We start from the raw sequence: 55,843 nt of genomic DNA on the forward strand, positions 1-55,843 counted from the left end.
GGCGCGAAGATTTTAGAGAGCCGCTTTGCGGCCGAGGACAGATAATGGCTACCCGGAACGCAGAGGCGTATGCCGCCGCGAACAAGACGTACGAGTGGGGTTTCTCCTCGGACATCGAACAGGAATTCGCGCCGAAGGGGCTGTCGGAAGACACGGTGCGCTTCATTTCCGCCAAGAAGGGCGAGCCGCAGTGGATGCTCGACTGGCGGCTGAAGGCGTTCGCGTTGTGGCAGACGATGGAGGCGCCCGACTGGTCGAAGCTCAACGTCCCCCCGATCGATTACCAGGACGCGTATTATTACGCGGAGCCCAAGGCGAAGCCGAAGCTCGGGTCGCTCGACGAGGTCGATCCTGAGATCCTGCGCGTCTATGAGAAGCTCGGCATCCCGATCGGCGAGCAGAAGATGCTGGCCGGCGTGGTCGAGGATCCGCTGAACGAGGACGGCACGCCCAAGCGTCGCGTCGCGGTGGATGCGGTGTTCGACAGCGTGTCGGTCGCGACCACGTTCCGCAAGGAGCTCGAGGCCGCCGGCGTGATCTTCCGCTCGATCTCCGAGGCGATCAAGGAATATCCCGACCTCGTCCGGAAGTGGCTCGGCAAGGTCGTGCCGCAGCGCGACAATTATTTCGCGACGCTGAACTCGGCGGTCTTCTCCGACGGCACGTTCGTCTACATCCCGGAGGGCGTCCGGTGCCCGATGGAGCTGTCGACGTACTTCCGCATCAACGCGGAGAACACCGGGCAGTTCGAACGCACGCTGATCGTGGCGGACAAGGGATCGTACGTCTCGTATCTCGAAGGCTGCACCGCGCCGATGCGCGACGAGAACCAGCTCCATGCGGCCGTCGTCGAACTGGTCGTGCTCGACGATGCCGAGATCAAATATTCGACCGTGCAGAACTGGTATCCGGGCGACGAGAACGGTGTCGGCGGGATCTACAACTTCGTCACCAAGCGCGCGCTGTGCCAGGGCAAGAACTCGAAGGTGTCGTGGACCCAAGTCGAGACCGGCAGCGCGATCACGTGGAAATACCCCTCGTGCGTGCTGCTCGGCGATGGCTCGGTCGGCGAGTTCTATTCGGTCGCGGTGACCAACAATCGCCAGCAGGCCGATACCGGCACGAAGATGATCCACCTCGGCAAGAACACGCGCTCGACGATCGTGTCGAAGGGGATTTCGGCCGGGCGTTCGGACAACACCTATCGCGGGCTGGTGCGCGTCGCGCCGACCGCGGAAGGCGTGCGGAATTTCACGCAGTGCGACAGCCTGCTGCTCGGCGACCAGTGCGGTGCGCATACCGTGCCGTATATCGAGGTCCGCAACCCGTCCGCGCAGATCGAGCACGAGGCGACGACGTCGAAGATCTCCGAGGACCAGCTGTTCTACGCGATGTCGCGCGGGCTGGATCAGGAGGCGGCGGTGGCGCTGATCGTCAACGGCTTCGCGCGGGAGGTGCTGCAGCAGCTGCCGATGGAGTTTGCGGTCGAGGCTCAGAAGCTGCTGGGTATCAGCCTTGAGGGGTCGGTGGGGTGATTATTCCTACCTTGATGCTCCTCACGATGTCGGCGTCCGATGTCGAGCCTGAGAAACTCAGCGCGTATATTGATTGTCTCTACCAAGCGGACGGTCAACCGGCGGATAAGTTGACTAACCGTAGAGTTGCCGTTGCAGCGCAGTTGAGAAAATGCGTGCGATTGCGCCAAGTGGGTGTCCAAGCGGAGCCCTTTTACAAACCTCGGTTCGACATGATCGACGCGAACTTCAGAAAGTCGCAGGCGAATGCTAAAAATTGAAAACCTCCACGCCGAGATCGATGGCAAGGAAATCCTCAAGGGCTTGTCCCTGACCGTAAACGCGGGCGAGGTGCACGCGATCATGGGGCCGAACGGGGCGGGCAAGTCGACGCTGGGCTATGTGCTCGGCGGACGGCCCGGCTATGAGGTCACGGCGGGCTCGGTGACGTTCGACGGCGTCGACCTGCTCGAACTGGAGGCGCATGAGCGCGCCGCGGCGGGCGTGTTCCTCGGCTTCCAGTATCCGGTCGAGATCCCCGGCGTGTCGAACGTCCAGTTCCTCCGCGAGGCTTTGAATGCCCAGCGCGCGACGCGGGACGAGAAGCCGCTGTCGGGCGGCGAGTTCCTGAAGCTCGCGCGCGGGCAGGCGGATCTGCTCGGCATGGATTACGACATGCTCAAGCGGCCGGTGAATGTCGGCTTTTCGGGCGGCGAGAAGAAGCGCAACGAGATGGTCCAGATGGGCATCGTCAACCCGAAGTTCGCGATTCTCGACGAGACGGATTCGGGCCTCGACATTGATGCGCTGCGCGTCGTCGGCGACGGCATCAACCGCATCATGCGCGCGCCCGACAAAGCGGTGCTGCTGATCACGCATTATCAGCGGCTGCTGGATTATGTGGAGCCGGACTTCGTGCATGTGCTGGCGGACGGCAGGATCGTCCGCTCGGGCGGCAAGGAACTGGCGCAGCAGCTCGAGAGCGAAGGCTATGTGGGGATCGCCGCATGAGTAGTCTGTCGCAAATCCTCCCCGGTACGGGGAGGGGGACCAGCGAAGCTGGTGGAGGGGGGGCTCCGCTTGGCGTATCGTCCGTGGAAGCCCCCCTCCACCCCGCCGCTACGCGTCGCGGTCCCCCTCCCCGTGCCGGGGAGGATTTGAGGGCCGAACTTCCCTCCACCCGCGAGGAATCCTGGCGGTGGGGTGATCCGGCGGCGATTGTGGCGGCGGCTGAGCTGCCCCGCGGCGTTGCGTCAGATGCTGGCGAGTGGTTTTTGGACCTGCCGGGTGCGCGGGCGGTGTTCGTCGATGGTGTGCTCGACGAGGCTCGGAGCGATCTGCGGCACGTCGCGATCGCGCAGATCGATGGCGGCGCGCATGTGCTTGGGCGTCGCACGACCGGGACCGGCTGGTCGATCCGGGTCGAAGCGAACGCCGAAGCAGAGCTTTTCCAGATCGTCCACATCGCGACCGGCGGCGAGAACCAGCTTCCGGCGGAAATCATGCTTGCCGATGGCGCGAGCGCGTCGGTGGTCGAGACGTATGTCGGGGCCGGCTGGTCGAACCGGTCGACGCGGATGACGCTCGGCAAGGGGGCGAAGCTGACGCGCGCGGTGCGGTTGTTGCAGACCGATGGCTTCGTGTCGTTGCGCGATGAGGTGGACATTCATGCGGGCGCGAGCCTGATCGCGACGGTGCTGGGCGCGGGCGATGCGGGTACGCGGATCGATGGGTCGATCATCGTCTCGGGCGACGATGCGTTCGCCGAATATGGCGGCGCGTTGCTGACGCGGAACGACCAGCGGCAGGAGTGCGCGGTGTCGGTGCGACATGCGGCGCTGAACGGGCAGAGCAAGCAGATCTGGCGTGCGGTCGCGGCGGACAAGTCGACGGCGAGCCTTGCGGCGCGGGTCGAGGTGGCGCGCGATGCGCAGAAGACCGACGGGGTGCAGTCTTTGCGCGGGCTGCTGTTGCAGCGGACCGCGACGGTGAATTTGAAGCCCGAGCTGGAGATCTTCGCCGACGACGTGAAGTGCGCGCATGGCGCGACGGTTGGGGAGCTGGATCAGCGCGCGCTGTTCTACATGCAGAGCCGCGGGATTCCGCATGCCAAGGCGCAGGCGCTGCTCACGCGGGCGTTCGTGGGGGATGCGTTCGTGCAGATCGCGGACGAGACTGTGCGGGAGGCTTTCGTGGCGGATGCGGATGCGTGGCTGGAGCGGGCGTTGTGACGCGGCGCAACGCGCTCCCCTCCCTGGAAGGGAGGGGTTGGGGGTGGGTAGGCCAGTTGGCTGGCGTGACCGAGTCCCAGCAGCCTACCCACCCCCGACCCCTCCCTTTCAGGGAGGGGGGAAGATGAGTGTGACGCTCGAAACGCGCCCGCTCGACCGGCTGTCGGATTTCCCCGCGATCCCCGAGGGCTGGGCCTATCTCGACACCGCCGCGACCGCGCAGAAGCCGCAGGTCGTGGTCGACGCGATTACGCGTGCCTACGGCGAGACCTACGCGACCGTGCACCGCGGCGTGTACCAGCGGTCGGCGGACATGACGGTCGCCTATGAGGCCGCACGGAAAGCCGTCGCGCGGTTCATTGGTGCCGGCACCGCGGACGAGGTCGTCTTCGTCCGCGGCGCGACCGAGGGTATCAACCTCGTCGCGCAATGCTGGGCGGGCGAGCAGTTGAAGGCGGGCGACCGCATCCTGCTGTCTTTGCTCGAGCATCACTCGAACATCGTGCCGTGGCAGATGGTCGCCGAACGCGTCGGCGCGGCGATCGACGTCATCCCGCTGACCCCCGACCACCGCATCGATCTCGACGCGATGGAGCGGATGATCACCCCCGCGCACAAGCTGGTCGCGCTCGGGCATGTCTCGAACGTGCTCGGCTCGGTGCTCGACGCCAAGCGCGCGACCGAGATCGCGCATGCGGTCGGCGCGAAGATCCTGCTCGACGGCTGCCAGTCGGTGCCGCGGATCGCGGTCGACGTGAAGGCGATCGGCTGCGATTTCTACGTGTTCTCGGGGCACAAGCTCTACGGCCCGACCGGGATCGGCGTGCTGTGGGCCAAGCCGGAATTGCTCGACGCGATGCCGCCTTACCAAGGTGGCGGGTCGATGATCGACAAGGTGTCGTTCGCCAGGACCACCTACGCGCCGCCGCCGGGGCGGTTCGAGGCGGGGACGCCGCATATCGTCGGTGCGCTGGGGCTGCATGCCGCGATCGACTATGTCGAGAGCATCGGGCTCGGCGCGATCCACGCGCACGAAACGGCGCTGGTGACCGCTACGCGCGACGCCCTGTTGGGGATCAATTCGGTGCGCCTGTATGGCCCGGCGGACTCGGCGGGGATCGTGAGCTTCTCGATCGAGGGGGTTCATCCGCACGACATCGGCACCATATTGGACGAGGAGCGCGTCGCGATCCGCGCCGGCCATCACTGCGCGCAGCCGTTGATGGAGGCGCTGGGCGTGGAGGCTACGGCACGCGCTAGCTTCGGGGTGTATAACGGGCCGGCGGACGTCGCGGCGCTGGTGCGCGGTATCGAGCGAGTAACGAGGATCTTTAAATGAGCGATCGGTTCGAGATCGAGGAAGTGGAGGCCGTCGCCTCGCCGCCCAAGGCGCGTGTGGTGATGGAGACGGACTCCGCCGCGGAGCGCAAGCGGGATTATCTTGCCGGTTTCCTGGCGCAGAAGCCGCAGGTGGACTCGCCCGTCGAGCCCGGCGGCGCGGTGTACGATGCGATCATCGACGCGCTGAAGGAGATCTACGATCCCGAGATTCCGGTGAACATCTATGACCTGGGGCTGATCTACGGCGTCGAGGTGACCGAGGACGGGCACGCGGTGGTGGCGATGACGCTGACGACGCCGAACTGTCCGGTCGCGGAGTCGATGCCGGCCGAGGTCGAGATGCGCGTCGGGTCGGTGCCGGGGGTCGGGTTTGCGGAGGTGAACCTGGTTTGGGATCCGCCTTGGGATCCGCAGAAGATGTCGGACGAGGCGAAGCTCGAGCTGGGTATGCTCTGACTTTCCCCTCCCGCAAGCGGGAGGGGGCAGGGGGTGGGCTCGCGCTCACCTCGCGAACGACGGTTATGAGTGGCTGGCCGGGAGCCCACCCCCGGCCCCTCCCGCACGCGGGAGGGGGGAAGGAAGGACGATCATGGCGACGACATTGCGAGCACGGCCGGCGGCGCTGAACCTCACGGCGACGGCACACGCGCGGATCGCGGACCTGATGGCGCGCGCGCCGGCGGACGCGATCGGGGTAAAGCTGTCGACGCCGAAGCGCGGGTGTTCGGGGCTGGCCTATTCGGTCGACTACGTGACCGAAGCCAAGACTTTCGACGAGCGGATCGATACGCCCGGCGGGACGCTGTTCGTCGATGGCGGGTCGATCCTGTATCTGATCGGCTCGACGATGGATTGGGTCGAGGACGACTTCACCGCCGGCTTTGTGTTCCAAAACCCGAACGCCAAGGGTGCGTGCGGGTGCGGCGAGAGCTTTACCGTTTAAGACGCGTTCGGCTTAAACTAGAGCGGATCGATGTTTCTCCCCTCCCTGGAAGGGAGGGGGCGGGGGGTGGGTCGGGTTCCGTATCGTCGAACACCGGCGGCATAAGCGGGCCGACCCACCCCAGCCCCTCCCTTTCAGGGAGGGGAGCACGAGGGGCAGGCTGCTGGCCTTGCCCCCCGTCGCCCTCCTGTGCCACTCCCCGCGCCAACAAAGGGGATATAAGTGGCCAGTCTGTTTCGCCGAAAAATCGTCACCGAGCAGCCGCCCGAGCATCAGCTCGCGCGGACTCTGTCGTGGCCGCACCTCGTCGCGATGGGGGTCGGCGGGATCGTCGGCACCGGCATCCTGACGCTGATCGGCGTGGGGGCAGGGCTCGCCGGGCCCGCCGTCATCCTGTCGTTCGTCATCGCCGGCGGGATCTGCGCCTGCGCGGCGCTCGCCTATGCCGAGATGGCGACGATGATCCCCGCCTCGGGCAGCGCCTACACCTACAGCTATGTCGTGCTCGGCGAGCTGATCGCCTGGGTGATCGGCTGGTCGCTGATTCTCGAATATTCGCTCGTGGTGTCGACCGTCGCGGTCGGCTGGTCGGGCTATGCCGCGCCGTTGCTGCGCGGTGCATTCGGGTTTCCGGAGGCGCTGACGCTCAGCCCCGAACTCGGCGGCATCCTCAACGTCCCCGCGATCTTCATCATCGCGGTGGTCGCCGGCGTGCTGTCGTTCGGCACGCGCGAGAGTGCGACGCTGAACGCGGTGCTGGTGGCGGTGAAGATGATCGCGCTGACCGTGTTCGTGTTCATCGCTCTCCACTATTTCAACAGCGCCAACCTCCACCCGTTCATGCCCTATGGCTTCCCCAAGGCGGTCCAGCCCGACGGCGCCGAGCGCGGCGTGATGGCGGCGGCAGCGATCATCTTCTTCGCGTTCTACGGCTTCGATGCGATCTCGACCGCGGCGGAGGAGACCAAGAACCCCGGCCGCGATCTCGCGATCGGGATCGTCGGGTCGATGGTCGCGTGCATCGCGATCTACATCCTGGTGGCGGTCGCCGCGGTCGGCGCGCTGTCCTACACGCGGTTCGCCGGCAGCGCCGAGCCGCTCGCGCTGATCCTGCGCGAGATCGGCCGGCCGGGGTTCGCGACGTTCCTCGGCGCCTCCGCGGTGATCGCGTTGCCGACGGTCCTGCTCGCCTTCCTGTTCGGGCAGAGCCGCATCTTCTTCACGATGGCGCGCGACGGATTGCTCCCCTTGAGCCTCGCCAAGGTGTCGAAGCGCGGCGCGCCGGTGCGGATCACGTGGATCACGGCGGCGATCGTCGCGGTGATCGCCGGCCTATTGCCGCTCGCCGAGATCGCCGCACTCGCCAACGCCGGCACGCTCGCCGCGTTCGTCGCGGTGTGTGCGTGCATGCTCGTGATGCGCCGCCGTGCACCCGATGCGATCCGGACGTTCCGCGCGCCGGCGGCGACGCTGGTCGGGGCGATCGGTATCCTCGGGTGCCTGTACCTCTTCTTCAGCCTGCCCTCGAAGACGCAGCTGTATTTCGGGCTGTGGAACCTGCTCGGGCTCGCGATCTACTTCGTCTATGCCCGCCCGAGAGCACTTGCCGAATGACCGGCTGGACGGTCGGCATTCTCGGCGGCTCGGGGCTGTACGCGGTCGACGGGATCGAGGATGGGCGTTGGCAGACCATCGAGACGCCCTGGGGCGAACCGTCGGACGCGATCTATACCGGCCGCGTCGGCCATGTCGGCGTCGCGTTCCTGCCACGGCATGGCCGAGGCCACCGCATCTCCCCCTCCGAGCTCAACGCGCGCGCGAACATCGACGCGTTGAAGCGGCTCGGCGTGACCGACGTCCTGGCCGTGTCGTCGGTCGGCTCGCTGGTCGAGGCCCGCCCGCCCGGCAGTTTCACCGTCGTCGACCAGTTCATCGACCGCACCAAGGGCCGCGTCTCAAGCTTCTTCGGGACCGGCCTCGTCGCGCATGTCTCGATGGCCGACCCGGTCTGCCCGCGCTTCTCGCGCTATGCGGCGGATGCAGCGCATGAAGCCGGCGCGCAGGTCGACGACCGCGGCACCTATCTCGCAATGGAAGGCCCGCAATTCTCGACCCGCGCGGAAAGCCGACTCTACCGCCAATGGGGCTGCGACGTCATCGGCATGACCGCGATGCCCGAGGCGAAACTCGCACGCGAGGCCGAGCTTCCCTACGCGCTGGTCGGCATGGTCACCGACTATGATTGCTGGCGTGAGGACGAGGCGGGCGTCGACGTCGCGCAGGTGATCGCACAGCTCGGCGAGAACGCCGCAAAGGCGAGGGCAATGGTGATGGCATTGCTGCGCGCGTTACCGGCGGAGCGGGAGGCGTCGCCGATCGATACCTGCCTCGACAGCGCGATCATCACCGCACCATCGGCGCGCGACCCGGCGCTCGTGGCGAAGCTGGACGCGGTGGCAGGGCGCGCACTGCGCAACGCCGCGGGCTGAGCCGGCCAGCGATCGCGTCGCCAACCGGCGAACCGATCTGGCATAACCCCCCGTCACTCCCTAGATTCCCCGGCAATGTCCTCCCCCAATTCCCCCGACCGTTTCAACGAAGACAAATCCACGTTCGCCGTCCGCGGTGGCGGTGAGGCGCCCGATCTCGCGGCGGGCGTGGCGGCGATCCGCAACGTGCTCGACACGCTGCCGATCCGCCCCGGCGTCTACCGCATGCAGGACGCGCGCGGCGACGTGCTCTATGTCGGCAAGGCGCGTGCTCTCCGGAACCGCGTCGCCAATTATTGCCAGGTCGAGCGGCTGACGAAACGCCTCCAGCGGATGGTGTCGCAGACCCGGTCGATGACGATCGTCACCACCAACAACGAAGCCGAGGCGCTGCTGCTCGAATCGCAGCTCATCAAGCGCTATCGCCCCGCCTACAACGTGCTGCTGCGCGACGATAAGAGCTTCCCGTTCATCCTGCTGCGCGACGACCACGCCTTCCCGCGCGTCCAGAAACACCGCGGCGCGCGCCGGGCGAAGGGCAATTACTACGGGCCGTTCGCGAGCGCCGGCTCGGTCAACAACACGCTCAACGCGCTGCAGAAGCTGTTCCTCCTGCGCAGTTGCACCGACAGCTTCTTCAAGACGCGCGACCGGCCGTGCCTGCTCTACCAGATCAAGCGCTGCTCCGCGCCGTGCGTCGGCCGGATCGACGAGGCTGCGTACAAGGAGCTGGTCGAGGACGCGAAGGCGTTCCTTGGCGGCAAGTCGACCGGCGTGCAGGCCAAGCTCGGTGCGCAGATGCAGGCCGCCGCCGAGAACATGGACTTCGAACTTGCGGCGTTGCTCCGCGACCGTCTCCGCGCGCTCACCTTCATCCAGGGCACGCAGGCGATCAACGCGGAAGGCGTCGGCGATGCGGACATCTTCGCAATGGCGTGCAAGGATGGCCTGATCGGCATCCAGGCGTTCTTCATCCGCGGCGGCCAGAACTGGGGGCATCGCAGCTTCTTCCCGCAGCACACCAACGATGTCCCCGAGGACGAGGTGCTGACCAGCTTCCTCGGCCAGTTCTACGAGGAGGTCCCGCCGCCCAAGCAGATCCTGCTCGACCGCGAATTGCCGGAGGGCGCGCTGCTGGTCGAGGCGTTGGGCGAGCGCGCTGGCTACAAGGTCGCGATCCAGGTTCCGCAGCGCGGCGATCGCCGACGCCTGATGGATCAGGCCAAGCGCAACGCGGTCGAGGCGATCGAACGCCGCCAGGCCGAGTCGACGACGCAGGCGAAACTCCTGCGCGAAGTCGCCGACCTGTTCGACCTCGCCGAGCCGCCGCAGCGGATCGAGATCTACGACAACAGCCACATCCAGGGTACCGCCGCGACCGGCGCGATGGTCGTTGCCGGGCCCGAGGGGTTCCGCAAGGGCCAGTATCGAAAGTTCAACATCAAGAACAAGGATACCGCGCCGGGCGACGATTTCGCGATGATGCGCGAAGTCTTCACCCGCCGGTTCTCGCGCGCGCAGGCCGAGGATCCCGATCGCGATTCGGGCGAATGGCCGGACCTGGTGCTGATCGACGGCGGCAAGGGACAGCTCAACACGGTCAAGGCCGCGCTCGAGGAGATCGGCGTCGAGGACGTGTGCCTCGTCGGGATAGCCAAGGGCCCGGAACACGGCCGGGATGGCCGCGAGGTATTCCACATGCTCGACGGTCGCGAGTTCCAGCTGCCGGTAAATGCTCCAGTGCTGTTCTACCTCCAGCGCCTGCGCGACGAGGTCCACCGCTTCGCGATCGGCGTCCATCGCGACAAGCGCAGCAAGGCGATCGGCGCAAGCCCGCTCGACGAGGTCCCCGGCATCGGCCCCGCGCGCAAGAAGGCACTGCTGATGCACTTCGGCACCGGCCGCGCGGTGCGCAATGCGAGCCTCCAGGACCTGCAACAGGCGCCCGGCGTATCGGCAGGCGTCGCGCAACAGGTCTACGACTTCTACCATTCGCGGTAGCCGGGCGATCGAGGCGTGCGTCGATCCGGCCTGAAGACCGGCCGATGCCGCTCAAAAATCCCAACCTCGATCAAGCGGATTGCAAAAAACTAAACCCAATCTTCACCGTGCGTTGTTACATTATGGCGTGCCCACGCCCGTATTCCTCACCGTCGATACCGAATTCGCCTGGCGCCACCATGCCGCCAAGCTTGGATGCGACGACATCTATGCGCGGTCGCTGGAGCCGGCAGGGGTGGGGCTGAGCTACCAGCTCGCCGAGCTTGCCAGGCATGATCTGAAGGCGTGCTTCTTCGTCGATCCGATGCCGGCGCTCGTCTACGGACCGGCGCCCGTTCGCCGCATGGTCGAGACGATCCTCGCGGCCGGGCAGGAGGTGCAGCTGCATCTCCACCCCAATTGGACGGGTGCCAGGATCGGCGATGGAGGGGCGCATCATGGCCGTTTCCAGCTGTTCGATTACAGCCTCGCCGAGCAGATCGACCTGCTGGTGCGCGCGACCGACCTGCTGGTCGAGGCGGGCGCGCCGAAACCGATCGCGTTCCGTGCCGGCAGCTATGCGGCCAATGACGACACGCTGGCTGCGCTGGCGACGCTCGGGTTCAGCTACGACAGCAGCCATAACGGGTCCGAGGCCCCGCATACGAGCCGCATTTCGTTGCCGGCGCAGCAGATTGCGCCGGTTCGACGCGAGCCTGGCGAAGGGCTGATCGAAGTGCCGGTCACGGTGATCGAGGACAAGCCCGGCAAGATCCGCACGTTCCAGCTTTGTGCGCTGTCCGCCGGCGAGACCTATGACGCGCTCGAACATGCCGCCGTGTCGGGGCATGCGGTCGTGACGATCGTCAGCCACGGTTTCGAGCTGGCCAACCGCAGCGGCACCCGCGCCAATGCGGTCCATGTCCGCCGGTTCCAGGCCTTGTGCGCGATGCTGGCCGAGATGCGCGAGGTGCTGCCGACGTATCATTTCGCGGACCGTCCGCCGCTCGCGCTCGACCACGCCGATGTCCCGCTGGCGCCCGATCAGTTGCGCACGCGCTGGCGCCAGGCGGAGCAGCTCTGGTCGAACTGGGTCGAGGAGCGGCCACGCTCGCGGCGTCGGTGATGACCCCGATCGTAGCGCTGAAGTTCCAGGTCGGCGCGCGGACGCTGGCCGCCGTCGCGAAGCGGCTTGTGCGCGTGCCGTTCTCGCTCGATGCGGTCCTGGCGACCGAGCCGTTGGTGTTGCCGCATTTGCCGGAGGATGCCGACGGGTATCTCGTGACGTCGTTGCCCGAGGCGATGCTGGATCGCCTCGATGGTCACGGCCTGCTCGCGTTCGTCCGGCAGCGCTATGTGCGGTTTCATGTCGACCTTTCGGCGGGGGAGGCGGCGTGGCTCGCAGGCCTGTCCGGCAGCGCAAGGTCGGGGATCAAGCGCAAGGCGAAGAAGCTCGCCGCGGCGAACGGTGGTGCGCTCGATATCCGGCGCTATCACGATGCGGCGGCATTCGCGGACTTCCACCCGTTGGCTCGCGCGGTGTCGGCGACGACCTATCAGGAGAAGCTGCTCGGATCGGGGCTGCCCGACGATACGGCTTCGGTGCGGCATCTCGAATCGCTCGCGGCCGCGGACCGCCTGCGCGCGTGGCTCCTGTTCGTCGAGAATGCGCCGGTGGCGTATCTCTGCTGCACGGCGGACGGCGGATCGCTGCGCTACGACCATGTCGGGCACGACCCCGCGCACAACGACCTGTCGCCGGGCGCGGTGCTCCAGGTCGAGGCGATGCGCGAGCTTTTCGCCGACGGGCGGTTCGCCCGGTTCGACTTCACCGAGGGAGAGGGGCAGCACAAGCGGCAATTCTCGACCGGCGGGACGGCGTGCCTCGACGTGCTGCTGCTGCGGCGGACGCTGGGCAATCGCGCGACGGTCGCGGCATTGCGCAGGTTCGACGGGATGATGGCTCTGGCAAAACGCGCCGCGACTCATCCGGCGCTGATGAAGTTGGCGAAGAACATCCGCCGCTGATCTTCCCCCTCCCTTCCAGACGGGCGGCTTGCGGGAACGATCCGCGGGCAACCGAAATCCGGTGCCGGTCGTTGGCCGTGATGTGTTCCGTCGTCTTCGTCGCATTCAAGTGAAACATCTGGCAGCAATCGGCTTGCTCGTGGGCTCGGCGGGCTGTGCGACGCTCCCGCCTGCGCTGGTGCAAAAATGCCTGCCGTCTTCGCAGGCGCCGGTGTCGGTATCGAAGGACGGCACTCGCGCCAGCACGACATTCGATGTCCTGACCTTCAATATCGAGGGCCTGGGCTGGCCGGCACGCGGGAAGCGTGGTCCGGCGCTCGAGCAGATAAGCGCCGCGCTCAGGCAGATGGAGGCGCGGGGCGACTCTCCCGATGTCGTCATGGTGCAGGAAATGTTCAGCAAGGCCGCAGTCCGCGCCGTCACGGGCATCGGCTATCCCAATATGGTTTTCGGACCGTCGCGCACCCAGCGGAAGAGCCTGCCGGGCGCGGACCGCATGGGGGGACCGTATCGGTGGAAGAAGGGCGAGCTCGGCCTGCACATGGTCGGCTCGGGCCTGGCCATCCTGAGCCGGTACCCGATCGTCGAGACGCGATCGGAACCGTTCGGGCGTCGGCGGTGCGCCGGTCTGGACTGCCTCAGCAACAAGGGTGTGCTGTACGCGCGCGTAGCGATCCCGGGCGTTCCCAGCGCGATCAACCTGTTCAACACGCACCTCAACTCGCAGCGCTCGTCGCGCGTATCGCCCCGGCGTCATGCGCGTGCGCATCGCCTCCAAGTCGACGAACTCGGCGCCTTCATCTCGGCGGTGGGGGACCAGAATGTTCCGACGATCCTCGGCGGCGACTTCAACATGAAGGATTCGGCGATCCGGTTCGAACGGTTTCGGAACGTGACGGAGCCGTTCGAGATCGTGCAGGAATGGTGCACCGCCAACCCGCTGCCGTGCGATACGCGCATATCATGGGATGGCGACGAGCCTTGGATGGACACCCAGGATCTCCAGCTCTTCGAAAGCGGGTCCACCGTCACCGTGACTCCGATCCGCGTCGAGGCGGTCTTCGACGGCTCGGTCGGCAGCCCGAGATTGTCGGATCATGACGGGTTTCGGGTCACCTACAGGGTGAGCTGGCCCACGCGCGCTCGGTCTTGGACGGGTAGCGCGGAGGCCTTGCCGAACTGTGGTGGTCGAACAGGCTGAGCCGCCGCAAGAGCTGTCGAACTTCTCCGGCGATTACCGGTTCGGTTCGGTCGTAGGTGCCAATTCCCCGCCTGGCGGCGAATGAAAGCGCAGATCGCGCTGCGGCACCGGGATGGTGACGCCGTGTTCCTTGAACAGATCCCAGATGCGGAAGAACACGTCGCTGGTGACGTTGCCGACCCCGGCCTCTGGACTGTCGATCCAGATCCGCAGGTCGAACTCGACGCCGTTGTCGCCGAATTCCTTGATCCAGCACACGGGCGCCGGTTCGGTGAGCACGCGCGGCGAGACCGACGCGGCCTCGACGGCGAGACGTTGCGCCAGCCGCAGGTCGCAATCGAACGACACCCGAAATCCGACATGCACCCTGACGTCCCGGCTCGAGAAGGACCAGTTCTCGACCTCGTCGGTCATCAGCCGTTCGTTCGGGATCAGGTGCTCCTTGCCGTCACGGGTCAGCACCGAGACCGCGCGAACGCCGATCTTGTTGACCCAGCCGAAGGTATCGCCGACCGCGATGACGTCGCCGGGCTTGATCGACCGGTCGAGCAGCAGGATCAGCCCCGCGATCAGATTGCCGAGCGTCTTCTGCAGGCCGAAACCGATCGCGAGCCCGAACGCCCCCGAGAACACGGCCAGCGCGGTGAGATCGATGCCGAGCAGGTCGATGCCGACGAAGATCGCGACGGTGACGACCGCGATCTGGGCGAGTTTCTGGAACAGCACGCGTTGCGCCGCGTCGAGCAGCCGGGCCTGTCCGATCCAGCGCAGGATCAGCCCGAGCAGCGCGCGCGCGGCGAGGAACAGCAGGAGCGACAAGCCGACCGCGTTGACGATGTCGAGCAGCGAGATGCGGCGGGTGCCGATCCCCAAGCTGGCGCGGTCCAGTCCCGCGATCAACGGGGTCAGGCCGCCCAGTCGGCTTGCCAGCACGATCAGGAACAGGGTGGCGGCGATCAATGATGCGGGTCGGCTTTGCAGGCCCAGCGCGCGGCCGAACTCATAGGCCAGCACGGCGACGGCGATGCCCAGACCCGCGGCCAGGAGAAGGTCCGCGCCGGGGTTCAGCCCACGGACGCCGAGAAACGCCGTCAGGACCAGCGCCGTCACGCCGGCGCGGGTGATCGCCATCAGTCGCGGCGCGATCACGTCGGCATGGCGTGGCGCCAGCGCGGGCAGGAGGTATCGACAGGCTAGGCGCGCTGCGACGATCCCCAGCAGCAACGCCATGCTCAGGATCGCGACAGCAGCGATCAGGTCATGAAACGGCAGCGCCGTCCATTGGTCCAGATAAGTCTGCCACCAGGCATCGTGTTCCAACCGGTTCTCCAATGCCCGCTCCTCGGCGTCGCTCGCCCGACAATCGCTCCGACAACACAACGTCATGCACGTCTGGTAGCCAAGCCCGTGTTAGCCAGAGTTGCCGCCCCGGTCAGCCCTTGTCGTCCTGCCTCATTGCCGGCCGGGCATCAGCGCCATGGCAGGGAAGGGGACGCTGTGGCGACGTAGCGCGCAGGAAAGGACGCCGGAATTCTGCACGCGCAGGTCACTGACGATGGACTACTCCACGCGGCGGTCGACGCACTCGACGCCTTCCATCTGTTGGGAAGCGCCCTTTACAACGCCCGTCGCTTCGAACTCGGCCCGACCGAGATGTTCGGCGCCGCCGATCTCGGTCAGGACCGCACCGAGCGTCAGTCCGGGATCAGTGCGTAGCCGCGCAATTGCAGATTGGCCAAGGTGGTCAGCGCGGAATCATCGACGACGACGTCCTTGACGATCTCATCCGGGGTTATGCCGTTTCCGATCATCGCCTGGCTGCAGACCTGGACCGAGACGCCCGCGGCCTGCAGGGCGGCAATCAACGCGATATTCGGATTCTCGGCGACCTTCGTCCGCGCGGCATAGGGAGCGTTCTGAAGGATCAGCGGGGTCGCAGGGCCGTGGATGATCGCGACGATATCGCCCCGCGCAGGACGCACCTTGTCGGCGCCAAGCAGATTGACGAACCGCGCGACCTTTTCGAGGCTTGGGTTGAGCTTGTCCGGCGATGGCGCCGCCTTGGTGATGTTGAACAGCACCCGGTAGCGCAGTTTGGGATCGGGGCGCTCGGCCGCATTGGGCATCGGAACGATCCCGCCGAAGCGCGGGATCACCGGATGGACGGGAGTGGTGACGGCCCGCGACTCACCGCCTGTCATCATTGCCGTCACTGCAAGGAGCAGTGCGCATGCGGTTCTCGACATGATCGGTCTCCATCTGGATCATCTGAATGAATGGCGTGGAATGATGTTTGGAGGGGCCGGACTCCGGGCTTCGACACGTCAAGCGGAGTAGAGGTTGGGCGAGCTCAGCCAACCCGAGCGAACATCGCCGCGACACTTGGCTTGGGGGCAATTGCCGGTGATGCCTTGGGCGGTCCGGTAACGCGTTCCAACGCGGCCGAGACGGCCTCGCCACTGCCGAACATCGCCTCGATCGCGCGGACGCAGAGCGTCACGTCGTCATCCGCCAGTCGGTAGAAAACCTGTTTCGCCGCGCGGCGCATCACGACGAGATCGGCCTTTCGCAATTCGGCAAGCTGCTGGCTGAGCGCGGGTTGGACGATCCCCGTCGAGCGTTCGAGCTCGGCAACGATCTGCTCGCCGTCGAGCAGGCGGGACAGGATCATGAGCCGCTGCGGCTGCGCATAGGTTTTGAGGCGATCGGCCGCGGCATTGGCGCGCTCGCGAGACTGATAGATCGCCGTCATCGATCGGCCTGGCATCGATCGGCCGTCATCGATCGGGCTGGGTCTGATGAAACCAGTCCGCGGGGGCATCCTCGCCGATCGCCGTCTCCGCGGTCTGGGCAGGGGGGACCAGCACATCGTCGCCCGGTTGCCAGCCGGCGGGCGTGAGGACGCTGCCGTCGGCGGAGCGCTTCAGCGCGGCGAGCATGCGGACCATCTCGTCGATCGAGCGGCCGATCGTCATGGGATACCAGGTCACGCCGCGGATGATGCCTTCGGGGTCGATGAAGTATGTTGCGCGCACCGCGGACGCATCGGTGGCATCGTCGTCGATCATGCCATACGCCCGACCGACCGCCATCGATGGGTCCTCGATGACCGGGAAGCGGATTTCGACACCGAACAGCTCTCGGATCGCGCGCAGCCATGCGATGTGCGAATACAGGCTGTCCACCGAAAGCCCGAGCAGAACGCCGTCCAGCGCCTCGAACTGCGGCATCGCCTTGGCCAGCGCGATGAATTCGCTCGTGCAGACCGGCGTGAAGTCCGCCGGATGCGAGAAGAACACCACCCAGCGACCGCGATACTGGTCGAGACTCACCTCGCCACGCGTCGTGCGGGCGCGAAAGTTCGGCGCGGTATCGCCGATCCGCAGCGGTCGGGGTCCCGTAGCGCCAGCGTGCGCTGCATCTGCGTCTTGTATCATCGCCATCCGATTGCCCCGACCCGCCCGCACACGCAACGTACATACGTAATTACCGACATATTGTAAGTGTGAAAGTGATTCGGTATATGAGCGTCATGACCGACCCGATTCTCACCGCAGCCGCAACGCAAGTATCCGTCGCTCGGGAGGAGCCGAAGCTCGTCGTTCGCAGCTTCTTCGACGAGCCGACGAACACCGCGAGCTACGTCGCGCACGATCCGACGACGTTGCGCGCGGCGATCATCGACAGCGTGCTCGATTTCGATGCGGCCGCAGGCCGGACGGATACCGCCTCCGCCGACGCGATCATCGCGTATGTGCAAGGGGAGGGGCTGACGATCGACTGGCTGCTAGAGACGCATGCCCATGCCGACCATCTGTCGGCGGCACCCTATCTGCAGAAGGCGCTGGGCGGCACGCTCGCCATCGGCCGCGATATCCTGCGTGTGCAGGACGTGTTCGGCAAGATCTTCAACGCCGGCACCGAATTCGCCCGCGACGGCTCCGAGTTCGACCGGCTGTTCGACGACGGCGATGCATTCGCGATCGGTTCGATACCGGCGATCGCGCTCCATGTGCCCGGTCACACCCCGGCCGACATGGCCTATGTCATCGGCGAGGCGGTATTCACCGGCGATACGCTGTTCATGCCCGACTATGGCTCGGCACGTGCCGATTTCCCGGGCGGCGACGCGCGGCAGCTCTACCGCTCGATCCGGCGGCTGCTGACCCTTCCTGCCGAGACACGACTGTTCCTGTGCCATGATTACAAGGCACCCGGACGTGACCGCTATGTCTGGGAGACAACGGTCGGCGCGCAGCGGACCGGCAACGTCCATGTTCATGACGGTGTCGAAGAGGATGCGTTCGTCGCGATGCGGACCGCCCGCGATGCGACCCTGGGGATGCCGAAGCTGATCCTGCCGTCGATCCAGGTCAACATGCGCGGTGGCCACTTGCCCGAGCCCGAAGCGAACGGCACGCGCTACCTCCAGATTCCGCTGAACGTCCTCTGATGAACTGGACGGACGCCATGCCGCTTGCCGGGTTGACCGGCGGCCTGCTGATCGGCCTTGCCGGCGCGATCATGCTGCTGGGCCTCGGACGGATCGCCGGCGTCAGCGGCATGGTCGCGCGCGCGACGGGTATCGCACCGGGCGGGACGCCATGGCCGATCGCCAGCGCTTTCGTGCTCGGCCTTCCGCTGGGTGCCCTGTTGCTAACGTTCGTCGCCGGACCGGTTGCGACACGTTTCCCGACATCCATCGCGGCCATCGTGCTTGGTGGCCTGATCGTGGGGTTCGGCACGCGCATGGGTAGCGGCTGCACCAGCGGACACGGTGTCTGCGGCCTGTCGCGCCTCTCGCCGCGGTCGATCGCGGCGACCGCCAGCTTCATGGCCGCGGGGTTTGCCACGGTGGCGGCGATGCGCGCGCTGGGGGTGACGTCATGATGCGCCGTGTGCTGATCGCTCTGCTGGCGGGCATGTTGTTCGGTGCGGGCCTCGCGCATTCGGGCATGTCAGATCCTGCCCGCGTCCGCGCGTTCCTCGATCTGTTCGGCGGTGCGTGGGATCCGACCCTCGCCTTCGTGATGGGCGGCGCAATTCTGCCGATGGCGGTCGCCTGGAGGATCCGTCGACGACTCGACTCCCCGCTCGTCGACACGTTCTTCGTCCTGCCAGCCAAGACCGGGATCACGCGATCCCTTATCGGCGGGTCGGTGCTGTTCGGCATCGGCTGGGGCATCGCCGGGCTTTGCCCCGGGCCTGCCATCGCCGATCTCGCCATCGCCCCCGTTCCCGCCGCCATCTTCGTCGCCGCAATGCTCGGCGGCATGATCCTGCACCGCCTGCTGCCTGCCCGCCCGGTAAAGCGGCCTCCACTGGAGAATTCCCATGTCTGATACATCGACGGTCGGCCTGCCGCGCACCCCGACGGTGTGCTCCGTGCAATGCTCTACTACCCGATGAGCAACGGTCGTTCGATTCCCGAAATCGTCCGCCTCGTCACCGCGATGCAGGCAAGCGATGCCAATGGCGTCGCGACGCCGGCCGGTTGGCAGCCGGGCGAGGACGCCATCGTGCCGCCGCCCAAGACGATCGCCGCCGCCGCCGGCCGCGAGGGCGAAGGCTTTGCCTATACCGACTGGTATTTCTCGAAGCGCCCGCTCGCCGCCTGACTTCGTCTCCGGCGCGCGCGTTGCGTTCCGAAGCGCCCCTCGAGGACGATCCGCATGACCATCAAGCTGCTTACCCCCGCATTGTCGGTATCGCCCCAGCTGACCGAGGCGGATATCGCCCAGGCAGCGCGGGACGGGTTTCGCGCCATCATCGACAACAGGCCGGATGGCGAGGAGCCGGGGCAGATATCCGCCGCCGCCATGGAGCGGCTTGCAGCGGCGCACGGCATGGCATTTGCGCATGTGCCGGTCGTCCCGGGCAAGATCGGCGATGAGGATGTCGCGCGCATGGCCGATGCGCTGTCGCGTCTCGACGCTCCGGTCCTCGCCTATTGCCGCACCGGCACGCGCTCGACGTCGCTATGGGCGCTCTCGCAAGCCGGGGCGCTGCCTGCGGATACGATCCTCAGGACGGCTAGCGACGCCGGCTATGACCTGACCGCGCTTCGTCCCCGACTTGAAACAACCGCCGTGATTCCGGAAGGGGCGGGGCCATCGCGGGCCGATGTCGTCATCGTCGGCGGTGGCTCGGCAGGGCTGGCGACGGCTGCGTCGCTGCGCGAGCGTAACCGCTCACTCGACATCGTCGTCATCGAGCCGCGTACCGAGCATGACTATCAGCCGGGCTGGACGATGGTCGGCGGCGGCGTGTTCGATGCCAAGGATACGCGGCGGCCCGAGGCGAGCGTCATGCCCGCCGGCGTGCGCTGGATCAAAGGCGCGGTCGCCAGCTTCGAGCCCGAGCGCGATACCGTGGCCCTGGAAGACGGATCCACCGTCGGATACCGCGCGCTCGTCGTCGCGCCGGGGATCGCGCTCGACTGGGCCGGGATCGATGGGCTCGTCGAGACGCTCGGACGCAACGGCGTCACCTCCAACTACAGTTACGACACAGCACCCTATACGTGGGAGCTGGTTCAGTCCCTGAGGGACGGCACGGCGCTGTTCTCCCAGCCGCCGATGCCGATCAAGTGCGCAGGCGCGCCACAGAAGGCGATGTACCTGTCATGCGATCATTGGCAGCGGCAGGGCGTGCTCGAGGACATCGACGTGCAGTTTCACAACGCCGGGGGCGTATTGTTCGGCGTAAAGGAATTCGTCCCGCCGCTGATGGCCTATGTCGACCACTACGGCATCGACCTCCAGTTCGAATCCACCTTGGTCGCGGTCGACGGATCTGATCGAACCGCCACCTTCCGGGAGAAGGGCGGAGAGATCACGAAGTCGTTCGACATGATCCACGTAACGCCGCCCCAGAAGGCACCCGCGTTCGTCGCGCGCAGTTCCCTCGCCAACGACGCGGGGTATGTGGATGTCGATCAGACGACCCTGCAACACATTCGCTACGCCAACGTGTTCGGTCTGGGTGATGGCGGATCGACGCCCAACGCGAAGACCATGGCGGCCGCGCGCAAGCAGGCGCCGATCGTTGCCGAAAATCTGCTGTCGATGCTCGCCGGCAAGGCGCCGACGGCGATCTATGACGGCTATGGCTCATGTCCGCTGACGGTCGAGCGCGGCAGGATCCTGCTCGCCGAGTTCGGCTATGGCGGAAAGCTGCTGCCGAGTTTTCCGAAGTGGATCATCGAGGGCACCAAGCCCCAGAAACTGTCCTGGCTGCTGAAGTCCGAAGGCCTGCCATGGATCTACTGGAACGGCATGCTCAAGGGCCGCGAGTGGATGGCGCATCCCGAGCATCGCCAAGCCGCCTGAGCCAGCTCCGCCGTCCGAGGCCCGTTTTCATGCTCGATACCATCCAATACCTGCTGGGCGCATTGTCCGGAGGCCTGGTCGGCTTCACGCTTGGCCTTGTCGGCGGGGGAGGCTCGATCCTTGCCGTACCGCTGATGGTCTATCTCGTCGGCGTGACCAGTCCGCACGTGGCGATCGGGACGAGCGCGCTAGCGGTCGCGGCAAACGCCGCGACGGGCCTGCTCAGCCATGCGCGGGCCGGTACCGTCAAATGGCGCTGCGGGCTGATGTATGCGGGGGCAGGGGTACTCGGCGCCTTTGCAGGATCGACGGCGGGCAAGGCCGTCGATGGCCAGCATCTGCTGTTCCTGTTCGCCATCGTCATGGTCGCGGTCGGCATCCTGATGCTGCGTGGCCGGCGCAACCTTGGCGTCGAGGGCGCTGCCTGCAATCGCGCAAACGCCCCGAAAGTGCTAGGCTTCGGGCTTGGTACAGGAATTTTCTCGGGCTTTTTCGGCATCGGCGGCGGATTTCTGATCGTGCCCGGACTGATCGCATCGACCAGGATGCCGATGATCAACGCGGTCGGAACATCGCTGGTCGCCGTCACTGCGTTCGGGCTGGCGACCGCGACCAACTATGCGCTTTCCGGACTCGTCGATTGGCCGCTCGCGGGCGTCTTTATCGCTGGCGGTGTCGTCGGCGGCATGGTCGGGACGGTCGTTGCCAGGCGCCTCTCCGGCCGCGGGACGCTCACGACCGTCTTCGCGATCCTGATCTTCGTCGTTGCAGCCTATATGCTGTGGAAGAGCGCGGCCGCGCTGTGACGATCGGCAATACCGTCGCCCTCGGTCCGCTGGTGCTATCGACCGACCGATTGCTCGCGCTGCTCGCGGTCGCGGCGTTTATCGGCCTGGTGTCGTTTCTGACGCGCAAATCGTCCCGGCCGACGTCGAACGCGGTCACGGCGGCGGTCGTGGCGGGCTTGGTCATGGGACGCATTGGCTATGTCGCCATGCACATCCCCAGCTTCGGCGATGATCCGCTGTCGGCGCTCGCGATCTGGCAGGGTGGATTTTCCGTGATTGCGGGCATCGTCGGGGCGGCGTTGGTGCTCGTCGTCACGCTCCGCCGTTCCGCCGCGCTCCATCGGTCGCTGGCGAGCCTGGGTATCGCCGTCATGGTCTGGGCAGCGGCTGCGCATCTCCTCGTCGAGGATACCGCCATTCCTCTGCCCAAGGGGCTTATCGCGTACACGATCGATGGACAGCCGGTTGCTATCGATAGTTTTCGGGGAAAGCCGTTCGTCATCAACCTGTGGGCGACCTGGTGCGGGCCGTGCCAGCGCGAGATGCCGATGCTGGTGGGGGCTGCAGCGGCACGTCCCGCAGTGCCGGTTCTGTTCATCGATCAAGGCGAGACGCCGGACGCCGTCAAGGCGTTCCTCGCCACGAAGCGGCTGACATCGCCGCATCTGCTGGTCGATCATAGCCAGGATTTCAGCCGCGCTGCTGGTTCGGGAGCCCTGCCGACCACCCTGTTCGTCGCTGCGGACGGCATGATACGCGAGAGCCATGCCGGAGAGATTTCGCGTGCTGCACTCGACGACGGTATCGCCGATATTCTGGAGACCCATCAATAACCGCATCCGCTTCTCGACGGCGCTGCTCGCAATGCTTGTAGTCATCGGCTTCGGCATGTGGTCCACGGTCGTGAGGGCACCGCCAGCGGTTGCCGCCACGATCACCAAGTCGGCGATCCTGGAAGATCCAGTCGCCCCGAATGTCAGCCTACCTGATCAACGGTTACCCTACCCGACGGGAGCGACATTAGAATTTTCATTGCGGGAAACCGGGGCGCGGGATGAATCATTCTCGCGACCAAATGCCCGATCAAAGGGTGCGTTTATGATTATGACACCGACCGCTTGCCCTGCTGTAACGTCTTGCGCGCGAGACTGGCGGTTAACCTGAGCCCTCTCCGATTAAGGCTTTGGAAACCTTTAATTTTCGCCGGATCGATACGAATGCGCGGCTAGTCCCGGTCCCGACATTTCGGGGGACCAACGTGAAAACACCAGGACAAACGAGGCCAAGACCAACAGGGCCAGCGCGACCAGGAGCCATGCTTGCGAGCGTCGTCTCCGCTGCCACGGCATTGGGTGTGCTCGCGACACCCGCCGCCGCGCAGAACTTCGTCTATTGGCCCGCGCCGACCGCGGTCACCGGGACGTCCGTTCCGATGTCGTACTTCCCGATGGGAACGCCGCTGACGCTGCGATCACGGACCCAGGTTTCGACGAAGGTGAACAAGCCGGGCGACCGCCTCTATCTCGATGTCGCGGAAAGCCTGTCGTATCGCGGCCAGATCGTCATCCCCGCCGGATCGGTCGCGGTAGCCGAAGTCGCCGCGGTGCAGCGCAACGGGCATTTCGGCAAGAAGGGCAAGCTGGAGATCCGGCTGCTCTATATCGACACGCCGAGCGGCCCGGTCCGGCTGAGCGGACAGGCGAACGACGAAGGGACCAGCGGCACGATCACGTCGGTCGCGACGATGCTGTTCGCTTCGCCACTTGGCTTTCTCGTTCACGGGACCAGCGCACAGCTTCCGCCGGGCACCGTGGTGCGCGCCTATCTCGCCGAGGACATGCGGTTCGCGGTCCAGCCGCAGCCCCAGGTTGCGGCGATGCAGGCCTATCCCGACAGGCCGTTGCCCGTGAGTTTCGACGCAGCGACGGCACAGCGGTAGGTAATCCCCTCGATTTCGCGATGACGGACGGACTGCCGGCGGATCGATCTGGTCCGCCGGCAGTGCGGGCGTCGGGGGGCGGCGGTCGGGTGGCAGGCATCGTCTTTGCCCACGCCGCAGCCAGTATCGCGGGGCGCCGGCGAGAACTCAATTCTGTGCTCGATCGAACAGTGTCGACGCATGGTCGTTCCGTTCCAATGGTGTCGAAGTATAGTTTTCCAGGAAAACTGTGACGGACAAGCAAACGCCCGGACCGTTGCCGATCCGGGCGCCTGCGTGACGATCGCTCGTCAGCCCCCATTTTTGTGCTTTCGCTCAGCACCTTTGGTGCGGCGTAAAAGCAGTCCCCGAACCACGGCCGTTGCCTGTGTCTCAGCGAGGTTTTTGCTAGTTATGTGAGCGGGCTTTGTCACGGTATTTGCGCGTGCGCCGGCACGATTGGATAAGCCCTGTGGCGATTACGCAACATACCAATCTAGCCATCGGCCGAGATCATGCCCATGACGCAGCGATCCCCGCTCCCTCCACGACCGCGCGCTACCCCGCCCGCCGTCTCGCACGTGTTGCCTCGCGCGGGGACGCGTCCTAGAGCCGGGGCATAGTCTCCCTAACGATCGAACCCGGCCGCCCATGATCCTGTCCCGCTACGAACGGATGATAGCCCGTCGCTATCTGCTGCCGGGAAAGGGCGAGGCGTTCATCTTCCTCGTCGCCTCGATCAGCCTGGTCGCGGTGATGCTTGGCGTCGCCGCGCTCGTCATCGTGATGAGCGTGATGAACGGTTTCCGCGCGGAACTGTTCGACAAGATCGTCGGGCTCAACGGCCATGCGGTGGTGCAGGGTGTCGGCGGCAAGCTGCCCGACTGGCGCGAGATCGTCGCGCAGGCGCGCGCGACACCCGGCGTGACCAGCGCGGTGCCGCTGATCGAACAGCCGCTCGCCGCCACCTATAACGGGCGCGCCGAGGCGGTGCTGGTGCGCGGGATGCGCGTCGACGACATCCGCCGCAATTCGACGATCCAGAACAAGGTCATCATGGGCTCGCTCCAGTCGATCACGCAAGGCAGCGGCCGGATCGCGATCGGCTCGCGGCTCGCCGAATCGCTCGGGGCGCAGGTCGGCTCCGACATCTCGCTCTTCAGTCCTCAAGGGCAGACGACGCCGTTCGGCACCGTCCCGCGGATCGTCAGCTACACCGTCGGCGCGATCTTCGAGATCGGCGTCTATGATTACGACAAGGCCTATATCATCATGCCGATCGAGGACGCCCAGACGCTCCTCCTGATGGGCGACGCGGCGGGCATGGTCGAGCTGAAGACCGAGAATGCGGACAAGGTCGCCGAGATACTCAAGCCTCTTGCCGGCAAGATCGGCGGCAACGCGGTGATCGCCGACTGGCGGACGATGAACGCACAGCTGTTCGAGGCGCTCGCGGTCGAGCGCGTCGCGATGTTCACCGTGCTGTCGATCATCATCCTCGTCGCGGTGTTCAACATCCTGTCGTCGCTGATCATGCTCGTCCGCGCCAAGACCCGCGACATCGCGATCCTGCGCACCATGGGCGCGACGCGCGGCTCGATGATGCGGATCTTCATCGTCGTCGGCACCACCATCGGTGCGCTCGGCACGGTCGCGGGCCTCGTGCTCGGCTTCATCTTCCTGTTCTACCGGCAGGGTGTGGTGAACTTCGTCCAGCTCGTCACCGGCCAGAACCTGTGGGACCCCTCGATCCGCTATCTGACCGAACTCCCGTCGAAGACCGACCCCGTCGAGATCGTCGTGATCGCGCTGATGGCGCTGATCTTCAGCTTCCTCGCGACGCTCTATCCGGCCTGGAAAGCGGCGAGTACCGACCCCGTGCAGGTGCTGCGTTATGAATGAAGGCCTCAAAATCGACCGCCAGATCGAGAAGTTCGACGATTACGTCCTCCAGACCAGCGGACTGACCAAGAGCTTCACGCAGGGCGGCGCGACCATCGACGTGCTCCGCGGCGTCGACCTCGCGATCGCGCCCGGCGAGATCGTCGCGCTGCTCGGGCCGTCTGGCTCGGGCAAGTCGACGCTGTTGCAAGCCGTCGGGTTGCTCGAGGGCGGCTTCCAGGGATCGATCAGGATCGCCGGCACCGAGGCGGCCAAGCTCAATGCGCATGAGCGCACCGTGGTGCGCCGCGACAGCCTGGGCTTCGTCTACCAGTTCCATCACCTGCTGCCCGACTTCAACGCGACCGAGAACGTCGTCCTCCCGCAGCTCGTCCACGGCGCCACGCGCGCCGAGGCGGACCGCCGGGCGGCGGAATTGCTGACCCAGCTCGGTTTAGGCCACCGCCTGACGCATCGGCCCAGCCAGCTCTCCGGCGGCGAGCAGCAGCGCGTCGCGGTCGCCCGCGCGCTCGCCAACAAGCCTGCGCTCGTGCTGGCGGACGAGCCGACCGGCAACCTCGACGAACACACCGCCGACATCGTCTTCGCCGAGTTCATCCGGCTGGTCCGCGAACAGGGCACCGCAGCGGTCGTCGCGACGCATAACGAGCGGCTCGCGGCCCGGATGGACCGCGTGCTGCGGCTGCACGAGGGGCGGCTGGCGTGACCTGGGGCGAGACGCCGACGCTCGTCGGGCGCCACGTCACGCTCCGCCCGCTGGTCGCCGACGACATGGACGCGCTGGTCGCCGCGGCGTCGGCGGACAAGCTCTGGGACACATTCTACGCCAACGTCGCGATGATGAAGGCGCCCGACCGCTGGCTCGCCGCGGCGTTGCGCGAGCAGGACTTCGGGCGTGCTCGTCTGTTCGCAGTGGTGGCCGGCGGGATCGTTGTTGGAACGACTCGCTTCATGCGCATGAACGCGGCGAACAAGCGGCTCGAAATCGGCGGCACCTTCTACGCCAAGTCCGTGCAACGCACCGGCGTCAACACCGAAGCCAAACTCATGCTGCTGACTCACGCGTTCGACGCCCTCGGCTGCGAATGCGTCCAGATTCGCACCGATTCGCTCAACAAGAAATCGCAAGCCGCGATCGAACGCCTCGGCGCAAAGCGCGACGGCCTGCTTCGCGGACATCAGGTGATGGCCGACGGCCGCTTGCGCGACACGGTCGTCTACAGCATCCTTCGCCACGAATGGCCGGGCGTGCGTCAGAACCTGACGTATCTGCTCGCCCGCAACGAGGACCGCCCATGACCGCGATCACCGACTTCACCGTGAAGACCGCCGACGGCAGCGCGGCGTCGCTCGACCCCTATCGCGGCAAGGTGCTGTTGATCGTCAACACTGCGTCCAAATGCGGCTTCACCCCGCAGTACGAGGGGTTGGAGGCGCTGCACCGGGACTATGCCGATCGAGGGTTCGAGGTGCTGGCGTTTCCCTGCAACCAGTTCGGCGCGCAGGAGCCTGGGGATGCCGCGGAAATCGCGAATTTCTGCACGCTGACGTACGACGTGACGTTCCCGGTCTTCGCGAAGATCGACGTCAACGGGGCAGGGGCGGACCCGCTGTTCGAGCGCCTGAAGTCGGACGCACCGGGCGTGCTGGGGTCGAAGGCGATCAAGTGGAACTTCACCAAGTTCCTGGTCGGGCGCGATGGGGCTGTTGTGGATCGCTACGCGCCGACGACCAAGCCCGAGGACATCCGCAAGGATATCGAGAAGCTGCTGTAACCCTGACGCCGTATTAGTCGCTGCCCCCTTCCAAAATATACCACCCCGGCGAAGGCCGGGCCCAATTGGAAAGGTCGCAATAACGTATCGCGGACTTCAGTTATCAACGTCCCCCAATTGGGCCCCGGCCTCCGCCGGGGTGGTGCAGCTTTGGGGACGGCGGGGAAATTCAAAAAGTAAGCTTGTTCCCCCGCGAAGGCGGGGGCCCAGACTGGACTCCCGCCTTCGCGGGAGAACACACTAGCAGGTCACACCGAAAACGCCGCCGCGCCCTTCTTGTGCGCCAGCGCCGAAGCAACCGAAGCCACCCCGCCAAACAAAAAGCTGATCCCCAACACATACCCCGGCAACGTCATTGCCGACCAAGGCAGCGTCGCCAGCACGATCACCGCCAGCACGATGTTCACCACCCCCAGCGCGATCATCAGCCCCTTGCCGCGCCGAAACCGCGACCCGAGCCCGATCTCCAACACCCCACGAACCCCAAGCCAAACCGCAATCAGCAACGTCAGCGAGATCGCGCCCGTCGCCGGCTCGAACGCCATGATCAGGCCGATCACCAGCGACACCAGCCCGAACCCGATCGCATAGCCGCGCCCCTCATGTCCCTTGCCGGCAAACCCCGACACGATCGACACGATCCCGGCCGCAATGAGAAACGCCCCGATCACCAGCGTCGCGGCATAGGTCGCGGAAAACGGCGACGCGAACGCCATGATTCCGAGCACGGCCGACAGCACGCCATAGGCCAGGATCCAACCCCAGCCGGCCCCCGCGCGAGGCGTTCCCGCAGCGGTGGTTTCGGTATCGGCAAAGTGTCCGCGTGGATCGGTCATAAAAGATGCTCCCAGAAGTCTCCGCCGCAACGGCTCGTCGTGTCCACGGTTCCGATCGGACTCAACGGCGCTGGTCGAATCACGCCGCAGCGCCTACCTCTGGTCGATGCATTCCGGTTACGTCCCCCTTCGCGTTTTCTCCTGCTACACCATGCTCGACGGCGCCATCGATCCCAAGGCGATCGCCAAGCAGGCGCGCGCGCTGGGCTTCCCCGCCGCCGCGCTGACCGATCGCAACGGGCTGTACGCCGCGATGGCCTATTCGGACGCCGCCAAGAAGGATGGCGTCCAGCCGATCATCGGCGTCATGCTCGGCGTCGGCCGCCCCGACATGCCCGATGGCATCGCGACGCAGTTCGACTGGCTCGCGCTCTACGCGCAGAACATGACGGGTTACGACAACCTCTGCGCGCTCGTCTCGATGGCGCATCTCGACCGCCCGATCGAGATGCCCGCGCATGTCGACTTCGCCGCGCTCGAACGTCACACCGACGGCCTGATCGCCCTGACCGCAGGCGGCGAGGGCGGCCTCGCCCGGCTGTTCGCGGAAGGCCAGCCCGACCGCGCCCGCGCGTATCTCGATCGCCTGCAAGGCCTGTTCGGCGACCGCCTCTACATAGAACTCGCCCGCCGCGGCGACGCGACCGAGATGGCGGCCGAGAACGACCTCATCGACATCGCCTATGAGCGCAATCTGCCGCTGGTCGCGACCAACCCGTGCTGCTTCACCGAGAGCGCGTTCGGCGACGCGCACGACGCCATGCTCTGCATCGCGCACTCGACCTATGTCGAGACCGAGGACCGCATCCGCAGCTGCCCCGAGGCCTGGATGAAGCCCGCGCCGATGATGCACGAGATGTTCGCCGACCTGCCCGAGGCGATCGCCAACACGCTCGTCGTCGCACAGCGCTGCGCGGTCATGGCGCCCTACCGCAAGCCGATCCTCCCCAGCCTCGCCGGCGATATCGAGGGCGAGGCGAAGCTGCTCCGCGACGACGCCGAAGCTGGCCTCGAGAAGCGTCTCGCCCGCATCACCGAACTCCACGGCGAAGGCGAGGACGGCTGGCGCGACGTCTACCGCAAGCGGCTCGCGTTCGAGGTCGACGTGATCGTCCAGATGGGCTTCCCCGGCTATTTCCTGATCGTCGCCGACTTCATCAAATGGGCGAAGGACCATGACATTCCGGTCGGCCCGGGCCGTGGCTCGGGCGCCGGCTCGGTGGTCGCCTGGTCGCTGACGATCACCGATCTCGACCCGATCAAGCTGGGCCTGCTGTTCGAGCGCTTCCTCAACCCGGAACGCGTGTCGATGCCCGATTTCGACATCGATTTCTGCGAAACCCGCCGCGGCGAGGTGATCCGCTACGTCCAGGAGAAATACGGCCGCGATCAGGTCGCGCAGATCATCACCTTCGGGAAGCTGAAGGCGCGCGCGGTGCTCAAGGACACCGGCCGCGTGCTCCAGATGAGCTACGGCCAGATCGACCGCCTCGCGAAACTCGTCCCCAACCACCCGACCGACCCCTGGACGCTGGAGCGCGCGCTGAACGGCGTCGGCGAACTGGCGAAGGAATACGCCAACGACAATGGCGTGCGGAAGCTGCTCGATCTGGCGATGAAGCTGGAGGGCCTGCCGCGCCACTCGTCGACGCACGCCGCCGGCGTGGTGATCGGCGACCGGCCCCTGGCCCAGCTCGTGCCCCTGTACCGCGATCCGCGCTCCGACATGCCCGTCACGCAGTTCGACATGAAATATGTCGAGGGCGCGGGGCTCGTGAAGTTCGACTTTCTCGGGCTCAAGACTTTGTCGGTGCTCCAGAAGGCGGTGCAGCTGCTCGCCAAGCGCGGCATCGTCGTCGATCTCGACGCGCTCGAATGGGACGATGCCGGCGTCTACGCGCTCCTGCAAAAGGGCGACACGGTCGGCGTGTTCCAGCTCGAATCGGAGGGCATGCGCCGCACGCTGTCCGCGGTGCGCCCGTCCAATTTCGGCGACATCATCGCACTCGTGTCGCTGTATCGACCGGGCCCGATGGACAACATCCCGTCGTTCGGCCGCCGCAAGAACGGCACCGAGGCGATCGACTACCCACACCCGTTGCTCGAACCGATCTTGTCCGAGACCTACGGCATCTTCGTCTACCAGGAGCAGGTCATGCAGGCCGCGCAGGTCCTCGCCGGCTTCTCGCTCGGTGGCGCCGATCTGCTGCGCCGCGCGATGGGCAAGAAGGTGAAGGCCGAGATGGACGCGCAGCGCGCGGGCTTCGTCGAGGGCTGTCTGAGCGTCAACGGCATCAAGAAGGCCGAGGCGAACGCGCTGTTCGACTTGATCGACAAGTTCGCCGGCTATGGTTTCAACAAGAGCCACGCCGCGGCCTATGCGCTGCTCGCCTACCAGACCGCTTGGCTGAAGGCGCATTACCCGCACGAATTCTTCGCCGCCTCGATGTGCTACGACCTGCACCAGACCGACAAGCTGGCGATCTTCACCGACGACATGCGCCGCTTGGGGATCACCGCGCTACCGCCCTGCATCAACGCAAGCCAGGCCGAGTTCGACGTCGAGGTACTGCCCGACACCCCGGAAGTAGAATGTTCACCCGCGAAGGCGGGTGCCCAGTCTGGGTCCCCGCCTTCGCGGGGAAACAATCTCGCCGTCCGCTACGCCCTCGGCGCGCTCAAGTCAGTAGGCGAAGGCGCGATGGAAAAGCTCATCGTCGAGCGCGTCCAGAACGGCCCGTTCGCCGGCCTCGACGATCTCGCCAAGCGCGTCGACCCGCGCCTGCTCAACAAGCGCCAGCTCGAAACGCTCGCCGCCGCCGGCGCCTTCGACTCGTTCGAGCCCAACCGCGCCGGCATCCACGCCACCGCCGAGACGATCCTAGCGATCGCCGCGCGCACGCACGAACAGAAGACCAGCGGGCAGGGCGGCCTGTTCGGCGACGCAGAGCCCGCCGGCGACGCGATCAAGCTCCCCCCCTCGGTGCGCTGGACGCTCAGCCAGCGCATGGATCAGGAGAAGGAGGCGTTCGGCTTCTATTTCTCCGCGCACCCGGTCGATCGCCACCGCCACATCGCCAACAGCCACGGCGCCCGCGCCTACACCGCGCTGTCGGAACTCAACATCCCCGACGACGGCAGCCGCGCCGGCGCGACGATGGCGGTGCTGGTCGAGGACGCGCGCTACCGAACCTCGGCACGCGGCAAGCGCTTCATGATGGCGCAATGCTCCGACGCCAGCGGCCAGTTCATGGCGACCTGCTTCGACGAACAGGTCTCGCGCGATCTCGAAGAGGCGGCGAAGGCCGGCGGCTGCGGCCTGATCACCGTCGAACTCGACCGCAAGCCCGGCGAGGACACGCCGCGCGTCAGCATCAAGCGTATCCAGCCGTTCGAAGGCCTCGCCAACCTCGCCCGCTTCCAGGTGGTCGTGACGATCTCCGACATGGCCGCGTTCGCCGGTCTGGCCTCGCTGCTCGCTGAGCATCGCGGCGCCCGCGGCGAGGTGCGAGTCCGTGCGCAACTCCCAGACGGCGAGGTCTGCATCCTGCTCGGCCGCGACTTCCTGCTCGACGGAGAGCTTGTCGAGCACATCGAGTCGTTGCACGGTGTCGCCAAGGTGGAGATGAAGACCTCGGAAACGAGGCTCGCTCTGGTCGGATAACAGCTTGGGAGAGCGCAAATGTTGGGTGGAATGCAGGATTTCGAGCTTCGTGTTCCCCGCCTGATAGATCACGCGGCACGCGAACACGGCGCGCGGGAACTCGTCAGCTACTGGGCCGACGGTCGCGAGACGCGGACGAACTGGTCCGGCATTGCGCGCGACGCCCGCAAACTCGCCCAGGCGCTCGAAAAGCTCGGCGTCGCGCCCGGCGACCGGGTCGCGACGCTGGCGATGAACCACGCGCACCACCTCGTCGCCTGGTACGGCACGATCGGCATGGGCGGCGTGATCCACACGATCAACCCGCGCCTGTTCGACGAACAGCTCGTCTACATCGCCAACCACGCCGAAGACCGCGTGATGCTATACGACAAGGCGTTCTCGGCCATAGTCGATCGCCTCCGCGGCCAGTGGACCTGCATCCGCCACTACATCTGCTTCGACGATCTGGGACCCGACGGTTTCCAGGCGCTACTCGACGCGGAGGACGGCGACTACGCGTGGGTCGAAGGTCCCGAGCGCGACCCGTGCATGCTCTGCTACACCAGCGGCACCACCGGCAATCCGAAGGGCGTCCTCTACACGCACCGCTCGACGATGATCCACGCGATGGCCGAGGTCGCGCCGTGGGTGTTCGATCTGTCCCCCAACGCGGTCGTGCTGCCGGTCGTGCCGATGTTCCACGCCGCCGCCTGGGGCCTGCCGTTCGCCTGCGCGCTGTCGGGTGCGAAGGTCGTCTATTCCGCGGTCAACGATCCCGCCGTGCTGTGCCGCCTGATGAACGAGGAGAAGGTCACGCATTCCGCCGGCGTGCCGACCGTCTGGCTGGCGATGTTCGGTCACATGGACGCCTCCGGCGACGCGCCCCGCCACCTGAAGCAGGTGACGATCGGCGGCTCGGCGGCCCCCCGCGCGATGATCGAGCGGATCATGGGCATGGGCGCCACGGTGAAACATCTCTGGGGCATGACCGAAACCTCGCCGATCGGCACCGCCGGCTTCGCCCCGCCGCATTGGGACGACATGACACACGAGGACAAGCTGGACCTCGTCTGCAAGCAGGGCAGCGTTCCCTTCGGCATCGAACTCCGCATCATCGACGACGAGGGCGTGGTCCTCCCCCGTGACGGCTCGATCGCCGGCCGGTTGCAGGTGAGGGGCCCGTGGGTCGTCCAACGCTATTTCGGCGCCGACGAGGACGCGGTCGACGCGGAGAGCTGGTTCGACACCGGCGACGTCGCGATGCTCCACGCGGACGGCACGATGCAGATCACCGACCGCTCGAAGGACGTCATCAAGTCCGGCGGCGAATGGATCAGCTCGGTCGACCTGGAGAACGCCGCGGTCGGCTGCCCGGGGGTGGCAGAGGCAGCGGCAATCGGCGTGCATCATCCCAAATGGGACGAGCGCCCGCTGCTGCTGGTCGTCCGCAAGCCCGGCAGCGACGTCGGTGAAGCCGCAATCCGCGAGCACCTTTCGAAGCACGTCGCCAAATGGTGGCTCCCCGACGCGATCGTCTTCGTCGAAGACCTGCCCCACACCGCTACCGGCAAGCTCCTGAAGACCGCCCTGCGCGAACGCTTCAAGGACTTCGAACTAGCCGCCGCCTGAAAGGGATAGCCACGCGCTGTCCGCCTCACGTCCCCGCCCCTGAAAAGGGGCACGCGCCGCCCAACGTCCCCGCCCCTGAAAAGGGGCACGCGCCGCCCAACTTCCCCCCTCCCTGAAAGGGAGGGGCCGGGGGTGGGTCGGCTTCCGCATGCCGATCGCGGGTGGCGTAAGCGGGCCGACCCACCCCCAACCCCTCCCTTCCAGGGAGGGGAGAAAGCGACGGCGCGATGCCACCCAGCGGGGGCATCCCCCACCCACCAGAGAAACGTCTCGCGTCATCCACGCGCCATCCTCGCGCTATTTGTGCGTCATCTCTCCGCGTGATCCCCCCTCGTTACCCTACCCCGACTCACCCTACCCCGACTCACCCCACCCCGCCCGTCATCCCAGCGAAAGCTGGGATATCCCCATGACGCAGATCGTGACCCGAACCGGGAGATCCCAGCTTTCGCTGGGATGACACACAGGGGGAGGGCGAAAGTGAGGGCGAAGTTAAGGCAAGGTGGCGGGGCAAGACCGGGCCAAAGCGCGGCCGCACCAGCCGCACCAGCCGCAATACCAACGGCCCACGCCCCTTGTTCTCCCGCGAAGGCGGGAGCCCAGCCTGTATCCCCGCCTTCGCGGGGATACAAATCTCCTGCTTCGAAGGAGGTTCGCGCGCACGGCCTCACCCCCGAATCATTTCGCACTTGCACAATTCCCACGATCCGGCAGCTTGTGCGCATGACAGCCGCCCCTCCGATCATCCGAACCGGCGCGAACGAGGCCAACGCCGTCACGCTGCCCGCCCGGCCGGAAGCGCTCCGCCTAGACCCCGCCGAAACCGCGGTAGTCGTGATCGACATGCAGAACGCATACGCCTCCCCCGGCGGCTATGTCGACACGGCCGGCTTCGACATCGCCGGCGCGGCCGGCACCATCGAGCAGATCGCCAAGGTCTTAGACGCAGCGCGCGCAGCAAGAATGGCGGTGATCTTTCTCCAGAACGGCTGGGACCCCAACTATGTCGAGGCCGGCGGCCCCGGCTCGCCCAACTGGCACAAGTCCAACGCGCTCAAGACCATGCGCGCCCGCCCCGAACTCCACGGCCAGTTCCTCGCTCGCGGCGGCTGGGACTACGAGATCGTCGACGCGTTGAAACCGCAACCCGGCGATATCCGCGTCCACAAAACCCGTTATAGCGCGTTCTTCAATTCGCAGCTCGACAGTATCCTCCGCAGTCGCGGCATCCGCAACATCGTCTTCGTCGGCATCGCCACCAACGTCTGCGTCGAGAGCACGCTGCGCGACGGCTTCCACCTCGAATATTTCGGCGTGATGCTGGAGGACGCAACGCATCACCTCGGCCCCCCGGAGATGCAGGCGGCGACCGTCTACAATGTCGAGAAATTCTTCGGCTGGGTCAGCACGGTCGGCGATTTCTGCGGCTCGTTCGGGCAGTTGCCGAAGTGACCCTTCCTTGTTCCCTCGCGAACGCGGGGGCCCAGGAGCCACGAACGCTACCGCCCGCAACCCTGGACCCCCGCCTGCGCGGGGGAACGGATTGGTAAAAGGAACTCAGATGCCGTTCGAAGCCATCAACCCACCCCAGTTCCCCACCCCGATCGCCCCCTATTCGGCGGGCGCCAAGGCCGGCAACACGGTCTACGTCTCGGGCGTACTCGCGCTGGGCGAGGGCGGCACGGTCCTCCACCCCGGCGACGCCGCCGCGCAGACGCGGGCAGTCCTCGACACCATCAAGACCACGCTCGAAGCCGCCGGCGCGACGCTGGCCGATGTCGCCTTCAACCACATCTTCCTGAAGGACCTCGCCGACTACGCCGCCTTCAACAGCGTGTACGCCGAGTATTTCCCCGGTCCCAAGCCCGCGCGCTACTGCATCAAGACCGAACTCGTGAAGCCCGAGTGCCTCGTCGAGATCGCCAGCATCGCGCACCTGTCCTGATGGGGATCGCCGGCGGCATCCACTGGGAGGAGCACGGCCAGCCCAACGGCCCCGCGATCCTGTTGTCGAGCGGCCTCGGCGGTTCGGGCAGCTATTGGCAGCCGAACCTCGCAGCCCTCGGCGTCGGCCACCGCGTGATCACCTACGACCACCGCGGCACCGGCCGCTCCGACGCCCACGTCCCCGGCGACCTCACCGTCGAGGCGATGGCCGCCGACGTCGTTGCCTTGATGGACGCGATCGGCCTCGACCGCTGCACCTTCATAGGCCACGCACTCGGCGGCCATATCGGCCTCGCGCTCGCCCTGGCCGCACCCGAACGCCTCGACCGCCTCGTCGTCATCAACGGCTGGGCCAAGCTCGACCCGCACACCGGGCGCTGCTTCGACACCCGCCTCGCATTGCTGAAAGACAGCGGCCTCCGCGCGTATCTCCACGCGCAACCGCTGTTCCTCTACCCGCCGCAATGGATTTCCGACCACCACGACCGGCTCCAGGACGAGGAAGAGGACATGCTCGCGCATTTCCCCGGCGCCGAAATGATCCAGCGACGCGTCGCCGCGGTCCGCCGGTTCAACATCGCCGGCCGACTCGACGAGATCCGCGTCCCCACGCTGCTGGTCGCCTCCGACGACGACATGCTCGTGCCGCCGTCCGCCTCGGAAAAGCTTGCCGCGGGCATTCCCGGCGCGCAGCTTGCCCGGATGGCGGCGGGTGCACACGCCTGCAACGTCACGCGGGCGGAGCATTTCAACATGTGGCTGCTCGACTGGCTCGACGGCGAATAGGAGCGGCATATGCAGGTCGGCGTCTTCGTTCCCATCAACAACAATGGCTGGCTGATCAGCGAAAACGCGCCGCAGTACAAACCGAGCTTCGATCTCAACAAGGCGATCGCGCAGGCCGCCGAGAAGCACGGCCTCGATTTCCTGCTGTCGATGATCAAGCTGCGGGGGTTCGGCGGCAAGACCGAGTTCTGGGATTACGGGCTGGAGAGCTTCACGCTGATGGCCGGGCTCGCCGCCGTCACCGATAAGATCAAGATCTACGCGACCTGTGCCACGCTGCTCGTCCCGCCCGCCTATGCCGCGCGGATGTGCAACACGATCGATTCGATCAGCCACGGCCGGTTCGGGCTGAACCTCATCACCGGTTGGCAGCCGCCCGAATACACGCAGATGGGCATGTGGCCCGGCGACGAGCATTTCCGCAATCGCTACAAGATGCTCGACGAATACGCCCACATCCTCCGCGAGCTGTGGGAGGAGGGGACCTCCGATTTCAAGGGCGACTATTACGAGATGACCGACTGCCGCGTCTGGCCCAGGCCGACCGGCGACATGAAGATCATCTGCGCGGGATCGTCCGACGACGGCCTCGCCTTCTCCGCCAAATGGGCGGACTATGCGTTCTGTCTCGGCAAGGGCGTCAACACCCCCACCGCCTTCGCGTTCAACAACGAACGGCTCGCCACCGCCACCGCCAAGACCGGCCGCGACGTGCAGATCTTCGTCCTGATCATGATCATAGCCGCCGAAACCGACGAAGAGGCGATGGCGAAGTGGCAGCATTACAACGCCGGCGTCGATATCGACGCGATCGCCTGGCTGATCGACCAGGGCAGTAAGGACACGCACAACAAGGACACCAACGTCCGCCAGCTCGCCGCCCCCGAGGGCGCGGTGAACATCAACATGGGCACGTTGGTCGGCTCGTACGAAAGCGTGGCGCGCATGCTCGACGAAATGGCCGCGGTTCCCAACACGGGCGGCGTGTTGCTGACCTTCGACGATTTTCTCGAGGGGGTGGAGGCATTCGGTCAACGAATACAACCACTTATGAAGAGCCGCGCAGGCGTAGGCACAACCTGAAGCAACCGCGCGTTGGCCTAACCCTCCCTAACCTTCTTTTCGCATCGGAGAGGGAAGGGCCCCGCGGCATCTTCGCCGTAGGAAGGGTGAGGGCAAGAGGAAGGGCGCGCGCAGGGCCACCACCCCGGCGAAGGCCGGGGCCCAATTGGGAAACGAAGATAACGGAGAACGGCGCTCCGTTACGACCACCTTTCCAACTGGGCCCGGCCTCTGCCGGGGGGGGCGGTAAGGTCCCGTGAGCCAATAGTGTTCCCCCGCGAAGGCGGGGGCCCAGACTGGACTCCCGCCTTCGCGGGAGAACAAACTTCTTACGAAACGGCGATAGTCAAACCGCCCGAGGCGTTCGCTTGGCCTTCCGGATCCGCGGCTCGGCGATCATGTCCGCCGCTTTCTTGATCTCCTGCCGCAACTCGTCCCGCTTCTCATGGATCGACGCGATCACCGGTCCCATTGCCACCCCCAGATCGACCAGCACCGCCTCCGCCAGCTGCAGCGAACTCTCCAACGTCTCCGGCACCGCGTCCGTCACGCCCGCCCGGTACAATTCCGCGGCATGCGCCGTATCCCGCGCACGCGCCACGATCGGCAAGTCCGGCGCCAAGGCCCGCACCCGCCGCGCCAGTCGTACCGTCAGCACCGGATCGTCCATCGTCAGGATCAACGCCTTGGCGGTATGCAGCTTCAGCCGATCCACCAGTTCCGCCCGCGCCACGTCGCCGAACAGCACCGGATGCCCCTGCGCCCGCGCGGCTTCGACCGAATCGATATCCGCCTCGACCGCGACGTATTTCTGCCCGTGGACGGCCAGCATGTCCGCCACCATCCGGCCCACCCGGCCAAAGCCGATGACGACCGTCCCGGGCCCGTCGTCGTCGATCTCGACATCGCCCGCATCCGCGACCGAGCGACTCTCCAACTGCCGCGACACGGTGCGGCCGAGCTTCGCCAGCAGCGGCGTGATCGTCAGCCCGATCGCCGTGACCGTCTGCCAGAACGACGCGGTCGACGGCAGGATCAGCTGCGCCTGTGCGGCCGTCGCGAGCACGATCAACGTCGTCTCGGACGGGCTCCCCATCAGCAGTCCGGTCTCGGCGGCAACACCCCGGCGGGAATTGGCCACGCGGAGGAACAGGAACGTCACCACGGCCTTGGTCGCGACCACGCCCGTCACCGCGAGCAGCAGCGACGGCCAGTTCTGCGCGATCAGCCGCAGGTCGAGGCTCATGCCGACGGTGATCAGGAACACGCCGAGCGCGAGGCCCTTGAACGGCGCGGTGATGACCTCGACCTCGCTGTGATATTCGGTCTCCGCGATCAGCAGCCCCGCCAGCAACGCGCCGACGATCGGCGACAGTCCGGCGGCGGTGGTCGCGACGCTGGCGACGATGACGACCAGCAGAGACGCCGCGAGGAACAGCTCCGGGCTCTTGGTCCGCGCCGCCTGGCCGAACAATCGGGGCAGGACGAGCCGTCCGCCGATATACATCGCGACCACGGTCAGCCCGCCGCGCAGCGCGACGCCAGCGATGCCTTGCCAGCCGGCATCGCTCGCCGTCGGCGCCAAGGCGCCCAGTACGAAGATGATCGGCACGAGCGCCAGATCCTCGAACAGCAACATCGCGAACGCACCCCGACCGACCGCACCGGTGGTACCGACGAGCGGCAGGACCAGTGCGGTGGACGATAAGGCGAGTGCAAAGCCAAGCCCGATCGCGCCGGCCCATTCCTGGCCGATGAAGTGCAACGCCACGCCGATGATCAGCGCCGAGCCGATCAGTTCGGCGGCGCCGGTGCCGAACACGAGCCGCTTCATCGACCACAAGCGCTTGAACGAGAGTTCGAGGCCGATCGAGAACAGCAGCAGGATTATGCCGAACTCGGCGAACGGCTCGATCGATTCCGGACTCGATATGGTCAGATAATACAGCCACGGTGCGGCACCGGTCAGGGCGCCCAGACCGGCGGGGCCGACCAGCAGTCCGACGAGGATGAAACCGATGACCGGGCTCACCCGGAACCGCGCGAACGCGGGAATGACCAGACCCGCCGCGCCGAGAATGACGAGCGCGTCGCTGAAACCGTGATTGTCGAGCCGTAATGCCATGCGTGCGACCTTAGGGGACGCATGACGGATTTGTCAGGAAGAAATACTGCGCGGTGGATCGACGGGCCGTTCTCGAGCCGCGCCGGGATGCTGACCGCGCAAATCCAAAGCAACCAGAAGGCCGTGCGCGACACGGTCGCTCATAAAAACCATCCAGTCACCCCGGACTAGTTCCGGGGTCCACGGCGCCGCAAACTCGATTTCGTCGATTCTGCGGCACGGTGGATGCCGGAACGAGACCGGCATGACGGAGGAAAGGGGCGGGGCCATGCTCTCGAAATAGAAGGCCGCCACCCCTCAGGCCAAGCTTACGCCCAGTTGGCCATCTCGGTTTCGAGGTTCGAGCGCACCTGCTCGAAGAACTGCTCGGTCGTCATCCAGGGCTGGTCGGGGCCGATCAGGATTGCGAGATCCTTGGTCATGTGGCCGTCTTCTACCGTCTTCACGCAGACGCGCTCGAGCGTCTCGGCGAACTTCGTGACGTCGGGCGTATCGTCGAACTTGCCGCGATACTTCAGGCCGCCGGTCCATGCGAAGATCGACGCGATCGGGTTCGTCGAGGTCGCCTTGCCCTGCTCGTGCATGCGGAAGTGACGCGTGACGGTGCCGTGTGCTGCCTCGGCCTCGACGGTCTTGCCGTCCGGGGTCAGCAGGATCGAGGTCATCAGGCCGAGCGAGCCGAAGCCCTGTGCGACCTGGTCCGACTGGACGTCGCCGTCATAGTTCTTGCAGGCCCAGACGAACTCGCCGTTCCACTTGAGCGCCGATGCGACCATGTCGTCGATCAGGCGATGCTCGTAGACGATGCCGGCTTCCTTGAACTTGTCCTTGAACTCGGCCTCGAACACCTCGGCGAACAGATCCTTGAAGCGGCCGTCATAGGCCTTGAGGATCGTGTTCTTGGTCGACAGATACACCGGCCATTTCAGGTTGAGGCCGTAATGCATCGATGCGCGCGCGAAATCGCGGATCGAGTCGTCGAGGTTGTACATCGCCATCGCGACGCCCGCTGACGGGAACTGGAACACTTCGCGGTCGATCGTCGCGCCGTCGTCGCCTTCGAACACCAGGCGCAGCTTGCCGGGGCCGGGGACGAGGAAGTCGGTCGCGCGATACTGGTCGCCGAATGCGTGACGGCCGACGACGATCGGATGCGTCCAGCCCGGGATCAGGCGGGGGACGTTCTTGATCACGATCGGCTCGCGGAAGATTGTCCCGCCGAGGATGTTGCGGATCGTGCCGTTCGGCGACTTCCACATCTTCTTCAGGCCGAATTCGGTCACGCGCTGCTCGTCGGGCGTGATCGTCGCGCACTTCACCGCGACGCCATGCTTCTGCGTGGCGAGCGCGCTGTCGATCGTGACCTGGTCGTCGGTCGCGTCGCGATGCTCGACGCCGAGATCGTAATAATCGAGCTCGATATCCAGATACGGCTTGATCAGGCGCTCGCGGATCCATTCCCAGATGATCCGCGTCATCTCGTCGCCGTCGATCTCCACGATCGGATTCTTAACCTTGATCTTCGCCATATCCGGGTCCTTCGGGGGAGGGGTTTGGGGAGCGTCTAGGGGAGCGCGGCGCGACGATCAACCACCCGGCAGCGGCCCGGCCAGCATTGCGCAACCGTTGGCGCTGTAAGGAAAAGCCGGTTCATCGTTGTATCGCGCGTCAGGCACGGATAGACCCGCGGGTTATGGCATCGCTCGACAAGCCGCCCGTCACGACCTCCACGGTCAAATGGCGATTTCCCGCAGTCCATCCGGAAGGCCACAAATACGTCGCGATCGCGACCGGCATCACGCTGCTGCTGACGATCGTCAGCCACGTGCTGTTCTGGCCGATGGTCGGCGTCGTGATCTGGGTCGCGACGTTCTTCCGCGATCCGATCCGCACAACTCCTCAGGGAGAAGGACTGATCGTCGCCCCCGCCGACGGGCTGATCACGATGATCCAGCGCGTCCCCATCCCGCGTGAGCTCGCCGGCGAGAACGGCCTCGGCGACGCGCCGCTGGTGCGCGTGTCGATCTTCATGTCGGTGTTCGACGTGCACATTAATCGCACGCCGATCGCCGGGACTATCCGCCAAGTCGTTTATATTTCGGGCAAGTTCCTCAACGCCGATCTCGACAAGGCCAGCGACGAGAACGAGCGCCAGCATTTTGTCGTTGAAGATCGCCACGGCATGCGGATCGGCTTCACGCAGATCGCGGGTTTGGTCGCACGGCGCATCCTGGGCTTCGTCAAGGCCGGCGACATGGTCGCGGCCGGCCAGCGCATCGGGCTGATCCGGTTCGGCAGCCGCGTCGACGTGTACCTGCCCGATCATGTCGTACCGCAGGTCTGCCTCGGCCAGCGCAGCATTGCAGGCGAGACCGTGCTCGGTCGCGTCGGTGGTGTTCCGGTCGGTGGTGTCGCGCAATGATCGGTCGCGACGAGATCGATGACGGTTCGACGGACACGCGTGGTCGCGGAAAGTTCGGCCGCACCCGCCGGGCGCCGCGCGGACTTCCGTTACGCGCCGTCGCGCCCAATGCCGTAACCGCACTGGCGCTGTGTTCCGGCCTGAGCGGCGTACGCTTCGCGATCGGCGGCGAGTGGCAAAGCGCCGTCGCGATGATCATGGTTGCCGGCGTGCTCGACGGTCTCGACGGCCGGATCGCCCGGATGCTCCACGGCGAGAGCCGGTTCGGTGCCGAACTCGATTCGTTGTCCGACGCGATCTCGTTCGGCGTCGCGCCCGCGTTGATCGTCTATCTCTGGTCGCTGGCCGCGCTGCCCCGCGTCGGCTGGATCTGTTCGTTGATCTTCGCGGTGTTCTGTGCGCTCCGTCTCGCGCGCTTCAATGCCAAGATCGACGAGAGCCACCAGCCGCACAAATCGGCCGGCTTCCTGACCGGCGTTCCGGCCCCAGCGGGTGCTGGCCTGGCACTGATGCCGATGTTCTTCTGGTTCTGGACCGACGAACCGAAATTCGCGTCGCCCTATTTCGTCGCACCGTGGGTCGCGTTCGTCGCGCTCCTGATGGTGTCCAGCATCGCCACCTATTCGTGGAGCTCGGTCAAGCTCCGCAGCAACATTCGGTTCGAGGCCATCGCGCTCGTCGTGTTGCTCGGCGCCGCGATCGTAAGCGCACCGTGGCATACGCTCAGCATCATCTGCGTGCTGTACCTGCTCTCGATGCCGTTCAGCATCGCGAGCTACGCCAAGATCAGGCGGCAGCGTTCCAACGGCGGGCGGGTGCCGGAGCCGTCACTGACGCCCAGCGCCTGACCGCGATCCGGCGCTCCGCAACCGCCAGCGTGTGGAGTGGCTGGAACGCAGGTTCGACATTCCCCATCGCAAGGCGGACGATACGACTCCATTGCGGCGCGATCGACGAGACGATCATAATGCCCGCGACGGCGAATGCACCAGCAAAAACCATGAAGCTCAGAACCAACATCACGTCCGCCTTCCTATGACTTGCGAACAAATTCTTAATGTCCGCAAACACTTGGTCAGAAACATCGTTCCGTTCGTCGCATTTCGAAACCGGCCATACCGGTTCCCATCAGCGCCGAGTCGAACATCTGTTCCCCTCTGAGCCCTTTATGTTCTCATTGCGTTCCATGAGTCAAGCGGGCCTTATGCAATTGCTTTCCAGGCAAGGCCACGCTAAGGGCCGCGCCTCTAACCCCGCATGGGAGGCATCATAGCCCGGTGCGTCACGGTCATTCGGCCACGACGTCATCCGCTTCCCAGAGGCACAACCGGAAGGATATATCCCTATGGCGGCTCCAGTCGTCTCCATGCAGCAGCTCATCGAAACGGGCGCGCATTTCGGCCACCAGACTCATCGGTGGAACCCCAAGATGAAGCCTTACATCTTCGGTGATCGTAACGGCGTCCACATCCTCGACCTTTCGCAGACCGTGCCGCTGTTCGCGCGCGCGCTCGAATTCGTCTCGTCGGCTGTCGCCGGTGGCGGCAAGGTCCTGTTCGTGGGCACCAAGCGCCAGGCGCAGGAGCCCGTCGCAGACGCCGCGCGTCGTTCGGGCCAGCACTTCGTCAACCATCGCTGGCTGGGCGGCATGCTCACCAACTGGAAGACCATCTCGGGTTCGATCAAGCGTCTCAAGACGCTCGAGGAAATGCTGTCGGGCGACACCGTCGGCCTGACCAAGAAGGAAGTCCTCCAGCTTACCCGCGAAAAGGATAAGCTCGAGCTGTCGCTCGGCGGCATTCGCGACATGGGCGGCATTCCCGACGTGATGTTCGTGATCGACGCGAACAAGGAAGAGCTGGCGATCAAGGAAGCCAACACGCTGGGTATTCCCGTCGTCGCGATCCTCGATTCGAACGTGTCGCCGGACGGCATCGCCTTCCCGGTTCCCGCGAACGACGACGCAGCCCGCGCCATCCGCCTGTACTGCGAGGCGATCGCGATCGCAGCGACGCGCGGCGGCCAGGAGCAGCAGCGCCGCACCGGTGCCGACGTCGGCGCGATGATCGAGCCGCCGAAGGAAGAGGCCATCGCAGAGCCGACCGTCGAAGCTACGGCGGACACGGCGCAGGTCGCGGCGAATGCCGATACCGCTGCAGAATTCGCAGCCGAGGGTGAGCGCCAGATCGACGCATAAGCGTCGTCGCCGAACCGTCATGCGGGCGGGGTAGGGCGAAAGCTCTGCCTCGCCCGCAACCATATTCAGACCTAAAGAGGATTAAAGACATGGCCGATATCACGGCAGCAATGGTCAAGGATCTGCGCGAAAAGAGCGGCGCGGGCATGATGGATTGCAAGAAGGCGCTGAGCGAGAACGCCGGCGACATGGAGCAGGCGATGGATTGGCTGCGTACCAAGGGGCTCGCAGCCGCCGCCAAGAAGTCCAGCCGTACCGCGGCCGAGGGCCTGGTCGGCGTCGCCGTGTCGGGCACCAAGGGTGCAGCGGTCGAAGTGAACTCGGAGACCGATTTCGTCGCGAAGAACGACCAGTTCCAGTCGTTCGTCCGTGACGTCACGCAGATCGCGCTCGCAACCGGCGGCGACATCGAGTCGCTCAAGTCGCAGGCGATGCCATCGGGCAAGACCGTCGAGGAAGTCCTGACGAACAACGTCGCGACGATCGGCGAGAACCAGTCGCTGCGCCGCTCGCGCACGCTGGAAGTCAGCAAGGGTGCGGTCGTGCCCTACATCCACAACCAGGCGGCACCCGGCCTCGGCAAGATCGGCGTTCTCGTCGCGCTCGAGTCGGAGGCTTCGGACGAGGTTCTCCAGGCGCTCGGCAAGCAGCTCGCGATGCACATCGCAGCGGCGTTCCCGAAGGCGTTGAACGAAGCCGACCTCGACGAGTCCGAGATCGAGCGCGAGCGCGCGATCGCGACCGAGAAGGCCGCCGAATCGGGCAAGCCTGCCGACATCATCGCCAAGATGGTCGAGGGCGGCATCGCCAAGTACCGCAAGGAGCATGCTCTGGTCAGCCAGCTGTTCGTGATGGACGGCAAGACCAAGATCTCCGACGTCGTCGCCAAGGCCGGCAAGGATGCGGGCGCCGAGATCAAGCTGGTGGACTATGTCCGCTTCCAGCTCGGCGAAGGCATCGAGAAGGAGCAGTCCGACTTCGCAGCCGAGGTTGCTGCTGCGAGCGGCGTTCCGCAGGCGTAAGCCGACTTTGCCCTCGCCCCTCGGGGAGAGGGCATTGGAGATCGAGCGCTCGCCAAATATCCTCCGTCATGCCGGGCTTGTTCCGGCATCCACGGTCCCGCAAACCGCCGGTCGGTGATTACGCGGAACGGTGGGCCCCGGAACAAGTCCGGGGTGACGGAGTGGGTTTGGCGGGCGTTCCGCGGGTCTGATCTCAGTTCCTCCCTCGCTCCACCGGGGAGAGGGAAGGGGCCCGCGGCCACTTGGCCGTGGGAAGCGTGAGGGGAGTGGTTAGGTCTCGAACCTCACCGCCCCTCATCCGGCCCTACCGGGCCACCTTCTCCCCGAGGGGGAGAAGGATCGCGGGGCAGCCTTGGTGCTGCTCCGTCATCCCCGCGCGGGCGGGTATCCATACACTCCGGCGCCGGTGACCCATCAAGGAATCAGCCGGTATGGGTTGCCGCCTCCGCGGGAATGGCGATAGTTCTCCGTTCCGCTCCTTTGCGAACGACGATTTTCCGTCCTATCTCCATCCAGTTTCGATGAACGCGTCGCGCGGCGCTTCACATCGCGGGCCTCGCCGCCTAAGGTCCGCGCCGCCCCGCCAATCACAATTCGAGATTTATGACGCCTCCGCGCTACAACCGTATCCTGCTGAAACTGTCGGGCGAAGTCCTGATGGGACCGTCCGGCTTGTCGATTGATCCGACCGTCACCGCGCGTGTCGCGCAGGAGATCGCCGACATCAAAGCCAAGGGCTATGAGATCTGCATCGTCGTCGGTGGCGGCAACATCTTCCGCGGCATGGCGGGCGCGGCACGCGGTATGGACCGCGCGACCGGCGATTACATGGGCATGCTTGCGACCGTGATGAACGCGCTCGCCGTGCAGAACGCGCTCGAGCAGATCGGCGTCGATACGCGCGTCCAGTCGGCGATCCCGATGGCGTCGGTCTGCGAACCGTTCATCCGCCGTCGCGCCGAGCGTCACCTGGAGAAGGGCCGCGTCGTGATCTTCGCCGCCGGCGTCGGCAGCCCCTATTTCACCACTGATTCGGGCGCCGCGCTGCGTGCTGCCGAGATGAAGTGCGATGCGCTGTTCAAGGGAACTTCGGTCGACGGCGTATACAACGCCGACCCGAAGACGCACCCCGACGCGGTGCGCTATGCAACGGTGTCGTACAGCCGCGTGCTGTCCGACGACCTCAAGGTCATGGACGCGAGCGCGATCGCGCTGTGTCGCGACAACAATATCCCGATCGTCGTCTTCAACATCCGCGAACCCGGCAATCTCGCCGCGGTGTTGGCGGGTGATGGCGTGTCGACGATCGTCCAGAACGAGCAGGAGCTTTAAGATGGCCGCATACGACAAGACCGACCTGGAACGCCGCATGGCGGGTGCCGTCGAAGCGCTGAAGAGCGATCTCGCCGGCCTGCGCACGGGGCGCGCATCGACGGCGCTGCTCGATCCGGTGATGGTGACGGTGTACGGTTCGTCGATGCCGCTGAACCAGGTCGCGACGGTGTCGGCGCCCGAGCCGCGGATGCTGTCGGTGCAGGTCTGGGACAAGTCGAACGTCGGCCCGACCGACAAGGCGATCCGCTCAGCCGGCCTTGGCCTTAACCCGATCGTCGACGGCCAGACGCTGCGTTTGCCGATCCCCGACCTGACCGAGGAACGCCGCAAGGAACTCGCCAAGCTCGCCGGCCAGTACGCCGAGAAGGCGCGCATCGCGGTGCGTAACGTGCGTCGCGACGGGATGGATTCGCTCAAGATCGACGAGAAGAAGGGCGTGTTCAGCGAGGACGAGCGCAAGCGTCACGAGACCGAAGTGCAGAAGCTGACCGACGGCATCGTCGCCGAGCTCGACGCGACCGCGACCGCCAAGGAAAAGGAAATCCTGGGCAAGTGAGGGCGTTCGGCGCCGCTTCAACCGGGGCCTCGGCCGGGGCTTCGGCTGGGGCTCCTTCGACTGCGCCGCTGGCTGCCGTCCCGTCGGGCGGAGCCGTCCCGCGCCATGTCGCGATCATCATGGACGGCAATGGCCGCTGGGCGAAGAAGCGGTTCCTGCCGCGCTTCGCCGGGCACAAGGCTGGCGTCGAAGCCGTGCGGAAAGTGACGCGGGCGGCGCGGGCGATGGGGATCGAGGCGCTGACGCTCTACGCGTTCTCGTCGGAAAACTGGCGGCGTCCGGCCGAGGAGGTCAGCGACCTGATGGGGTTGCTCCGCCATTTCATCCGCAGCGACCTCGACGAACTCGCCCGCGAGAACGTCCGGCTGCGCGTGATCGGCGACTATCACAGCTTTTCGCCCGATCTGGTGGCGATGGTCGACGACGCGATCGCGCGGACCGCAAGCAATACAGGTCCGATTCTGGCGATCGCACTCAACTACGGCGCGCATGCCGAGCTGGTCGGCGCGGCACGCCGCCTAGCCGAACGCGCCCGTGACGGTACGCTCGATCCTGCCAGCATCGACGTCGGCACGATCGAGGCGGAGCTCGACACGCACGACCTGCCGCCGCTCGACCTGATGATCCGCACCTCCGGCGAGCAACGCCTGTCTAACTTTCTGTTGTGGCAGGCGGCCTATGCCGAATTGCTGTTCGTCGACACGCTCTGGCCCGATTTCGACGCCGCGGCGCTCGCCGATGCTGTCGCGGCGTTCGGTCAACGCCAGCGCCGCTACGGTGGTCTGTGATCCTTCTGTTCCCTCGCGAATGCGGGGGCCCAGGAGCCAGCAACGCCAGCGTGCGTAACCCTGGACCCCCGCCTCCGCGCGGGAACGGCTGCTTTTATAATGGGATGGCTTCGTGACGACCCTGCCAGACCCCGCGAAGGCGCCCGACCAGGCGCTCCGCACACCGTCCAATCTCAAGCTACGGATGATCGCCAGCGTCGGCATGATCGTCGTCGCCAGCATTGCGCTGACGCTCGGCGGGATCGCGTTCTGGTTGCTGGGCATCCTCGCGGCGCTGTTCATGATGGCGGAATGGTCGATGCTCCAGGGCGCCGACGCCAAGACCAAGCGGATGACTCAGTTCGCGCTGTCGGTGCCGCTCGCGCTGATGGCACCGGCGTCGCTGATCCTCGTCATCCATGATTTCTTCACGCTGGGGCTGCTCGCGGGCGCGGCGTTCTTCGTCGTCATCACGACGCGCAAACCCAAGCTCGCGCTCGGCATCGTCTATTGCGGCCTCCCCGTGCTCGCGCTGATGATCATCCGGCGGCAGGACGAGGGCATTCTCTATACCCTGTGGGCGCTGTCGCTGGTGTGGGCGTGCGATATCGGCGCGTTCTTCACCGGGCGGACGCTGGGCGGGCCCAAGCTCGCACCGGTGATCAGCCCGAACAAGACTTGGTCGGGGCTGATCGGCGGCGTCGTGCTGGCGAGCGCGGTCGCGGCGGTGCTGCACACGCAATACGGCCTGCCGATGCGGATGACGCTGGCGACGCCGGTGCTCGCCGTGCTCGCGCAGATGGGCGATCTTTACGAGAGTTGGTTGAAGAGAGTGGCGGGCGTGAAGGACAGTGGCAACATTCTGCCGGGGCATGGCGGCGTGATGGATCGCCTCGACGGACTGGTCCCGGTCGCGCCGGTCGCCGCGTTCCTCGTCCTGCTGCCGCATTTCTACGCATGAAGAGCGTCACGATTTTGGGGGCGACCGGCTCGGTCGGCACCTCGACGCTCGACCTGATCGAGCGTGAGCCCGACCGCTTCCGCGTCGTCGCGCTGACCGCGAATTGCGACGTGGCGAAGCTCGCCGCGGCCGCAATCCGGACCAACGCAGAGTTTGCCGTGGTGGCGGACGAGGGGTGCCTGCCCGAACTCCGTGAGGCGCTGGCCGGCACGGGCATCCGCGCGGGCGGTGGCTCTGAAGCTATCGCCGAGGCGGCGTCATCGGGAGCGGACTGGACGATGGGCGCGATCGTCGGCTGTGCAGGCCTGAAGCCGGTGATGGCGGCGATCGAGCAGGGCGGGACCGTCGTGATCGCCAACAAGGAGCCGCTGGTCTCCGCCGGCGACGTCATCCTCGCCGCGGCCAGGCGGACCGGTGCGACGCTGCTCCCCGCTGATTCCGAGCACAACGCGATCTTCCAGTGCTTCGACGCGAGCCGCCCCGAGGGTGTTCGCCGCATCATCCTGACGTGCAGCGGCGGGCCGTTCCGCGACTGGACGACCGAGCAGATGCGTGGCGTGACGCTCGAACAGGCGGTCAAGCATCCCAACTGGTCGATGGGCGCGAAGATCTCGATCGATTCGGCGACCTGCATGAACAAGGGCCTCGAACTGATCGAGGCTGCGCGGCTGTTCCCGATTCCGCACGACCGGATCGAGATCGTCATCCATCCGCAATCGGTGGTCCACAGCCTCGTCGATTATGTCGATGGGTCGGTATTGGCGCAGCTCGGCCCCCCCGACATGCGCACGCCAATCGCACATACGCTCGCCTGGCCGGACCGGATGGCGACGCCGATGGCACCGCTCGACCTGGTCGCGATCGGCCGACTCGAGTTCGAGGCGCCCGATCCGGTGCGCTTCCCGGCGCTGCGACTCGCGCGCGAGGCATTGGACGCGGGCGGCGCGCGGCCGGCGATTCTCAACGCCGCCAACGAGGTCGCGGTCGAGGCCTTCCTCAAGCGCCGCATTTGTTTCCTCGAAATTGCCGCAATCGTCGAACATACGTTATCCTGTTACGACCCGGCCGCGCCGGACAGCGTCGATGCCGTATTGGCGATCGACGCCGAGGCGCGGGTATTAGCGGGTGTACGTGTGAAGGATTGCGCGGTTTGATCGAAACACCCGGTATCCTGCTGACGATATTGTCGTTCGTCCTGGTGATCGGACCGCTCGTGTTCGTGCACGAGATGGGCCATTACCTCGCCGGACGCTATTTCGGGATCAAGGCGGATGCTTTCGCGGTCGGCTTCGGTCGCGAGATCGCAGGCTTTACCGACAAGCGCGGGACCCGCTGGAAGTTCGGCTGGCTCCCCCTCGGTGGCTATGTGAAGTTCGCCGGTGACATGAACCCGGCAAGCCAGCCCTCGGCCGAATGGCTGTCGCTGCCCGCCGAGGAACGCCAGCGCACCTTCCAGTCGAAGCCGGTCTGGCAGCGCGCGATCGTCGTCGCCGCCGGCCCGATCGTCAATTTCGTCGTCGCGATCCTGATCCTCGCCGGGTTCGCGTTCGCGTATGGCGACATCCGCATGCCACCGGTCGTCGGCGGCACAATGCCCGGCAGTCCGGCCGCGGCTGCTGGACTGCAGGTGGGCGACCGGATCACTGCCATCGGCGGACGGTCAGTCGAGACGTTCGACGATCTCGCCCGCTTCGCCCGCATCCGCGCCGGCGAGAGCACGCGCATCGACGCGGTGCGGGGCGGCCAGACGGTATCGCGCGATCTCGTGATCGGTACCGAATTGCAGCGCGACCGTTTCGGCAACGAATATAAGATCGGGCGCCTCGGCATCGCCGGCTCGAAGCCGGTGATCGTTCCCGTCAGCCTGATCGAGGCACCGGTCGTCGCGGTGAAGCGCACCGGCCAGATCGTGTCGATGATGGTCGAGACGCTGGGGCAGGTCATCACCGGGCGCCGTTCGGTCAAGGAACTCGGCGGACCGCTCAGCATCGCCAAGGTGTCGGGCGAGCAGATGTCGCTCGGGCTCGACGCCTATGTGTTCCTGATCGCCCTGGTCTCGATCAATCTGGGGTTCATCAACCTGCTGCCAGTGCCGATGCTGGATGGCGGTCACCTGTTCTTCTATGCGATCGAAGCGGTGCGCAGGCGCCCGGTCGAGCCGCAGGTGCAGGAATGGGCGTTCCGCGGCGGCCTCGCGGCGATCCTCGCGTTGATGCTGCTGGTGACCTTCAACGATCTCGGCAATTTCGGGCTGTGGAAGAATCTGGCCGGCTTGATCGGCTGACCACGATAGGGCAGGGCGGGCGCGCCTTGTATGTGCACGTTTTTAAGGTGGGTTTGGTGACAGCGATCAACGGTTACGATTTCGCGCGCAAGGGCGCCCTGCTGCTTGCAGGAACGATCCTGTCGGGCGTTCCCGCGCTGGCACAGACCGTGCCGGCTGGCTCCGCGACTCCGGGGGCGGCTCCTGCGCCAAGCCCTTCGTCGGGCCGGCAGACGCCGGCGACGGCTGCTCCGGTAGTGGGTGTAACGCCCGTCGCCGCGCCGGTATCCGTGCGAACGATAAAGACTTTGCGTGTCGAGGGATCGCAGCGCATCGAGGCCGAGACGGTGCTGTCCTACACCAAGCTGCGCGTCGGCATCCCGTACACCGCGGAGACGCTCGACCAGGCGCTGAAGGATTTGCAGGCGAGCGACCTGTTCGCGGACTATTCGATCGCCGGCGTCGAGGACGGCAACATCGTCCTCCGCGTGCGCGAGAACCCGATCATCAATCGCGTGATCATCGAGGGCAACAAGGCGCTCAAGACCGACAAGATCACCAAGGAGATCAAGCTCGCGCCGCGCCAGATCTTCACGCGCACCGCGGTCCGCCAGGACATCGGCCGGATCATCGAGCTGTATCGCCGCCAGGGCCGCTTCGGCGCCGTCATCGATCCGAAGATGGTCAATCTCGACCAGAACCGCGTCGATGTCGTTTTCGTCGTCAGCGAGGGGCCGAAATCGAAGGTCCGCCAGATCAACATCCTCGGCAACGAGGTGTTCTCGGACGACCAGATCCGCGGCCAGATGGCGACCAAGCAGGCCCGCCTGTTCCGCCTCCTTTCGTCGGCGACTAGCTACGATCAGGATCGCCTGTCCTACGATCAGCAGAAGCTGCGCCAGTTCTACCTGACGCAGGGCTATGCCGATTTCCGCGTGACCTCGGCCGTTGCCGAGCTGACGCCGGACAAGAAGGACTTCATCATCACGTACGTGGTGGAGGAGGGCAAGCGCTACAAGTTCGGCGACGTCACCGTCGACAGCCAGATCCGCGACTTCGACAACACCAAGCTCGCCGCCACGCTGCCGCTCAAGAAGGGGGACTGGTACAACGCCAAGCTGGTCGAGGATTCGGTCGATAACCTGAGCCAGACCGCAGGGCTCTTCGGGTACGCGTTCACCGAGGTGAATCCGGAGTTCGCCAAGGACGCCGAAACGCTGACGATGGGGATTAATTTCAACATCGCAGAAGCCAAGCGGACCTATGTCGAGCGGATCGAGATCAACGGGAACACGCAGACGCAGGACAAGGTCGTGCGGCGCGAGATCCGTCTCGCCGAGGGCGACGCGTTCAACAGCTTCCAGGTGAAGCGTTCGCAGGATCGCATCAACTCGCTGGGCTATTTCCAGGACAAGATGGAGATCAAGCAGCTGCCCGGGTCGGCGCCCGACCGCGTGATCCTGGAGACCAATCTCGAAGAGAAGTCGACCGGCGAGCTTCAGCTGTCGGCAGGCTATTCGAGCCTCGAGCGCTTCATCGTCCAGGCGAACATCACGCAGCGCAACTTCCGCGGCAAGGGCCAGGAACTGCGCGCCGGCGTGAACTATTCGAGCTATTCGAAGTCGATCGAATTGGGCTTCACCGAGCCTTACCTGTTCGACAAGAACATCGCGCTTGGTGGCGACATCTTCCGTCGCGACTACAACTCGTTCAACTATATCGGCAACGATCGCCAGACCAACTATTCGCAGGTTTCGACCGGGTTCCAGCTCCGTACCGGCGTGCCGCTGACCGAGTTCTGGTCGCTGTCGGCACGCTACGGCTTGTCGTATGACGAGGTGACGCTAGATTCGCAGTATCTGAACGCCGACGGGTCGTGCAACACGCTCGTCGCGGGACGGTATCTTTGCGACGCGATCGGTAACCGCTGGACGTCGTCGGTCGGCTATTCGCTCAGCCGCGACAATCTCAACAGCCGCCTGCGTCCGACTGCCGGTTCGCGCTTCTCGTTCAGCCAGGACTTTGCCGGCCTCGGTGGCGACGTGAAGTACATCCGGACCCGTTTCGAAGGCTCCAAGTATCAGAACCTGGGCAGCGGGTTCATCGGGTCGATCATCGCCGAAGGCGGCTATATCCATCCGCTGCAGAAGGCGGTTAGGGAAGGCTCGGACGCGGTCCGGATCACCGATCGTTTCTATCTGGGCGAACCGCAGTTCCGCGGCTTCGATATCCGCGGCGTCGGGCCGCGCATTCTGCGCGCCGCCTACAGCAACGGAACGCCGACCCAGGTTCTCGCGACCGACCGCAATTCGATCCAGGACGATGCGCTCGGTGGGCGTGCCTATTACCTGGCGCGTGCGGAAATCGAGATTCCGCTGGGCTCGGGCGCTCGTGAGCTGGGCTTGCGGCCATCGATCTACGCGCAGGTCGGCAGCCTCTTCGGCATCACCAAGCCGCTGCCGTCGGCGACGTTCCCGACCCTGATCGATCCGACCACGGGCAAGGAATATGTCGGGTCGACCTTCACGCCGTCGGTCAACTCCGCGGGCGCGGCGCTCTATACCTACACGACGACCGACACGACCGGTGCGGCGGTCACGGCCAACACGACCTGCGCGGTCGGTTCTCCGGATGCGACGGGCGCGTGTATCGGCACAGCCGCCAATCCGCGTGCCTTGACCGAACAGACGCCTTTCGTCGAAAGCTTCCTCGGCAACTCGGCCAAGCCGCGTCTGTCGATCGGTGTCGGCGTCAACTGGAACTCGCCGTTTGGCCCGCTCCGGATCGATCTCGCCAAGGCCTTGCTCACCCAGAAGGGTGACGACCCCAAGCTCATTACTTTCAACGTAGGGACACAGTTCTGATGACGACGTTCAAGACGCTTCTCCTCGCCGCAGCGCTCGTTGCGCCGGCTGCCATGACCGCAACCGCTGCCGATGCGCAGGTTTCGGGTATCGCCGTCGCCGATGCGCAGGGCGCGATCGCCAACTCGAAGGCCTGGAACGCTGCACGCGCCCAGATCGAGACCACCTACAAGGCCCAGCTCGACCAGGCCGAGACCCGCCGCCAGGCCGTGGCGCGTGAGCTTCAGCCGCTCGTCACCGCGTTCCAGACCGCCCAGCGCGCACCCGGCGCGACCGAAGCCACGTTGCGTCCGCAGGCCCAGGCAATCCAGGCGCGTGAAAACGCCGCCAACCAGGAACTCGCTCGCCTGACCCAGCCCGCCCAGCGCGCGCAGCAATATGCGATCGAGCAGATCCAGGCGAAGCTCAGCGACGCCGTGACCGCTGCCGTTCGCGCAAAGAACGTCAGCCTGTTGCTGCGTCCGGAGGCCGCGCTGTTCGCCCAGCCGACCGCCGACATCACCGCCGCGATCACCACCGAGCTCGATCGCCTCGTGCCGTCGGTCAGCACCGCCGTGCCCGCGAACTGGCAGCCGAACCAGGGTGGCCAGCAGCAGCAGGGTGCCGCACCGGCTGCTGCCGCGCGTGCGCCTGCCGCGACGCGCGCGCCGCAGGGTCGCTAAGCCACATTGATGACCGAGACCGTGAACGATACTGCTGAAAAAGGCATGGGTGAAAAAGGCATGGGCCCGCTCGATATCGGGCGCGTCATGGCCGCGTTGCCGCATCGCTACCCGATGCTGCTGGTCGATCGTGTCGAGGATCTGATCCTCGACACCTCGATCACCGCGATCAAGGCGGTGTCGATGAACGAACAGTTCTTCCAGGGGCATTTCCCTGGGCGCCCGATCATGCCGGGCGTGCTGATCGTCGAGGCGATGGCACAGGCCGCGGGGATCCTCGCGGTCGAGTCGCTGGGTCTCGCGGGCTCGGGCAAGCTCGTCTATTTCATGGCGATCGACGGGGCGAAGTTCCGCAAGCCGGTCGAGCCGGGCGTGTTGCTGAAACTCGAGGTGAATTTCGTCCAGAAGCGCAGCTCGGTCTGCAAGTTCGCCGGCCGCGCGCTGGTCGACGGGCAGTTGGTGGCCGAGGCAAACTTCACGGCGATGATCGCCGACCCGCCGGCCGACCCGCCGAAAGCCTGAGGCGAGCCTCTGAGCACGCATTGTTGTAAAATCGGGCGCGTCCGTGTACGGGCGCGCCTTCCTTTTCAGGCTGGTCGGAACCAGCCACCTACCGGAGAAGACTCATGAAGCCCGATACGCACCCCGATTATCACATGATCACCGTCCAGATGACGGATGGCAGCAAGTACCAGACCCGCACCACCTGGGGTAAGGAAGGCGATGTGATGACGCTCGAGATCGATCCGCTCGCGCATCCGGCATGGACCGGCGGCCGCGGCACGATGCTCGACACCGGCGGCCAGGTCGCGCGCTTCAACAAGCGTTTCGGTGGCGGTCTCACGCTCCGCAAGTAATCCGGTATCGACCAGACCCGACCCTAAATTCTCGGGCAGGGTTTATGGTGGATCCCACTCGAGGGCATTCAAGCCGGCGCCGCTACCAAGCGTGCGCCGGCTTTGCTCGTTTTTGGACCGCGTAACCGCAGCCAGCGGCTTGGGAAGCTGGCCGGCACCGGGATTCTTCTGGGCCAGCGATCGGTTTCACTTTTCTAAGGGTCTAAGGGGCGCGTTATCCGTGTGCTGCTGCGCGGCGCTGACAGTGCAAAACCTTGCCGGCATCGCGTTGGCCCGTCTCCACCCACGCTAGGAGGCACGGAGGGCGTCTTTGGTCTGGAAACCCAAAAAAGTGACGCGGAACTGTAAAAAAGCATTTGACGGTCCTGCGCACCCCGCCTAGAGGGGTGTCACCGCAGCGGACGGCCTCAACGGTCTGGACGCGGTGGTCGCAAAAAACCAGATGCTCCAAGCTTCCTGAAAGGG

The 55,843-nt window shown here is 65.8% G+C and carries 53 protein-coding genes; 46 read left to right on the plus strand and 7 right to left on the minus strand.

Features of this window, described 5'->3' with window-relative positions; genetic code table 11:
- The first annotated feature begins 44 nt into the window (after positions 1–44).
- The 13 genes from sufB to NLI89_RS15740 all read left to right on the plus strand — a co-directional run bounded on the left by sufB (position 45) and on the right by NLI89_RS15740 (position 13,727).
- Complete coding sequence (gene sufB, locus NLI89_RS15680; RefSeq protein WP_056057660.1) at positions 45–1,535, plus strand: Fe-S cluster assembly protein SufB; 1,491 nt, start codon at positions 45–47, stop codon at positions 1,533–1,535.
- Positions 1,532–1,795 (plus strand): hypothetical protein, encoded by a 264-nt coding sequence (locus tag NLI89_RS15685; protein WP_254687879.1) that lies wholly within the window; start codon positions 1,532–1,534, stop codon positions 1,793–1,795. The genes sufB and NLI89_RS15685 overlap by 4 nt, the downstream gene beginning before the upstream one ends.
- Complete coding sequence (gene sufC, locus NLI89_RS15690; RefSeq protein WP_254687880.1) at positions 1,782–2,525, plus strand: Fe-S cluster assembly ATPase SufC; 744 nt, start codon at positions 1,782–1,784, stop codon at positions 2,523–2,525. The genes NLI89_RS15685 and sufC overlap by 14 nt, the downstream gene beginning before the upstream one ends.
- 146 nt (positions 2,526–2,671) lie before the next feature.
- Positions 2,672–3,745, plus strand: coding sequence for a SufB/SufD family protein (locus NLI89_RS15695; RefSeq protein ID WP_254687881.1), 1,074 nt, complete (start codon positions 2,672–2,674; stop codon positions 3,743–3,745).
- Positions 3,746–3,869: 124 nt separating this feature from the next.
- Positions 3,870–5,084 carry a cysteine desulfurase gene (locus tag NLI89_RS15700; protein ID WP_254687882.1) on the plus strand — a complete coding sequence of 405 codons (1,215 nt, stop codon included), beginning with the start codon at positions 3,870–3,872 and terminating at the stop codon, positions 5,082–5,084.
- Positions 5,081–5,542 (plus strand): SUF system Fe-S cluster assembly protein, encoded by a 462-nt coding sequence (locus NLI89_RS15705; RefSeq protein ID WP_254687883.1) that lies wholly within the window; start codon positions 5,081–5,083, stop codon positions 5,540–5,542. Before NLI89_RS15700 ends, NLI89_RS15705 begins: the two co-directional genes overlap by 4 nt.
- Before the next feature lie 133 nt (positions 5,543–5,675).
- Positions 5,676–6,029 carry a HesB/IscA family protein gene (locus NLI89_RS15710; RefSeq protein WP_254687884.1) on the plus strand — a complete coding sequence of 118 codons (354 nt, stop codon included), beginning with the start codon at positions 5,676–5,678 and terminating at the stop codon, positions 6,027–6,029.
- A gap of 222 nt (positions 6,030–6,251) precedes the next feature.
- Positions 6,252–7,643: an amino acid permease gene (locus NLI89_RS15715; protein WP_254687885.1), complete on the plus strand. Its 1,392-nt coding sequence runs from the start codon at positions 6,252–6,254 to the stop codon at positions 7,641–7,643.
- Entirely contained in the window at positions 7,640–8,518 is an 879-nt protein-coding gene (locus tag NLI89_RS15720; protein WP_254687886.1) for an S-methyl-5'-thioadenosine phosphorylase, read from the plus strand. The genes NLI89_RS15715 and NLI89_RS15720 overlap by 4 nt, the downstream gene beginning before the upstream one ends.
- 75 nt (positions 8,519–8,593) lie before the next feature.
- Positions 8,594–10,519, plus strand: a complete 1,926-nt coding sequence (gene uvrC, locus NLI89_RS15725) for an excinuclease ABC subunit UvrC (protein WP_254687887.1) — start codon at positions 8,594–8,596, stop codon at positions 10,517–10,519.
- Between the two features lie 127 nt (positions 10,520–10,646).
- Positions 10,647–11,624, plus strand: a complete 978-nt coding sequence (locus NLI89_RS15730; protein WP_254687888.1) for a polysaccharide deacetylase — start codon at positions 10,647–10,649, stop codon at positions 11,622–11,624.
- Positions 11,624–12,526, plus strand: a complete 903-nt coding sequence (locus NLI89_RS15735) for a GNAT family N-acetyltransferase (RefSeq protein WP_254687889.1) — start codon at positions 11,624–11,626, stop codon at positions 12,524–12,526. The genes NLI89_RS15730 and NLI89_RS15735 overlap by 1 nt, the downstream gene beginning before the upstream one ends.
- 109 nt (positions 12,527–12,635) lie before the next feature.
- The gene (locus NLI89_RS15740) at positions 12,636–13,727 is read left to right on the plus strand and encodes an endonuclease/exonuclease/phosphatase family protein (RefSeq protein WP_254687890.1); all 1,092 of its coding nucleotides are present in this window, start codon (positions 12,636–12,638) and stop codon (positions 13,725–13,727) included.
- 33 nt (positions 13,728–13,760) lie between these two features.
- Here NLI89_RS15740 and NLI89_RS15745 read toward each other — a convergent pair whose 3' ends face one another.
- From NLI89_RS15745 to NLI89_RS15760, 4 genes are all read right to left on the minus strand, one after another.
- Positions 13,761–15,059 carry a mechanosensitive ion channel family protein gene (locus tag NLI89_RS15745; protein ID WP_254687891.1) on the minus strand — a complete coding sequence of 433 codons (1,299 nt, stop codon included), beginning with the start codon at positions 15,057–15,059 and terminating at the stop codon, positions 13,761–13,763.
- A 362-nt stretch (positions 15,060–15,421) separates the two neighbouring features.
- A complete protein-coding gene (locus NLI89_RS15750) occupies positions 15,422–15,973 on the minus strand; it encodes a DsrE family protein (protein WP_439144528.1) in 552 nt (183 codons plus the stop codon).
- A gap of 104 nt (positions 15,974–16,077) precedes the next feature.
- Positions 16,078–16,479, minus strand: a complete 402-nt coding sequence (locus tag NLI89_RS15755) for an ArsR/SmtB family transcription factor (RefSeq protein WP_254687892.1) — start codon at positions 16,477–16,479, stop codon at positions 16,078–16,080.
- 25 nt (positions 16,480–16,504) lie between these two features.
- Entirely contained in the window at positions 16,505–17,164 is a 660-nt protein-coding gene (locus NLI89_RS15760) for a peroxiredoxin (RefSeq protein WP_254687893.1), read from the minus strand.
- A 95-nt stretch (positions 17,165–17,259) separates the two neighbouring features.
- On the opposite strand from NLI89_RS15760, the gene NLI89_RS15765 reads away from it, so the two are divergent.
- The 12 genes from NLI89_RS15765 (at position 17,260) to NLI89_RS15820 (ending at position 27,441) form a co-directional block, all read left to right on the plus strand.
- Positions 17,260–18,180: an MBL fold metallo-hydrolase gene (locus tag NLI89_RS15765; RefSeq protein ID WP_254687894.1), complete on the plus strand. Its 921-nt coding sequence runs from the start codon at positions 17,260–17,262 to the stop codon at positions 18,178–18,180.
- The gene (locus tag NLI89_RS15770) at positions 18,180–18,617 is read left to right on the plus strand and encodes a YeeE/YedE family protein (RefSeq protein ID WP_254687895.1); all 438 of its coding nucleotides are present in this window, start codon (positions 18,180–18,182) and stop codon (positions 18,615–18,617) included. Before NLI89_RS15765 ends, NLI89_RS15770 begins: the two co-directional genes overlap by 1 nt.
- The gene (locus tag NLI89_RS15775; protein ID WP_254687924.1) at positions 18,617–19,069 is read left to right on the plus strand and encodes a DUF6691 family protein; all 453 of its coding nucleotides are present in this window, start codon (positions 18,617–18,619) and stop codon (positions 19,067–19,069) included. Before NLI89_RS15770 ends, NLI89_RS15775 begins: the two co-directional genes overlap by 1 nt.
- A gap of 63 nt (positions 19,070–19,132) precedes the next feature.
- Positions 19,133–19,345, plus strand: a complete 213-nt coding sequence (locus NLI89_RS15780) for a hypothetical protein (RefSeq protein WP_254687896.1) — start codon at positions 19,133–19,135, stop codon at positions 19,343–19,345.
- Between the two features lie 54 nt (positions 19,346–19,399).
- Positions 19,400–21,058 carry a bifunctional protein tyrosine phosphatase family protein/NAD(P)/FAD-dependent oxidoreductase gene (locus NLI89_RS15785; protein ID WP_254687897.1) on the plus strand — a complete coding sequence of 553 codons (1,659 nt, stop codon included), beginning with the start codon at positions 19,400–19,402 and terminating at the stop codon, positions 21,056–21,058.
- Between the two features lie 29 nt (positions 21,059–21,087).
- On the plus strand, positions 21,088–21,864 hold the full coding sequence (locus NLI89_RS15790; protein WP_254687898.1) for a sulfite exporter TauE/SafE family protein: 777 nt from the start codon (positions 21,088–21,090) through the stop codon (positions 21,862–21,864).
- Complete coding sequence (locus NLI89_RS15795) at positions 21,861–22,679, plus strand: prolipoprotein diacylglyceryl transferase family protein (protein ID WP_254687899.1); 819 nt, start codon at positions 21,861–21,863, stop codon at positions 22,677–22,679. Before NLI89_RS15790 ends, NLI89_RS15795 begins: the two co-directional genes overlap by 4 nt.
- Before the next feature lie 521 nt (positions 22,680–23,200).
- Positions 23,201–23,785, plus strand: a complete 585-nt coding sequence (locus tag NLI89_RS15800; RefSeq protein ID WP_254687900.1) for a hypothetical protein — start codon at positions 23,201–23,203, stop codon at positions 23,783–23,785.
- A gap of 630 nt (positions 23,786–24,415) precedes the next feature.
- Positions 24,416–25,666 carry a lipoprotein-releasing ABC transporter permease subunit gene (locus NLI89_RS15805; RefSeq protein WP_254687901.1) on the plus strand — a complete coding sequence of 417 codons (1,251 nt, stop codon included), beginning with the start codon at positions 24,416–24,418 and terminating at the stop codon, positions 25,664–25,666.
- Positions 25,659–26,372 (plus strand): ABC transporter ATP-binding protein, encoded by a 714-nt coding sequence (locus NLI89_RS15810; protein WP_248522956.1) that lies wholly within the window; start codon positions 25,659–25,661, stop codon positions 26,370–26,372. Before NLI89_RS15805 ends, NLI89_RS15810 begins: the two co-directional genes overlap by 8 nt.
- Entirely contained in the window at positions 26,369–26,965 is a 597-nt protein-coding gene (locus tag NLI89_RS15815) for a GNAT family N-acetyltransferase (RefSeq protein ID WP_254687902.1), read from the plus strand. The genes NLI89_RS15810 and NLI89_RS15815 overlap by 4 nt, the downstream gene beginning before the upstream one ends.
- On the plus strand, positions 26,962–27,441 hold the full coding sequence (locus NLI89_RS15820) for a glutathione peroxidase (RefSeq protein ID WP_254687903.1): 480 nt from the start codon (positions 26,962–26,964) through the stop codon (positions 27,439–27,441). The genes NLI89_RS15815 and NLI89_RS15820 overlap by 4 nt, the downstream gene beginning before the upstream one ends.
- A 248-nt stretch (positions 27,442–27,689) precedes the next feature.
- Here NLI89_RS15820 and NLI89_RS15825 read toward each other — a convergent pair whose 3' ends face one another.
- Positions 27,690–28,277, minus strand: a complete 588-nt coding sequence (locus NLI89_RS15825; RefSeq protein ID WP_254687904.1) for an HdeD family acid-resistance protein — start codon at positions 28,275–28,277, stop codon at positions 27,690–27,692.
- 151 nt (positions 28,278–28,428) lie between these two features.
- Between NLI89_RS15825 and dnaE the strand changes: the two genes are divergently transcribed.
- The 6 genes from dnaE to rutA all read left to right on the plus strand — a co-directional run bounded on the left by dnaE (position 28,429) and on the right by rutA (position 37,368).
- Positions 28,429–31,941 (plus strand): DNA polymerase III subunit alpha, encoded by a 3,513-nt coding sequence (dnaE, locus tag NLI89_RS15830; protein ID WP_254687905.1) that lies wholly within the window; start codon positions 28,429–28,431, stop codon positions 31,939–31,941.
- Between the two features lie 18 nt (positions 31,942–31,959).
- Positions 31,960–33,552 carry a long-chain fatty acid--CoA ligase gene (locus NLI89_RS15835; protein WP_254687906.1) on the plus strand — a complete coding sequence of 531 codons (1,593 nt, stop codon included), beginning with the start codon at positions 31,960–31,962 and terminating at the stop codon, positions 33,550–33,552.
- A gap of 723 nt (positions 33,553–34,275) precedes the next feature.
- On the plus strand, positions 34,276–35,004 hold the full coding sequence (gene rutB, locus NLI89_RS15840; protein ID WP_254687907.1) for a pyrimidine utilization protein B: 729 nt from the start codon (positions 34,276–34,278) through the stop codon (positions 35,002–35,004).
- A 109-nt stretch (positions 35,005–35,113) separates the two neighbouring features.
- Positions 35,114–35,497 (plus strand): pyrimidine utilization protein C, encoded by a 384-nt coding sequence (rutC, locus tag NLI89_RS15845; RefSeq protein ID WP_254687908.1) that lies wholly within the window; start codon positions 35,114–35,116, stop codon positions 35,495–35,497.
- The gene (rutD, locus tag NLI89_RS15850; RefSeq protein WP_254687909.1) at positions 35,497–36,285 is read left to right on the plus strand and encodes a pyrimidine utilization protein D; all 789 of its coding nucleotides are present in this window, start codon (positions 35,497–35,499) and stop codon (positions 36,283–36,285) included. The genes rutC and rutD overlap by 1 nt, the downstream gene beginning before the upstream one ends.
- 9 nt (positions 36,286–36,294) lie before the next feature.
- Positions 36,295–37,368: a pyrimidine utilization protein A gene (gene rutA / locus NLI89_RS15855; RefSeq protein ID WP_254687910.1), complete on the plus strand. Its 1,074-nt coding sequence runs from the start codon at positions 36,295–36,297 to the stop codon at positions 37,366–37,368.
- A 325-nt stretch (positions 37,369–37,693) separates the two neighbouring features.
- On the opposite strand, the gene NLI89_RS15860 is transcribed toward rutA, so the two are convergent.
- Entirely contained in the window at positions 37,694–39,472 is a 1,779-nt protein-coding gene (locus NLI89_RS15860) for a cation:proton antiporter domain-containing protein (protein ID WP_254687911.1), read from the minus strand.
- Between the two features lie 21 nt (positions 39,473–39,493).
- Between NLI89_RS15860 and NLI89_RS15865 the strand changes: the two genes are divergently transcribed.
- A complete protein-coding gene (locus NLI89_RS15865) occupies positions 39,494–39,643 on the plus strand; it encodes a hypothetical protein (protein ID WP_254687912.1) in 150 nt (49 codons plus the stop codon).
- A 137-nt stretch (positions 39,644–39,780) separates the two neighbouring features.
- On the opposite strand, the gene NLI89_RS15870 is transcribed toward NLI89_RS15865, so the two are convergent.
- On the minus strand, positions 39,781–41,001 hold the full coding sequence (locus NLI89_RS15870; RefSeq protein ID WP_254687913.1) for an NADP-dependent isocitrate dehydrogenase: 1,221 nt from the start codon (positions 40,999–41,001) through the stop codon (positions 39,781–39,783).
- A gap of 164 nt (positions 41,002–41,165) precedes the next feature.
- On the opposite strand from NLI89_RS15870, the gene NLI89_RS15875 reads away from it, so the two are divergent.
- The 14 genes from NLI89_RS15875 to rpmE all read left to right on the plus strand — a co-directional run bounded on the left by NLI89_RS15875 (position 41,166) and on the right by rpmE (position 55,378).
- Complete coding sequence (locus NLI89_RS15875) at positions 41,166–41,894, plus strand: phosphatidylserine decarboxylase (protein WP_254687914.1); 729 nt, start codon at positions 41,166–41,168, stop codon at positions 41,892–41,894.
- Positions 41,891–42,742 carry a CDP-alcohol phosphatidyltransferase family protein gene (locus NLI89_RS15880; RefSeq protein ID WP_254687915.1) on the plus strand — a complete coding sequence of 284 codons (852 nt, stop codon included), beginning with the start codon at positions 41,891–41,893 and terminating at the stop codon, positions 42,740–42,742. Before NLI89_RS15875 ends, NLI89_RS15880 begins: the two co-directional genes overlap by 4 nt.
- A 497-nt stretch (positions 42,743–43,239) precedes the next feature.
- Positions 43,240–44,091 (plus strand): 30S ribosomal protein S2, encoded by an 852-nt coding sequence (gene rpsB, locus NLI89_RS15885; RefSeq protein WP_254687916.1) that lies wholly within the window; start codon positions 43,240–43,242, stop codon positions 44,089–44,091.
- A gap of 89 nt (positions 44,092–44,180) precedes the next feature.
- On the plus strand, positions 44,181–45,113 hold the full coding sequence (gene tsf, locus NLI89_RS15890) for a translation elongation factor Ts (protein WP_254687917.1): 933 nt from the start codon (positions 44,181–44,183) through the stop codon (positions 45,111–45,113).
- 603 nt (positions 45,114–45,716) lie between these two features.
- A complete protein-coding gene (pyrH, locus tag NLI89_RS15895; protein ID WP_254687918.1) occupies positions 45,717–46,445 on the plus strand; it encodes a UMP kinase in 729 nt (242 codons plus the stop codon).
- 1 nt (position 46,446) lies between these two features.
- Positions 46,447–47,004 carry a ribosome recycling factor gene (frr, locus tag NLI89_RS15900; RefSeq protein WP_254687919.1) on the plus strand — a complete coding sequence of 186 codons (558 nt, stop codon included), beginning with the start codon at positions 46,447–46,449 and terminating at the stop codon, positions 47,002–47,004.
- A gap of 68 nt (positions 47,005–47,072) precedes the next feature.
- Positions 47,073–47,792: an isoprenyl transferase gene (locus tag NLI89_RS15905; RefSeq protein ID WP_302675824.1), complete on the plus strand. Its 720-nt coding sequence runs from the start codon at positions 47,073–47,075 to the stop codon at positions 47,790–47,792.
- 184 nt (positions 47,793–47,976) lie between these two features.
- Positions 47,977–48,732: a phosphatidate cytidylyltransferase gene (locus NLI89_RS15910; RefSeq protein ID WP_254687926.1), complete on the plus strand. Its 756-nt coding sequence runs from the start codon at positions 47,977–47,979 to the stop codon at positions 48,730–48,732.
- Positions 48,729–49,886, plus strand: a complete 1,158-nt coding sequence (locus NLI89_RS15915) for a 1-deoxy-D-xylulose-5-phosphate reductoisomerase (RefSeq protein WP_254687920.1) — start codon at positions 48,729–48,731, stop codon at positions 49,884–49,886. The genes NLI89_RS15910 and NLI89_RS15915 overlap by 4 nt, the downstream gene beginning before the upstream one ends.
- The gene (rseP, locus tag NLI89_RS15920) at positions 49,883–51,016 is read left to right on the plus strand and encodes an RIP metalloprotease RseP (protein WP_254687921.1); all 1,134 of its coding nucleotides are present in this window, start codon (positions 49,883–49,885) and stop codon (positions 51,014–51,016) included. Before NLI89_RS15915 ends, rseP begins: the two co-directional genes overlap by 4 nt.
- A gap of 53 nt (positions 51,017–51,069) precedes the next feature.
- The gene (gene bamA, locus NLI89_RS15925; RefSeq protein ID WP_254687927.1) at positions 51,070–53,859 is read left to right on the plus strand and encodes an outer membrane protein assembly factor BamA; all 2,790 of its coding nucleotides are present in this window, start codon (positions 51,070–51,072) and stop codon (positions 53,857–53,859) included.
- A complete protein-coding gene (locus NLI89_RS15930) occupies positions 53,859–54,521 on the plus strand; it encodes an OmpH family outer membrane protein (RefSeq protein WP_254687922.1) in 663 nt (220 codons plus the stop codon). Before bamA ends, NLI89_RS15930 begins: the two co-directional genes overlap by 1 nt.
- A 60-nt stretch (positions 54,522–54,581) precedes the next feature.
- The gene (gene fabZ / locus NLI89_RS15935; RefSeq protein WP_254687928.1) at positions 54,582–55,043 is read left to right on the plus strand and encodes a 3-hydroxyacyl-ACP dehydratase FabZ; all 462 of its coding nucleotides are present in this window, start codon (positions 54,582–54,584) and stop codon (positions 55,041–55,043) included.
- A 104-nt stretch (positions 55,044–55,147) separates the two neighbouring features.
- Complete coding sequence (rpmE, locus tag NLI89_RS15940; protein WP_128455553.1) at positions 55,148–55,378, plus strand: 50S ribosomal protein L31; 231 nt, start codon at positions 55,148–55,150, stop codon at positions 55,376–55,378.
- Positions 55,379–55,843: the final 465 nt, after the last annotated feature.

Origin of the sequence: Sphingomonas faeni (assembly GCF_024273235.1) — a bacterium.
Lineage (GTDB): Bacteria > Pseudomonadota > Alphaproteobacteria > Sphingomonadales > Sphingomonadaceae > Sphingomonas > Sphingomonas faeni_A.

Excerpts from the sequence above, each read along its gene's own strand:
- sufB (WP_056057660.1), top strand. The coding sequence starts at position 45 with ATGGCTACCCGGAACGCAGAGGCGTATGCCGCCGCGAACAAGACGTAC.
- sufC (WP_254687880.1), top strand. The coding sequence starts at position 1,782 with ATGCTAAAAATTGAAAACCTCCACGCCGAGATCGATGGCAAGGAAATC.
- NLI89_RS15700 (WP_254687882.1), top strand. The coding sequence starts at position 3,870 with ATGAGTGTGACGCTCGAAACGCGCCCGCTCGACCGGCTGTCGGATTTC.
- NLI89_RS15705 (WP_254687883.1), top strand. The coding sequence starts at position 5,081 with ATGAGCGATCGGTTCGAGATCGAGGAAGTGGAGGCCGTCGCCTCGCCG.
- NLI89_RS15710 (WP_254687884.1), top strand. The coding sequence starts at position 5,676 with ATGGCGACGACATTGCGAGCACGGCCGGCGGCGCTGAACCTCACGGCG.
- NLI89_RS15720 (WP_254687886.1), top strand. The coding sequence starts at position 7,640 with ATGACCGGCTGGACGGTCGGCATTCTCGGCGGCTCGGGGCTGTACGCG.
- uvrC (WP_254687887.1), top strand. The coding sequence starts at position 8,594 with ATGTCCTCCCCCAATTCCCCCGACCGTTTCAACGAAGACAAATCCACG.
- NLI89_RS15735 (WP_254687889.1), top strand. The coding sequence starts at position 11,624 with ATGACCCCGATCGTAGCGCTGAAGTTCCAGGTCGGCGCGCGGACGCTG.
- NLI89_RS15750 (WP_439144528.1), bottom strand. The coding sequence starts at position 15,973 with ATGTCGAGAACCGCATGCGCACTGCTCCTTGCAGTGACGGCAATGATG.
- NLI89_RS15755 (WP_254687892.1), bottom strand. The coding sequence starts at position 16,479 with ATGACGGCGATCTATCAGTCTCGCGAGCGCGCCAATGCCGCGGCCGAT.
- NLI89_RS15760 (WP_254687893.1), bottom strand. The coding sequence starts at position 17,164 with ATGATACAAGACGCAGATGCAGCGCACGCTGGCGCTACGGGACCCCGA.
- NLI89_RS15765 (WP_254687894.1), top strand. The coding sequence starts at position 17,260 with ATGACCGACCCGATTCTCACCGCAGCCGCAACGCAAGTATCCGTCGCT.
- NLI89_RS15770 (WP_254687895.1), top strand. The coding sequence starts at position 18,180 with ATGAACTGGACGGACGCCATGCCGCTTGCCGGGTTGACCGGCGGCCTG.
- NLI89_RS15775 (WP_254687924.1), top strand. The coding sequence starts at position 18,617 with ATGCGCCGTGTGCTGATCGCTCTGCTGGCGGGCATGTTGTTCGGTGCG.
- NLI89_RS15780 (WP_254687896.1), top strand. The coding sequence starts at position 19,133 with ATGAGCAACGGTCGTTCGATTCCCGAAATCGTCCGCCTCGTCACCGCG.
- NLI89_RS15785 (WP_254687897.1), top strand. The coding sequence starts at position 19,400 with ATGACCATCAAGCTGCTTACCCCCGCATTGTCGGTATCGCCCCAGCTG.
- NLI89_RS15790 (WP_254687898.1), top strand. The coding sequence starts at position 21,088 with ATGCTCGATACCATCCAATACCTGCTGGGCGCATTGTCCGGAGGCCTG.
- NLI89_RS15805 (WP_254687901.1), top strand. The coding sequence starts at position 24,416 with ATGATCCTGTCCCGCTACGAACGGATGATAGCCCGTCGCTATCTGCTG.
- NLI89_RS15810 (WP_248522956.1), top strand. The coding sequence starts at position 25,659 with ATGAATGAAGGCCTCAAAATCGACCGCCAGATCGAGAAGTTCGACGAT.
- NLI89_RS15820 (WP_254687903.1), top strand. The coding sequence starts at position 26,962 with ATGACCGCGATCACCGACTTCACCGTGAAGACCGCCGACGGCAGCGCG.
- NLI89_RS15825 (WP_254687904.1), bottom strand. The coding sequence starts at position 28,277 with ATGACCGATCCACGCGGACACTTTGCCGATACCGAAACCACCGCTGCG.
- dnaE (WP_254687905.1), top strand. The coding sequence starts at position 28,429 with ATGCTCGACGGCGCCATCGATCCCAAGGCGATCGCCAAGCAGGCGCGC.
- NLI89_RS15835 (WP_254687906.1), top strand. The coding sequence starts at position 31,960 with ATGTTGGGTGGAATGCAGGATTTCGAGCTTCGTGTTCCCCGCCTGATA.
- rutB (WP_254687907.1), top strand. The coding sequence starts at position 34,276 with ATGACAGCCGCCCCTCCGATCATCCGAACCGGCGCGAACGAGGCCAAC.
- rutC (WP_254687908.1), top strand. The coding sequence starts at position 35,114 with ATGCCGTTCGAAGCCATCAACCCACCCCAGTTCCCCACCCCGATCGCC.
- rutD (WP_254687909.1), top strand. The coding sequence starts at position 35,497 with ATGGGGATCGCCGGCGGCATCCACTGGGAGGAGCACGGCCAGCCCAAC.
- rutA (WP_254687910.1), top strand. The coding sequence starts at position 36,295 with ATGCAGGTCGGCGTCTTCGTTCCCATCAACAACAATGGCTGGCTGATC.
- NLI89_RS15860 (WP_254687911.1), bottom strand. The coding sequence starts at position 39,472 with ATGGCATTACGGCTCGACAATCACGGTTTCAGCGACGCGCTCGTCATT.
- NLI89_RS15865 (WP_254687912.1), top strand. The coding sequence starts at position 39,494 with ATGACGGATTTGTCAGGAAGAAATACTGCGCGGTGGATCGACGGGCCG.
- NLI89_RS15870 (WP_254687913.1), bottom strand. The coding sequence starts at position 41,001 with ATGGCGAAGATCAAGGTTAAGAATCCGATCGTGGAGATCGACGGCGAC.
- NLI89_RS15875 (WP_254687914.1), top strand. The coding sequence starts at position 41,166 with ATGGCATCGCTCGACAAGCCGCCCGTCACGACCTCCACGGTCAAATGG.
- NLI89_RS15880 (WP_254687915.1), top strand. The coding sequence starts at position 41,891 with ATGATCGGTCGCGACGAGATCGATGACGGTTCGACGGACACGCGTGGT.
- rpsB (WP_254687916.1), top strand. The coding sequence starts at position 43,240 with ATGGCGGCTCCAGTCGTCTCCATGCAGCAGCTCATCGAAACGGGCGCG.
- tsf (WP_254687917.1), top strand. The coding sequence starts at position 44,181 with ATGGCCGATATCACGGCAGCAATGGTCAAGGATCTGCGCGAAAAGAGC.
- pyrH (WP_254687918.1), top strand. The coding sequence starts at position 45,717 with ATGACGCCTCCGCGCTACAACCGTATCCTGCTGAAACTGTCGGGCGAA.
- frr (WP_254687919.1), top strand. The coding sequence starts at position 46,447 with ATGGCCGCATACGACAAGACCGACCTGGAACGCCGCATGGCGGGTGCC.
- NLI89_RS15910 (WP_254687926.1), top strand. The coding sequence starts at position 47,977 with ATGATCGCCAGCGTCGGCATGATCGTCGTCGCCAGCATTGCGCTGACG.
- NLI89_RS15915 (WP_254687920.1), top strand. The coding sequence starts at position 48,729 with ATGAAGAGCGTCACGATTTTGGGGGCGACCGGCTCGGTCGGCACCTCG.
- NLI89_RS15930 (WP_254687922.1), top strand. The coding sequence starts at position 53,859 with ATGACGACGTTCAAGACGCTTCTCCTCGCCGCAGCGCTCGTTGCGCCG.
- fabZ (WP_254687928.1), top strand. The coding sequence starts at position 54,582 with ATGGGCCCGCTCGATATCGGGCGCGTCATGGCCGCGTTGCCGCATCGC.
- rpmE (WP_128455553.1), top strand. The coding sequence starts at position 55,148 with ATGAAGCCCGATACGCACCCCGATTATCACATGATCACCGTCCAGATG.